The organism is Lentzea flaviverrucosa, assembly GCF_003350445.1.
GTDB classification, from domain to species: Bacteria; Actinomycetota; Actinomycetes; order Mycobacteriales; family Pseudonocardiaceae; genus Lentzea; species Lentzea californiensis.
Window position 1 is genome coordinate 173014 of record NZ_QQAU01000007.1, and the last position, 56218, is coordinate 229231.

Annotated in this window: 56 protein-coding genes and 1 pseudogene (2 of these 57 running past the window's edge); 19 read left to right on the forward strand and 38 right to left on the reverse strand. The window is 70.7% G+C overall.

From position 1 onward, the window contains the following. The 3 genes in view from DFR72_RS22945 to DFR72_RS22955 are tightly spaced (at most 20 nt apart) and all read right to left on the reverse strand, a layout consistent with a single transcriptional unit that may run on beyond the window. Positions 1-63, reverse strand: the 5' portion of a protein-coding gene (locus DFR72_RS22945; protein WP_090064795.1) for an acetate--CoA ligase family protein. Its footprint begins 2085 nt before the window's first position; the window shows 63 of its 2148 coding nt (coding positions 1-63); its start codon is at positions 61-63; the stop codon falls past the left edge of the window. A gap of 20 nt (positions 64-83) precedes the next feature. Continuing rightward, positions 84-1325 (reverse strand): formyl-CoA transferase, encoded by a 1242-nt coding sequence (frc, locus tag DFR72_RS22950; protein ID WP_090064796.1) that lies wholly within the window; start codon positions 1323-1325, stop codon positions 84-86. 14 nt (positions 1326-1339) lie between these two features. Beyond that, the gene (locus tag DFR72_RS22955) at positions 1340-3037 is read right to left on the reverse strand and encodes a thiamine pyrophosphate-binding protein (protein ID WP_090064797.1); all 1698 of its coding nucleotides are present in this window, start codon (positions 3035-3037) and stop codon (positions 1340-1342) included. Positions 3038-3163: 126 nt separating this feature from the next. Here DFR72_RS22955 and sucC point away from each other — a divergent pair, with 126 nt between their 5' ends. Then, complete coding sequence (sucC, locus tag DFR72_RS22960; protein WP_090064798.1) at positions 3164-4264, forward strand: ADP-forming succinate--CoA ligase subunit beta; 1101 nt, start codon at positions 3164-3166, stop codon at positions 4262-4264. Next, positions 4264-5142 carry a succinate--CoA ligase subunit alpha gene (gene sucD / locus DFR72_RS22965; protein ID WP_090064799.1) on the forward strand — a complete coding sequence of 293 codons (879 nt, stop codon included), beginning with the start codon at positions 4264-4266 and terminating at the stop codon, positions 5140-5142. The genes sucC and sucD overlap by 1 nt, the downstream gene beginning before the upstream one ends. Here the strand turns inward: sucD and DFR72_RS22970 are convergent. From DFR72_RS22970 to DFR72_RS23005, 8 genes are all read right to left on the reverse strand, one after another. Next, positions 5139-6200: a serine hydrolase domain-containing protein gene (locus tag DFR72_RS22970; RefSeq protein WP_245983375.1), complete on the reverse strand. Its 1062-nt coding sequence runs from the start codon at positions 6198-6200 to the stop codon at positions 5139-5141. The two genes, sucD and DFR72_RS22970, sit on opposite strands and share 4 nt — an antisense overlap. Continuing rightward, positions 6197-6994 carry a WXG100 family type VII secretion target gene (locus tag DFR72_RS22975; protein WP_245983377.1) on the reverse strand — a complete coding sequence of 266 codons (798 nt, stop codon included), beginning with the start codon at positions 6992-6994 and terminating at the stop codon, positions 6197-6199. Before DFR72_RS22975 ends, DFR72_RS22970 begins: the two co-directional genes overlap by 4 nt. Beyond that, positions 6991-7290 carry a type VII secretion target gene (locus tag DFR72_RS22980; protein WP_090064800.1) on the reverse strand — a complete coding sequence of 100 codons (300 nt, stop codon included), beginning with the start codon at positions 7288-7290 and terminating at the stop codon, positions 6991-6993. The genes DFR72_RS22975 and DFR72_RS22980 overlap by 4 nt, the downstream gene beginning before the upstream one ends. Then, positions 7287-7631, reverse strand: coding sequence for a YbaB/EbfC family nucleoid-associated protein (locus DFR72_RS22985; RefSeq protein WP_090064801.1), 345 nt, complete (start codon positions 7629-7631; stop codon positions 7287-7289). Before DFR72_RS22985 ends, DFR72_RS22980 begins: the two co-directional genes overlap by 4 nt. Positions 7632-7644: 13 nt before the next feature. After that, on the reverse strand, positions 7645-8262 hold the full coding sequence (locus tag DFR72_RS22990) for an ESX secretion-associated protein EspG (RefSeq protein WP_342768667.1): 618 nt from the start codon (positions 8260-8262) through the stop codon (positions 7645-7647). Then, entirely contained in the window at positions 8259-8561 is a 303-nt protein-coding gene (locus tag DFR72_RS22995; protein ID WP_090064802.1) for a hypothetical protein, read from the reverse strand. The genes DFR72_RS22990 and DFR72_RS22995 overlap by 4 nt, the downstream gene beginning before the upstream one ends. Further along, positions 8558-9607 carry a hypothetical protein gene (locus DFR72_RS23000; RefSeq protein ID WP_090064803.1) on the reverse strand — a complete coding sequence of 350 codons (1050 nt, stop codon included), beginning with the start codon at positions 9605-9607 and terminating at the stop codon, positions 8558-8560. Before DFR72_RS23000 ends, DFR72_RS22995 begins: the two co-directional genes overlap by 4 nt. 96 nt (positions 9608-9703) lie before the next feature. Continuing rightward, the gene (locus DFR72_RS23005; RefSeq protein WP_090064804.1) at positions 9704-11812 is read right to left on the reverse strand and encodes an XRE family transcriptional regulator; all 2109 of its coding nucleotides are present in this window, start codon (positions 11810-11812) and stop codon (positions 9704-9706) included. Between the two features lie 87 nt (positions 11813-11899). Here DFR72_RS23005 and DFR72_RS23010 point away from each other — a divergent pair, with 87 nt between their 5' ends. Continuing rightward, positions 11900-12499: a DedA family protein gene (locus tag DFR72_RS23010; protein ID WP_245983379.1), complete on the forward strand. Its 600-nt coding sequence runs from the start codon at positions 11900-11902 to the stop codon at positions 12497-12499. Here DFR72_RS23010 and DFR72_RS23015 read toward each other — a convergent pair. Beyond that, positions 12462-13181 (reverse strand): SDR family NAD(P)-dependent oxidoreductase, encoded by a 720-nt coding sequence (locus DFR72_RS23015; RefSeq protein WP_090064806.1) that lies wholly within the window; start codon positions 13179-13181, stop codon positions 12462-12464. The genes DFR72_RS23010 and DFR72_RS23015 overlap by 38 nt on opposite strands. 108 nt (positions 13182-13289) lie before the next feature. Between DFR72_RS23015 and DFR72_RS23020 the strand changes: the two genes are divergently transcribed. Then, complete coding sequence (locus tag DFR72_RS23020) at positions 13290-14132, forward strand: alpha/beta fold hydrolase (RefSeq protein ID WP_090064807.1); 843 nt, start codon at positions 13290-13292, stop codon at positions 14130-14132. On the opposite strand, the gene DFR72_RS23025 is transcribed toward DFR72_RS23020, so the two are convergent. Genes DFR72_RS23025 through DFR72_RS23040 form a run of 4 tightly spaced genes read right to left on the reverse strand, consistent with a single transcriptional unit; the run spans position 14107 to position 18096 of the window. Next, positions 14107-15210: a macrolide family glycosyltransferase gene (locus DFR72_RS23025; RefSeq protein ID WP_090064808.1), complete on the reverse strand. Its 1104-nt coding sequence runs from the start codon at positions 15208-15210 to the stop codon at positions 14107-14109. The genes DFR72_RS23020 and DFR72_RS23025 overlap by 26 nt on opposite strands. A gap of 31 nt (positions 15211-15241) precedes the next feature. Beyond that, positions 15242-16153, reverse strand: a complete 912-nt coding sequence (locus DFR72_RS23030; protein ID WP_090064809.1) for a Gfo/Idh/MocA family protein — start codon at positions 16151-16153, stop codon at positions 15242-15244. Positions 16154-16157: 4 nt separating this feature from the next. After that, positions 16158-17225 (reverse strand): ABC transporter permease, encoded by a 1068-nt coding sequence (locus tag DFR72_RS23035; RefSeq protein ID WP_090064810.1) that lies wholly within the window; start codon positions 17223-17225, stop codon positions 16158-16160. A gap of 1 nt (position 17226) precedes the next feature. Then, positions 17227-18096: an ABC transporter ATP-binding protein gene (locus tag DFR72_RS23040; RefSeq protein ID WP_090064811.1), complete on the reverse strand. Its 870-nt coding sequence runs from the start codon at positions 18094-18096 to the stop codon at positions 17227-17229. A gap of 89 nt (positions 18097-18185) precedes the next feature. Here DFR72_RS23040 and DFR72_RS23045 point away from each other — a divergent pair, with 89 nt between their 5' ends. Next, positions 18186-18641 (forward strand): NUDIX hydrolase, encoded by a 456-nt coding sequence (locus tag DFR72_RS23045; protein WP_090064812.1) that lies wholly within the window; start codon positions 18186-18188, stop codon positions 18639-18641. A 159-nt stretch (positions 18642-18800) separates the two neighbouring features. Here DFR72_RS23045 and fdhD read toward each other — a convergent pair whose 3' ends face one another. Together fdhD and DFR72_RS23055 are read right to left on the reverse strand one after the other, a co-directional pair. Then, the gene (gene fdhD / locus DFR72_RS23050; protein WP_090064813.1) at positions 18801-19640 is read right to left on the reverse strand and encodes a formate dehydrogenase accessory sulfurtransferase FdhD; all 840 of its coding nucleotides are present in this window, start codon (positions 19638-19640) and stop codon (positions 18801-18803) included. Positions 19641-20030: 390 nt separating this feature from the next. Further along, positions 20031-21272 (reverse strand): MFS transporter, encoded by a 1242-nt coding sequence (locus tag DFR72_RS23055; protein ID WP_090065227.1) that lies wholly within the window; start codon positions 21270-21272, stop codon positions 20031-20033. A gap of 62 nt (positions 21273-21334) precedes the next feature. Here DFR72_RS23055 and DFR72_RS23060 point away from each other — a divergent pair, with 62 nt between their 5' ends. After that, positions 21335-22465, forward strand: coding sequence for a molybdopterin molybdotransferase MoeA (locus DFR72_RS23060; RefSeq protein ID WP_090064814.1), 1131 nt, complete (start codon positions 21335-21337; stop codon positions 22463-22465). A gap of 1 nt (position 22466) precedes the next feature. Here the strand turns inward: DFR72_RS23060 and DFR72_RS23065 are convergent, their stop codons facing one another. From DFR72_RS23065 to pcaH, 8 genes are all read right to left on the reverse strand, one after another. After that, the gene (locus tag DFR72_RS23065) at positions 22467-23654 is read right to left on the reverse strand and encodes a hypothetical protein (protein WP_090064815.1); all 1188 of its coding nucleotides are present in this window, start codon (positions 23652-23654) and stop codon (positions 22467-22469) included. A gap of 45 nt (positions 23655-23699) precedes the next feature. Continuing rightward, complete coding sequence (locus DFR72_RS23070) at positions 23700-24788, reverse strand: winged helix DNA-binding domain-containing protein (protein ID WP_090064816.1); 1089 nt, start codon at positions 24786-24788, stop codon at positions 23700-23702. 34 nt (positions 24789-24822) lie between these two features. Next, on the reverse strand, positions 24823-25992 hold the full coding sequence (locus DFR72_RS23075; RefSeq protein ID WP_090064817.1) for a 4-hydroxybenzoate 3-monooxygenase: 1170 nt from the start codon (positions 25990-25992) through the stop codon (positions 24823-24825). Positions 25993-26053: 61 nt separating this feature from the next. Beyond that, positions 26054-26395: a carboxymuconolactone decarboxylase family protein gene (locus DFR72_RS23080; protein ID WP_245983429.1), complete on the reverse strand. Its 342-nt coding sequence runs from the start codon at positions 26393-26395 to the stop codon at positions 26054-26056. After that, on the reverse strand, positions 26392-27147 hold the full coding sequence (locus DFR72_RS23085; protein ID WP_090064819.1) for an alpha/beta fold hydrolase: 756 nt from the start codon (positions 27145-27147) through the stop codon (positions 26392-26394). The genes DFR72_RS23080 and DFR72_RS23085 overlap by 4 nt, the downstream gene beginning before the upstream one ends. Continuing rightward, the gene (locus tag DFR72_RS23090; protein ID WP_245983382.1) at positions 27144-28322 is read right to left on the reverse strand and encodes a lyase family protein; all 1179 of its coding nucleotides are present in this window, start codon (positions 28320-28322) and stop codon (positions 27144-27146) included. Before DFR72_RS23090 ends, DFR72_RS23085 begins: the two co-directional genes overlap by 4 nt. After that, positions 28319-28813 carry a dioxygenase family protein gene (locus tag DFR72_RS23095; protein ID WP_090064820.1) on the reverse strand — a complete coding sequence of 165 codons (495 nt, stop codon included), beginning with the start codon at positions 28811-28813 and terminating at the stop codon, positions 28319-28321. The genes DFR72_RS23090 and DFR72_RS23095 overlap by 4 nt, the downstream gene beginning before the upstream one ends. Next, a complete protein-coding gene (gene pcaH, locus DFR72_RS23100; RefSeq protein WP_090064821.1) occupies positions 28806-29543 on the reverse strand; it encodes a protocatechuate 3,4-dioxygenase subunit beta in 738 nt (245 codons plus the stop codon). Before pcaH ends, DFR72_RS23095 begins: the two co-directional genes overlap by 8 nt. Before the next feature lie 109 nt (positions 29544-29652). Here pcaH and DFR72_RS23105 point away from each other — a divergent pair, with 109 nt between their 5' ends. Then, positions 29653-30225 carry a TetR/AcrR family transcriptional regulator gene (locus DFR72_RS23105; protein WP_090064822.1) on the forward strand — a complete coding sequence of 191 codons (573 nt, stop codon included), beginning with the start codon at positions 29653-29655 and terminating at the stop codon, positions 30223-30225. A 69-nt stretch (positions 30226-30294) separates the two neighbouring features. Beyond that, positions 30295-31107: an alpha/beta fold hydrolase gene (locus DFR72_RS23110; protein ID WP_090064823.1), complete on the forward strand. Its 813-nt coding sequence runs from the start codon at positions 30295-30297 to the stop codon at positions 31105-31107. Here the strand turns inward: DFR72_RS23110 and DFR72_RS23115 are convergent. Further along, the gene (locus DFR72_RS23115) at positions 31104-31781 is read right to left on the reverse strand and encodes a cellulose binding domain-containing protein (RefSeq protein ID WP_170176359.1); all 678 of its coding nucleotides are present in this window, start codon (positions 31779-31781) and stop codon (positions 31104-31106) included. The two genes, DFR72_RS23110 and DFR72_RS23115, sit on opposite strands and share 4 nt — an antisense overlap. A gap of 453 nt (positions 31782-32234) precedes the next feature. Here DFR72_RS23115 and DFR72_RS47060 point away from each other — a divergent pair. Further along, positions 32235-32546: pseudogene (locus DFR72_RS47060) on the forward strand (ribonuclease domain-containing protein); the annotation flags it as partial. A 23-nt stretch (positions 32547-32569) separates the two neighbouring features. Here DFR72_RS47060 and DFR72_RS23125 read toward each other — a convergent pair. Next, a complete protein-coding gene (locus DFR72_RS23125) occupies positions 32570-33700 on the reverse strand; it encodes a PucR family transcriptional regulator (protein ID WP_090064825.1) in 1131 nt (376 codons plus the stop codon). Between the two features lie 162 nt (positions 33701-33862). Between DFR72_RS23125 and DFR72_RS23130 the strand changes: the two genes are divergently transcribed. Then, positions 33863-35644, forward strand: a complete 1782-nt coding sequence (locus tag DFR72_RS23130) for an FAD-binding dehydrogenase (RefSeq protein ID WP_090064826.1) — start codon at positions 33863-33865, stop codon at positions 35642-35644. Here DFR72_RS23130 and DFR72_RS23135 read toward each other — a convergent pair. Then, complete coding sequence (locus DFR72_RS23135) at positions 35641-36243, reverse strand: P-loop nucleotide/nucleoside kinase family protein (protein WP_090064827.1); 603 nt, start codon at positions 36241-36243, stop codon at positions 35641-35643. The two genes, DFR72_RS23130 and DFR72_RS23135, sit on opposite strands and share 4 nt — an antisense overlap. Before the next feature lie 534 nt (positions 36244-36777). On the opposite strand from DFR72_RS23135, the gene DFR72_RS23140 reads away from it, so the two are divergent. The 5 genes from DFR72_RS23140 (at position 36778) to DFR72_RS23160 (ending at position 42166) form a co-directional block, all read left to right on the forward strand. After that, the gene (locus DFR72_RS23140) at positions 36778-37059 is read left to right on the forward strand and encodes a metal-sensitive transcriptional regulator (protein ID WP_090064828.1); all 282 of its coding nucleotides are present in this window, start codon (positions 36778-36780) and stop codon (positions 37057-37059) included. A 76-nt stretch (positions 37060-37135) separates the two neighbouring features. After that, a complete protein-coding gene (locus DFR72_RS23145; protein ID WP_090064829.1) occupies positions 37136-37990 on the forward strand; it encodes a COG1361 family protein in 855 nt (284 codons plus the stop codon). Next, positions 37980-40181 (forward strand): heavy metal translocating P-type ATPase, encoded by a 2202-nt coding sequence (locus DFR72_RS23150; RefSeq protein ID WP_090064830.1) that lies wholly within the window; start codon positions 37980-37982, stop codon positions 40179-40181. The genes DFR72_RS23145 and DFR72_RS23150 overlap by 11 nt, the downstream gene beginning before the upstream one ends. Positions 40182-40263: 82 nt before the next feature. Then, the gene (locus tag DFR72_RS23155; protein ID WP_170176361.1) at positions 40264-41085 is read left to right on the forward strand and encodes an SGNH/GDSL hydrolase family protein; all 822 of its coding nucleotides are present in this window, start codon (positions 40264-40266) and stop codon (positions 41083-41085) included. Between the two features lie 127 nt (positions 41086-41212). Further along, the gene (locus tag DFR72_RS23160; protein ID WP_090064832.1) at positions 41213-42166 is read left to right on the forward strand and encodes a class I SAM-dependent methyltransferase; all 954 of its coding nucleotides are present in this window, start codon (positions 41213-41215) and stop codon (positions 42164-42166) included. A 19-nt stretch (positions 42167-42185) separates the two neighbouring features. On the opposite strand, the gene DFR72_RS23165 is transcribed toward DFR72_RS23160, so the two are convergent. Then, the gene (locus DFR72_RS23165) at positions 42186-42797 is read right to left on the reverse strand and encodes a TetR/AcrR family transcriptional regulator (protein ID WP_090064833.1); all 612 of its coding nucleotides are present in this window, start codon (positions 42795-42797) and stop codon (positions 42186-42188) included. A gap of 71 nt (positions 42798-42868) precedes the next feature. Between DFR72_RS23165 and DFR72_RS23170 the strand changes: the two genes are divergently transcribed. Genes DFR72_RS23170 through DFR72_RS23180 form a run of 3 tightly spaced genes read left to right on the forward strand, consistent with a single transcriptional unit; the run spans position 42869 to position 46238 of the window. Beyond that, positions 42869-43726, forward strand: a complete 858-nt coding sequence (locus DFR72_RS23170; protein WP_090064834.1) for a metal-dependent hydrolase — start codon at positions 42869-42871, stop codon at positions 43724-43726. Further along, complete coding sequence (locus DFR72_RS23175; RefSeq protein ID WP_090064835.1) at positions 43726-44622, forward strand: PDR/VanB family oxidoreductase; 897 nt, start codon at positions 43726-43728, stop codon at positions 44620-44622. Before DFR72_RS23170 ends, DFR72_RS23175 begins: the two co-directional genes overlap by 1 nt. Positions 44623-44624: 2 nt before the next feature. Further along, on the forward strand, positions 44625-46238 hold the full coding sequence (locus tag DFR72_RS23180; RefSeq protein ID WP_211335495.1) for an SDR family oxidoreductase: 1614 nt from the start codon (positions 44625-44627) through the stop codon (positions 46236-46238). An 88-nt stretch (positions 46239-46326) separates the two neighbouring features. On the opposite strand, the gene DFR72_RS23185 is transcribed toward DFR72_RS23180, so the two are convergent. The 6 genes from DFR72_RS23185 to DFR72_RS23210 all read right to left on the reverse strand — a co-directional run bounded on the left by DFR72_RS23185 (position 46327) and on the right by DFR72_RS23210 (position 51814). Next, entirely contained in the window at positions 46327-46767 is a 441-nt protein-coding gene (locus tag DFR72_RS23185; protein ID WP_245983384.1) for a tetratricopeptide repeat protein, read from the reverse strand. Next, the gene (locus DFR72_RS23190) at positions 46764-48236 is read right to left on the reverse strand and encodes a carboxylesterase/lipase family protein (protein ID WP_090064837.1); all 1473 of its coding nucleotides are present in this window, start codon (positions 48234-48236) and stop codon (positions 46764-46766) included. Before DFR72_RS23190 ends, DFR72_RS23185 begins: the two co-directional genes overlap by 4 nt. A gap of 68 nt (positions 48237-48304) precedes the next feature. Beyond that, on the reverse strand, positions 48305-49273 hold the full coding sequence (locus DFR72_RS23195) for an NAD(P)-dependent alcohol dehydrogenase (RefSeq protein WP_090064838.1): 969 nt from the start codon (positions 49271-49273) through the stop codon (positions 48305-48307). Between the two features lie 158 nt (positions 49274-49431). Continuing rightward, a complete protein-coding gene (locus DFR72_RS23200) occupies positions 49432-50028 on the reverse strand; it encodes a VOC family protein (RefSeq protein ID WP_245983385.1) in 597 nt (198 codons plus the stop codon). Then, positions 50025-51368, reverse strand: coding sequence for a dihydrolipoyl dehydrogenase family protein (locus DFR72_RS23205; protein WP_090064839.1), 1344 nt, complete (start codon positions 51366-51368; stop codon positions 50025-50027). The genes DFR72_RS23200 and DFR72_RS23205 overlap by 4 nt, the downstream gene beginning before the upstream one ends. Beyond that, complete coding sequence (locus DFR72_RS23210) at positions 51368-51814, reverse strand: VOC family protein (RefSeq protein WP_090064840.1); 447 nt, start codon at positions 51812-51814, stop codon at positions 51368-51370. The genes DFR72_RS23205 and DFR72_RS23210 overlap by 1 nt, the downstream gene beginning before the upstream one ends. A gap of 108 nt (positions 51815-51922) precedes the next feature. Here DFR72_RS23210 and DFR72_RS23215 point away from each other — a divergent pair, with 108 nt between their 5' ends. Further along, the gene (locus tag DFR72_RS23215; protein WP_090064841.1) at positions 51923-54577 is read left to right on the forward strand and encodes a helix-turn-helix transcriptional regulator; all 2655 of its coding nucleotides are present in this window, start codon (positions 51923-51925) and stop codon (positions 54575-54577) included. Positions 54578-54620: 43 nt separating this feature from the next. Here DFR72_RS23215 and DFR72_RS23220 read toward each other — a convergent pair whose 3' ends face one another. Further along, complete coding sequence (locus DFR72_RS23220) at positions 54621-55367, reverse strand: SDR family oxidoreductase (RefSeq protein WP_090064842.1); 747 nt, start codon at positions 55365-55367, stop codon at positions 54621-54623. Positions 55368-55443: 76 nt separating this feature from the next. Beyond that, positions 55444-56218: the 3' portion of an RNA polymerase sigma-70 factor gene (locus tag DFR72_RS23225; protein ID WP_090064843.1), read on the reverse strand. It continues 92 nt past the right edge of the window; the window shows 775 of its 867 coding nt (coding positions 93-867); its start codon lies beyond the right edge, outside the window; it ends in the stop codon at positions 55444-55446.

The window sequence follows — 56218 nt, forward strand, 5'->3', positions numbered from 1 at the left end:
CTCCGCCCGCACCTTCGCGAGCACGTTCTCGACCGCGGCGCGGTCGTAGCCGTTGTCCGGCATGAGACTCCGTCCCCTCGAGGTTAGATGACGCCGGCGGCACGCAGTCCGGCCAGCCGGTCCGCGCTGTAGCCCAGTGCTCCGAGGACCTCGTCGTTGTGCTCACCGAGCAGCGGCGGGCGCTGGATCTCGACGACCGAGTCGGAGAGCTTGAGCGGGTTGCCGACCGTCTTGAACGAGCCGCGCTCGGGGTGCTCGACCTCGACCACGGTGCCCAGCTCGGCCAGCGTCTCGTCCTCGATGATCTCCTTGGTGGACAGGATGGGTCCGCACGGGATGTTGTGGGCGTTGAGCTTGTCCATCACCTCCCACTTGGTGTGCTTCTCCGTCCACTCCTCGATCAGCGCGAACGCCTTGTCCAGCTTGGAGAGCCTGACCTCGGGCGTGGACCACGCCGGGTCCTCGGCGAGTTCGGGCCTGCCGATCAGCTCGGTCAGCGGTGCCCAGCCGACGGGCTGGATGATCACGTAGATGTAGTCGTTGGGGCCGCCGGGGGCACAGCGCACCGCCCAGCCGGGCTGGCCACCACCGGATGCGTTGCCGGAGCGGGGCACCTCGTCCCCGAACTGCTCGTTCGGGTACTCCCCCAGCGGTCCGTGGGTGAGCCGCTGCTGGTCGCGCAGCTTCACCCGGCACAGGTTGAGCACGGCGTCCTGCATCGCGACCTGGACGCGCTGGCCGCGTCCGGTGTTGGTGCGCTGGTACAGCGCGGCCAGGATCGCGGCCACCAGGTGGATGCCGGTGCCCGAGTCGCCGATCTGCGCGCCGGTGGCGAGAGGCGGTCCCTCCTCGAACCCCGTGGTGCTCATAGAGCCGCCCATCGCCTGCGCGATCACCTCGTACGCCTTGAAGTCGGCGTAACGGCCGGGCCCGAAGCCCTTGATCGACGCGTAGACGAGCCTCTCGTTGAGAGCGCGCAGCTTCTCCCACGGGTAGCCGAACCGCTCGACCACGCCGGGCCCGAAGTTCTCGACGAGGACGTCGACGTCGCCGACGAGCTTCTCGAAGACCTCCTTGCCCTCGGCGGACTTCATGTTGAGGGTGATGCTCCGCTTGTTGCAGTTGAGCATCGTGAAGTAGAGACTGTCCACTTCGGGCAGATCGCGCAGCTGGCCGCGGGTGATGTCGCCCCGTCCCGGCGTCTCCAGCTTGATGACGTCGGCGCCCAGCCAGGCGAGCAGCTGGGTCGACGAGGGTCCGGACTGCACGTGCGTCATGTCGAGGACTTTGACGCCCTCCAAGGCCTTGGCCTGAGTTTTACCCATTTTGGTCAGCTCACCTACTTGTACATCGTCTGGTTCATGGTTCCGGGCGCGTACACGTCGGGGTCGATCCACACGTTGATCAGCGAGGGCTTTCCGGACTCGCGGGCACGACGCAACGCCGGCGCGATGTCCTTGGGGTCGCGCACTTCCTCGCCGTAACCGCCGAGCATCTTGGCGAACTGGTCGTACTTCACGTCGCCGAGCGTGTTGCCGACGCGTTCGCGCTCCAGCCCGTACTTGGCCGCCTGGCCGTAGCGGATCTGGTTCATCGACGAGTTGTTGCCGACGATGCCGACGAATGGCAGGTCGTAGCGGACCAGCGTCTCGAAGTCCCAGCCGGTGAGGCTGAACGCGCCGTCGCCGAAGAGCGCCACGACCTCCTTGTCCGGCCTGGCCAGTTTCGCGGCGAGCACGAACGGGATGCCGACGCCGAGCGTCCCGAGTGGACCGGGGTCCATCCAGTGGCCGGGCGAGCGGGGCTGCACGACCTGACCGGAGAACGTGACGACGTCGCCGCCGTCGCCGATGTAGATGGAGTCCTCGGTGAGGAAGTCGTTGATCTCGCTCACCAGGCGGTACGGGTGGATCGGCACGTCCTCGGAGAGCAGGTGCTCGGCCCGCTTCATCCGGGCCTTCTCCTCGACCGCCTGCAGTTCCTCCAGCCACACCTTGCGGCCCATCGCGCCGTTGTCCTCGCGCCCCGACGCGGCCTGCGCGACGCTCGACAGGACCAGGTCGGCGTCACCGACGATGCCGAGGTCGACATCGCGGTTCTTGCCGACGGTGCGGTAGTCGAGGTCGATCTGGACGACCGTCGCTTTCGCGGAAAGCCTTCGGCCGTAGCCCATCCGGAAGTCGAACGGGGTTCCGACGATCACGATGACGTCGGCGTTGTCGAAGGCGTAGCGGCGCGACAGCTGGAAGTGGTGCGGGTCGCCGGGCGGCAGGGTGCCGCGGCCAGCGCCGTTCATGTAGGCGGGGATGTTGAGGGTGCGGACGAGGTCGATCGCGGAGTCCGTGGCGCGCGTCGTCCACACTTGGCTGCCCAGCAGGATCGCGGGCTTCTTGGCGTGCACCAGCAGGTCCGCGAGCTTCTCGATGTCCGCCGGGTCACCGACGCTGCGCGTGGACGCGCGGTAGTGGCCCGCTTCGGGTACTCGGGCGGTGCTCACCGGCACCTTGGCGTCCAGGACGTCGCGCGGGATCTCCAGGAACGACGGGCCCGGCGCTCCGGCGTTGGCCTCGCGGAACGCCATCGACACCATGTCCGCGATGCGGGCGGTGTGCGGGACGTTCGCCGCGAACTTCGTGATCGGCGTCATCATGTCGACGTGCGGGAGGTCCTGCAGCGAGCCCATCTTGTGCTGGCTCAACGCACCCTGGCCGCCGATCAGCAGCATCGGGCTCTCCGCGCGGAACGCGTTCGCGACGCCCGTGACGGCGTCGGTGGTGCCCGGCCCCGCGGTCACGACGGCGCACCCGGGTTTGCCGGTGATCCGCGCGTACCCGTCGGCCGCGTGCGCCGCGACCTGTTCGTGCCGGACGTCGATGACGGCGATGCCCTCGTCCACGCAGCCGTCGTAGATGTCGATGATGTGCCCGCCGCACAGCGTGAAGATGGTGTCGACGCCCTCGGCTTTGAGGGCCTTCGCCACCAGGTGGCCACCAGAGATGGACTCAGGAATCGACTCCGGCTCCGCGGAACTCGTCATCGGCGATCAGCTCCCCTTGGCGCTTCGACTGTAGATTGCATACCGTATGAGGTAGGCATATCGTTACTCCGCTACCAACCGGATGTCCATAGATGGCCGCAAGTTTTCGGCGAGAGGACGTAGACGGTGGATCTTTTCGAACACGAGGCGCGGGACCTCTTCGAGCGGTACGGGGTGCCCGTTCCGCGTGGTTTCGTGGCGGACACTCCTGAATCCGCGCGCGAGGCGGCCGCGGAACTCGGCGGCACTGTCGTCGTGAAGGCTCAGGTGAAGACGGGCGGACGCGGCAAGGCCGGCGGCATCACACTCGCTTCGTCACCCGACGAAGCTTTCGTTGCGGCAGCGGCCATCCTGGGGATGGACATCAAGGGCCACACCGTGCGCGAGGTCCTGATCACCGAGGCGAGCGAGATCGCCGAGGAGTACTACCTGTCGTTCCTGCTCGACCGTGCCAACAGGACGTTCATCGGCATGGCGTCGGCCAGCGGCGGCATGGAGATCGAGGAGATGGCCGACTCCATCACCCGGATGCCAGCTTCGGCCTTCGACGCATCGGCGGTGTTCCCAAAGGAGATCGCCGCGGAGGTGAACGCGGTCGCTGCCGCTCTGTGGAAGGTATTCGTCTCCGAGGACGCCACCCTGGTCGAGGTGAACCCGTTGGCGCGCACCAAGGACGGCCGGATCATCGCGCTGGACGGCAAAGTGACGCTGGACGACAACGCGTCGTTCCGGCACTCTCGACCTTCGGCCGATGCCTCCGGTGACCCGCTGGAGGTGCGGGCCGCCGAGAAGAGCCTGAACTACGTCAAGCTCGACGGCACCGTCGGTGTCATCGGCAACGGCGCGGGACTCGTCATGTCCACATTGGACGTCGTGGCGCTGGCCGGCGCCGCACCGGCGAACTTCCTCGACATCGGCGGCGGCGCCTCGGCCCAGGTGATGGCCGACGGCCTCGACGTCATCCTCTCGGACCCGTCGGTCCGCAGCGTGCTCGTGAACGTGTTCGGCGGCATCACCGCGTGCGACGCCGTTGCCGGCGGAATCGTGCAGGCCCTCGGCATGCTCGGCGACCGCGCCGACAAACCCCTGGTAGTCCGCCTCGACGGCAACAACGCCGAAGCGGGCCACCGCATCCTCGACGAGGCCCGGCATCCGCTGATCACCGTGGCGCACACGATGGACGACGCGGCGGGCCGTGCCGCCGCCCTCGCCGGCAAGGAGTCCTGATGGCGATCTTCCTCGACGAGAACAGCCGCGTGGTCGTGCAGGGCATGACGGGCTCGGAGGGTGCCAAGCACACCCGCCGCATGCTCGCGGCCGGCACGAAGGTCGTCGGCGGCGTCAACGCCCGCAAGGCCGGCACGTCCGTGGACTTCGACGACGTGACGCTGCCGGTGTACGGCACGGTCGCCCAGGCGATGGCGGAGACCGGCGCGACCGTGTCGGTGCTCTTCGTCCCACCCGCCAACACCTGCGACGCGGTGATCGAGGCGATCGACGCCGGGATCGGCCTCGCCGTCGTGATCACCGAGGGCGTCCCGGTCCACGACACGGCACGGTTCTGGGCGCACGCGCAGGGCCGTTCGACGCGGATCATCGGCCCCAACTGCCCCGGCATCATCAGTCCCGGCAAGTCCAACGCGGGCATCATCCCCGCGGACATCACCAAACCGGGGTCGATCGGCCTGGTGTCGAAGTCGGGAACGCTGACGTACCAGCTGATGCACGAGCTGAAGGACTTCGGCTTCACGACGTGCGTCGGCATCGGCGGCGACCCGATCGTCGGCACCACGCACATCGACGCGATCGAGGCGTTCGAGGCGGATCCGGAGACCGAGCTGATCGTGATGATCGGCGAGATCGGCGGTGACGCGGAGGAACGGGCGGCGGAGTTCGTGCGGGACAACGTGTCCAAGCCCGTAGTCGGCTACGTCGCGGGCTTCACCGCGCCCGAGGGCAGGACGATGGGCCACGCGGGCGCCATCGTCTCGGGTTCCTCGGGCACGGCGGAGGCCAAGAAGCTGGCCATGGAGGCGGTCGGGATCAGGGTCGGCAGGACGCCGTCGGAGACCGCGGCCCTGGCCAGGGCGATCCTCACCGGCTAACCGGTGCAGATGGCCCTGTCCGCCACGTCGACGGCCGAGGGCTTGCCGGAGCCCTGCCAGTTCGTGTTGGTCACGACCGACGCGAACCGGCCGTCGTCGGTGGTCAGGGTGAACGAGTAGTGCCCGGTGGTCAGGGCACCGTTGTGACCCCATGCGACCACGCCGCACGACAGCGGCACCTTCACCAGGGCCAGGCCGTAGAGGTCGGCCTGACCGAACGTGCGCTTCATCTCGGCCAGCGCCGCGGGTGAGACGAGCCTGCCGCCGACCACCGCGCGGTAGAACCGCCGGAGGTCGTCCAAAGTGGACTCCATGGCACCGGCGGTGCTCCAGAACGACAGTTCGACGGCGGTGGTCGCCTCGGTCCAGAAGAAGAGCTGGCCGAGGCGGCCGCCCAGGTAGCCGTTCAGGAACGGTGTCTTCAGCGCACGGTCACCGGGTGCCGGGAAGCGCGTCTCGGTCAGGCCGAGGGGGTGGATGATCCGCTCGGTGATCGCGTCGCCGGCCTGCCTGCCGGTGAGGCGTTCGATCAGCAGGCCCAGCACCAGGAAACCGACGTTCGAGTAGTTCTGGGCGGCACCGGGGGCGTTCTGCGCGGGCTCGTCCATCGCCGAGCGGACCAGCTCGGCCAGCGTGTACGCACCGCCCGGGCTCGCCTTCGCGTCGCGGACGTCGCGGACGAGACCACTGGTGTGCTGCAGCAACTGGCGCACGGTGATCACATCACCGTTGTAGTTGCCGGTGAGCACGCCGGGCAGGTACCGCGAGATCGGGGCGTCCAGTTCGGCGCGGCCCTCGTCGACGAGCTGCAGCACCACGACGGCGGTGAACGTCTTGGTCTGACTGCCGATCCGGAAGTGGTCGGCCGCGGTGATCGGACGCTGCTCGTGGAGCTTCCCGGTGCCGGTCGACCGCGTACCGGACCCGGTGTGCACGGCGGCACCCGGTCCCGCCTGCATCAGGTACCGGTCGAGCATCGTCTGCACGGCGTCGTCGGCCTTCGCCGGTGTGACGCCGAGGAGCAGGAGCGCGCAGACGAGCACGGCGAGGCGCTTCACGCGGTCACCTCCTTGGCGGTCGGCAGCTCGGCCGAGCCGGAGGCCTTGTCGCCGATCACGGACATCGCCTGCTTCACGATCTTCAGCACCGCCTGCGCGCCCTCGACCAGCTTGATCAGGTTCTCCCCGCTGGTCAGCAGTTCCCCGAGCTTGGCCGCGATCCGCCCACCGCACTCGACCGCGATCTGCACGCACTGCGGGATCGCCACGGCGATGCTCTGCCCGAACGTGACGGCCGCCGAGGCGATCGCCTGGGTCATGATCGGCACGATCTTGCCGACCGCCTCGGTGATCAGCCTCGTCACCTCGACGACCACCTGCGCGACCACCTCACCCGCCTTGATCAGCGCGGTCGCGTTGGTCAGTGCCGTCTCGGCCACGGACAGCACGCCGTCGACGAGTTCCTTGCCCGTCCTGGCGTACTCGGCCGCGCTGTCGCCGGTCCAGCCGTCGGTCTCACTGCTCGCCTTGGCGCCGTACTCGCCGGCGAGGCTGGTCGCGGTCTTGCTCGCGTTCTGGAACTCGCCCGCGCCCTGCCGCACGCCGTCCGGGTCGCCGCGCAGCTCGTTCAGCGGCTCCTCCAGGAACGAGATCATCGGCGTGAGGAAGCCGGCGCCCGCGCTGTCCAAGGCCTGCAACGGTTTCCCGTTCGAGCCCAGTTCGCTCATCGGGGCCCTGGGGGTCTGAGCCAGATCGGACGACAGCCACTCGTCGCCCGCGATGGCGTTCGTGGTGGTGCGGAGCTCGTTCAGCAGCGCGGCGATCGTGCCCGCGTCCGTCGCGGTGGCGGTCATCGGCCCGCTCCCGTGATGTCCGCGGCGTTGCGCTCGTCGGTGCGCTGGTAGTTCTCGGCGGTCCGCCGCATTCCCTCGCCCACCTTGTCCATCGTGGACGCGAGGTGCGCGAACGCACCCGTCGTCTCCCCCATCGGCCCGCTCAGGCCGGTGCTGAGGAACTGGGCGAACGAGCCGAGCGAGGACTGACCGACCTGGCCGGGCAACCGGGTGCCGGTGCCGGACAGCTGGTCGGCGTACCCGGTCAGGGTCCTGGCGTGGCGGCGCAACTGCTCGTGGTCGGCGGTGAAGCTCATCGCACGGCCTCCGGCAGGTGCCTGGTGATCTGGTGCAGCGCGTCGCTTTCGCCGAGGTAGTCCGCCATGACCTCGGTCATGCGCGTGCTCGCCAGCCGTTGTGCCTCCCGTGCGGTGCTGACGATCAGCATCGCGAGCGTGTCGACGTCGAGCTTGCGCGCCGCCGGCGTCAGCGCGACGTCGCCGAGCACCCCGCCCGCGTTCACCGTCACGGTGACCTCGCCGCGTGGCGAGGTCGCCTTCGCCCCCACCTCGGCCAGGCTCGCGCTCGCCGACCGTGCGCTGTACGCGACTCGTTCCAGGCGTTCCTGGTAGTCCGCCAGCCACTGCGCTGGATCCACTTCTCCCCCTCCGTCAGGCTCGCGCGATCGCGGCGAGCTCACCGATCAGGCGAACCAGGTCGTGGTGCCGCACCGGGTTGACGCTCACCCAGCCGTCGTCACCGGCGTCGACCCTGACCCGTCCGCTCGCACTGTCCAACCAGGACACCTCTTGCCGCTGCCCGCCCCTGACCACGCCCGCCTGGCCCTGCCCGGTGACCTCGAGGTCGAGCCCGGCACCGGGCGGCAGGGTGATCGGCATGAGCTGCGCGGGCCGGGCGTGCGGAACCAGCGCCACGAGCTCGTCGCCGAGCGTCTCCGCCTCGACGTGCACCACTCGGACCGTGCTCTCGGACTGCGTGCACACCACTGCTTCGTCCCCGTGGACCATCGCCACCGCACCCGTGCCGGGCACGACGAGATCCACCACGGCGGTGTGCTCGTGCAGCGCGGTGACCAGAGACGCGGCCATGCCGACAGGTCCGTGCGCTGCAGCGAGTCCGCGCGCCTGCAACCCGTGGCCCGCCTCGGCGAGGAGCCGCGCGCGTTCGTCCGCGAGCCTGCCGAACGACGGCACCCGCAGCGGGAACGGCCAGCGCACCCCGGCGTGCGTGGCGAGCAGGTCCATCTCCACCAGGTCGAAGGCGATCACCGGGACGCCTTCCGCGCCTGGTCGGCGTCGGTCTCGGTGTAGGTGGACCTGATGTCGGCGAGCATCTGCCGGAACTCGCGCACCTCGCGTTCGGCGGCACCCACCTCGCCCGCGAGTCCCGACCCTGCGTCCTTGAGCCGGCGCGACAGGTCCTGGGCGGGCGGCGCGGTGCCGAGCAACGGCTGCCGCTCGGCCAGCCTGCTCGACGTCGCCACGAGGTCGGCGGTCAGCTCGGCCAGCCTGCCCAGGGTCCTCACCCGGTCCTGCAACTGGTCGGGCGCGACTTCGAAGCCGGTCACTGTTCTTCCCCGATCACGGCCGGAGACACCCGTTCGGTCACCGCGAACAGGTCGTGGTCGAGTGTCGGCATCTGGTTCTCGTGCTCCTGGTCCTCGTCCTTGCGCGCCGCTCCCGCCGGAGGTGCGCCCATCGCGTTGTTCTGACTGGCTGTGCGCGCGTCGGCGGTGAGGGTGCCGGTCGCGGCGATTCCGCCGTGCTGGCCGAACACCACGCCGGCCCGCATGCCCGGTGTGAGCTGCTGGCTGACCGGCGCGGTGCCACCGATCACCGGGCCCCGCGTGGCCGTCGCCGCCGAACCGCCCACCAGCCGCTGCCACGGCACGCCACCTGAACTGGGCGTCTTCACCTGGGCCACGGCCGCGGCACGAGGTGTGGCGGCGGCCTGCGGGACGTTGCTCCTGGCGTCCTCGATCAGCCGGCCGCTGCCGTTGAGGCTGGACTCGTAGGTCTGCATCGCCCGAACCGCCTGGGCCTTCTGCTGGTCGGCGGAGGCGGCACCGAAGTAGAAGTAGAAGCCCGAGGTCCCCGCCGGCATCGTGGGAGCGCTCGGCAACGCGAACGGTGCGGGAGCGCTCGGCAACGCGAACGGCGCGGGCGCGGTGGGCAGCCCGAACGGCGCACCGGGCAACGCCAACGGCGCCGGGGCGCCGGGCAACGCGAAAGGCGCACTGGGCAGACCGGCGAACGCGGGCATCGTCGTCCCCGGCCCCGGTGGCGGCGGCATCGCGGCCCGAGCCGCGGCCAGCGCGTCGGCCGAGTCCTGCGCGGCCTTCTGCCCCGCCGCGGCCAGTTCGCTGATCTTCCCGATCCGCTCGGCCAGCGCACCGAGCCGCGTGGCGGCCTCCTCCGCCGCGGCCCCGGTCCACCCGTCGAGCAACGCCGTCCGCTGCTCCCGGAGCACCTCGGCGTGAGCGTCCAGCGCGGCACGATGACGCGTCCACTCGTCGGCGACCGTGCTCACGTCCGCGACGTCGGCGTCCTGCCACAGCATCCGGTGCAACTCTTCGTGGCTGTACGCCTCCCAGTTGATCTCACCAGGCGACACCCCTCGACCCCCTTCGTCCGTCCCGGCAGAACGATCACAGCGGGGCCGGACGAAGGACAGGCCAGACGACCGGCCACTCGTGGCCGGTCTGCCTGATCAGCGCAAACGCGCGAAATGATCCTGCAGGCGCGCGTGCCGGAACTGGTAGACCGCACCCGCCCGGCGCAGCACGCCACGTCGGTAGGCGTCGTCGAGGAACGCCGGCAAACCCCACGGCAGCTTGCCGGTCAGCGGCAGCCAGACGCGCGCGAACACCACCCACTGCCCCCACGCGGTCAGGCTCAGCACGTACGCCAGCCCGCCGCCGATCCCGCCGACGAGCCCGAGCGACAGGGCCGTCACCGGGCTCCACACCACCTCGAACCGCAACGCCGTCAGCCCGCTCGCGACGGCCCCGGTGGCCCCCGCGACGAACACCGCGAACACCGGCACCATCATCGCGACGAGCCCGAGCACCGCACGCCGGTTCGCCGCCAGCAAGCCGTCCGGACTGCCCGCCGACCGCACGTCGAGCGGCGCCTCCGTCGCGGCGACCACGGCGAACACCATCCCGGCGCCGAACCCGAACACCAGGCCGAACACGCCGACGTCGACGAGCACCCCGGTCGTCATCTCGAAACCAGGTGTGACCAGCCAGTACGCCATCGCGCGCACCAGCCCGTAGGCGGCACCGACCGCGCCGCCGAACGCCAGCCCGAGCAGTCCGCGCGACCACACCCGCCTGCCGGCACGGCCACGCCACCGCAGCCGGGTCCGCACGGGTTCGATCGGCGTCCTGCTCACCACGAACCGGTGCGCCACCCCGAACAGCACGCCGGTGACCAGCCCGATCATCACCGCGAACGCCACGCCCCTGGCGGCCAGCCCGCCGAGCAGCGCGGCCTCCAGCGCCAAGTCCGCGATCCCGACCGCCACGCCGACGGTCATGCCGGTCACCACCGACGACGTGCCGAACCGCCACCAGGCCACGTCGTGCGTGCCGAGCCTGGTCAGGTGGTCGGCGAGGTATCCGAGCCAAGGCTGCACACGTTCGGCGTGCACGCCGTACACAGCCGGTATGAAGCTGCTGAGCAGGTGGCGTTCGACCTGGTCCGGCTCGTGGAAGTCCAGCAGCGCGATCGGGTCGTGGTCCGGGGTGTCGCTGTAGATCCGGCGGGCCAGCGCCACCATCAACGGCGTCGTCAGCACCTCCGCCAGGGGACCGCCGTTGCGCACCTCGTCCAGCACGGGCTTCCAGGCGTTGCCGCCCGGCCCGGTCTTGCGGGTGGTGCGCGGCAGGTAGTCCGCGAGGTCGTCGCACGTCAGGTCCGCCAGCACGACCGTGGCGGCCGACGTCAGCACGTCCGTGCCCTCCACGGCGTCGCGGTACTCGTCCACCCGGCTGGTCAGCAGCAACGGCAGAGTGGTGGTGTTCAACGCGTTGAGCGCCTGCCGGTGCAGTCCGGTCGCGATCTCGTCGAAGCCGTCCAGCACGGGCAGCACCCGTTGCGCGTCGACCAGCGCCGCCGCCAGCGTGCCTCCGCCGGGTCCCGGCGCCGCGAGGAACGGGTGGTCGCGCGTCAGCTGGCCGGCGAGCCAGTCGCGCAGTCCCAGACGTCCGGGGTGCCACGCCCCGAGGTGGAAGATCACCGGCACCGGGTCGGCCGGGTTGCGCGCGCCGAGCAGGTCCAGCACGAACCGCGTGGTCAGCACCGTCTTGCCGGCCCCGGCCCGTCCCAGCACGACCAGCCGCCGCGACCCCACCCGGCGGTAGACCTCGACGACCTGGTCGAGCCGTCCGCCGAGCGCGCCCTCGGCGCCGATGTTGAGCCGGCTGTCCATCCACGTCGCGGGCGCCTCGTCCCACCGCACCGGCAACGGCACCGGGTCGTGGACCTGCCGCTGCTCCTCCTCGCGCCGCCACCGGGCCTCGATCGCGACCTTCAACGTCTCGGCGGCCTCGTGCAGCGGGTCGAACCGGACCGGCTCCACGACCAGCGGCTCGTCCCGCCCGGCAGCGGAGAACAGCTCGACCCGTTCGGCGCCGGTGAGCTCCAGAGCGTCCGCCAACGCGCGCACGGTGCCCATGCGGGGATCGGTCCGTTCACCGGTCTCCAGCCCACGCACCGTGCGGATGCCCACGGCAGCGCGACCGGCGAGCGCTTCCTGGCTCAATCCCGCCCGCTGCCGCCATTGACGCAGCAGTAAGCCGAACTGGCTCGCCACAACCGCCCCCTCGTCCAGATGATCAGCAGACTACCGAGACGGCCGCGTCTCGTGGCCGATCCCATCCGGTTGGAGGAAGATCGCGATGTGCTGACCGAGTGGCTCCACGCCGTTCCACCGTTGCTGGTCTACGTCGTCGTGGGCCTGGTCGTCGGGGTCGAGAGCATGGGGATCCCGCTGCCGGGCGAGGTCGTGCTCGTCGCGGCGGCGCTCATGGCCTCGCACCACGACGGCGTCTCGCCGCTGTGGGTCGGCGTCGCCGCGTCGGCCGGCGCCATCATCGGCGACAGCATCGGGTACGCGCTGGGCAAGCGGTTCGGTCCGCGGATCTTCGGCTGGGCGGGTGAGAAGTTCCCCGGCCACTTCAGTCCCGAGAAGGTCGGACGCGCCCAGGCGCTGTTCGAACGGTTCGGCGCCTGGGCGGTCTTCTTCGGCCGGTTCGTGGCGTTGCTGCGGATCCTGTCCGGGCCGCTCGCCGCCACGATGGGCATGCACTACGGGAAGTTCCTGCTGGCCAACGCGGCTGGCGGCATCGCGTGGGCCGGCGGCACGACAGCGGCCGTCTACCTCGTGGGAGAGGCCGCCGAGCACTACCTCGCCGAGTTCTCGTGGATCGCGCTCGTCGTCGTGCTGCTCGCGGTCATCGGGTTCAGCGTCCGAGCCCGGCTCCGCCGTTCACCCCGATGACCTGGGCGGTGATGTGCCCGGCCTCCGGCGAGGTCAGGAACGTGATCGCCGCGGCGACGTCGGCCGGGGTGCCCGCGCGGCCGTTCGCCGGGGTGCCGACGAGCTTCTTGCGCCGCTCCTCGCTCAACGTGCCACCGAAGAACTCGGTGTCCTCGACGACACCCGGCGACACGACGTTGACCGTGATCCCCCTCGCCCCCAGGGCGAACGCGAGGTCCGCCGTCCACGCCTCGACCGCGGACTTGGCCGCGCCGTAGGCACCCGAACCACGCCGGCCCGCGATCGAGCCGAGCGTCACCACCCGTGCGTTGGCGGCCAGGCGCGGTTCCAGGGCCGTCGTCACCAGGACGGCGCTGATCACGTTGGACTCGTAGTTGGCGAGCCACAGGTTCCGCACGTCGGTCAGGTTCTCCGGCGCGGGCAGGCGGCGCGTCATGTTGCCGCCCGCGTTGTTGACGAGAACGTCCACAGAGGACGGCAGGTCGCTCAGCGCCGCCTCCACCGACTCCGGGTCGGCCGCGTCGAACACCACGGGCCGTGCGCCGATCTCCTCGGCCGCCGCCTTGAGCACGTCCTCCCGGCGTCCCGTGATCACCACGTCCAGGCCCTGCTCGGCGAGCCGGGCCGCCACCGCCTTGCCGATGCCGGTACCGCCGCCGGTCACCACTGCTGTGCGTGTCATGCGGACCTTGATAACAGTCGAATACATGCAGGTCGATCGGCCTGTTAGCCCATCGGGGTTCACGTGTGTGACTACGCTGTTCAGACCCGACTCCACTGGGGAGACAGCATGGAAACTCACGTTCTGGAAACCGATGGCGCCGCCATCACCTACGACGTCAGCGGCTCCGGTGGCCGTCCGCTGATGATGATCGGCCAGCCGATGGACGCCAGCGGCTTCGTCGCGTTGCGCGCGCAGTTCCCCGACCGCACGGTGATCACCTACGACCCGCGCGGGCTCGGCCGCAGCACCCGTTCGGACGGTCGCACCGACAACACCCCCGAGATCCAGGCGGCGGACGTGCACGCGGTGATCGAGGCCGTCGGCGGTCCGGTCGACCTGTTCGCGTCGAGCGGTGGCGCGGTCACGGCTCTCGAACTCGTCGCCGCGTACCCGGACGACGTCGTCACGCTCGTCGCGCACGAGCCGCCGATCATCGGCGTGCTGCCCGACGCGGACGCCGCCCGCCGGGCGCGGGACGCGTTCATGGACGCCTACCAGGCCAAGGGCGGCGGCGCTGGCATGGCCGCGTTCATCCAGATGAGCTCGTGGCAGGGCGAGTACACCGACGAGTACTTCGCGTTGCCCCTGCCGGATCCCGCGCAGTTCGGGATGCCGGCCGAGGACGACGGCAAGCGCGACGACCCGTTGCTCGGGACCTCCTCGCTCGCCATCACCGACTACGCCCCGCGGGTGCAGGCGCTGGCCGCCGCGCCCACGCGAGTCGTGATCGCCGTGGGCGAGGAGACCGGTGACGCGTTCACCGGGCGCACGGCCGTCCACACGGCACGCCTGCTCGGTCAGGAGCCTGTGGTGTTCCCCAGCCACCACGGTGGCTTCATCGGCGGCGAGTTCGGTTACGCGGGCAAGCCCGAGGAGTTCGGCGTCAAGCTCCGCGAAGTCCTCGGCTGAGGATGACCTCGGCCGCGCGGTGAGCTCCGCCCGCACCGGCGATGGCGGCACGCATCCGGTCGAGGTTCCGCCGGATCGTGCCGTCGGCGGCCACCCGTTCGACGGCCGCCCTGAGGTCCGCGTGGTCGCCGACCCGTTCGCCGAGGCCCAGTTCGGCGACGCGGTCGGCGTTCGCGGCCTGTTCCGGCGTCTGCGGGACGACGACCAGCGGCACGCCCTGGTGCAGCGCCTCCATCGTGGAGTTCATCCCGCCGTGGCTGATGAACACCTCGGCGTGCTTGAGGACCGCGGGCTGCGGGAACCACGGCCGGACGTCGACGAGGTCCGTGCCCTCCACGCCTTCCGCGGTCATCGCGACCTGCCAGGCGCCGTCGCCGAACTGGTCCACGCACGCCCGGTAGAACGCCGCGTCGCTCAGGACAGAGCCGAGCGAGACGAACAGCAGCGGCAGGTCGTCGCGCCGCGGTGACCACTCCTCGTCGAGGCGGCTGCCCAGCACCGGGCCGACGAAGTGGAACGTCTCGTCGAAGGTCTCCGCACGAGGCTGGAACTCGCGCGGCACGAACACGATGCTGCATGCCTCCGGCGCCTCGATCGTGGCCGGGATGTCGAGTTCCACCCCGTGGCGGGCGGTGAACTCCGCCAGGTCGCCTGCGATGTGGCGCGCCAGGCTCGCGTCCATGAGGTTGTGATGCGTATTGGACGCGGTGTGCGGCACGGTGCGCACGGCCGGTGCACCGAGTGCGTGCGCGACGAGCCTGGCGGGCCAGTTCGTCGAGTCGTAGCAGATCAGGTCGGGTTCGGTGGCCCGGCAGTGGTCGAGCAGGACCGGGTAGGTCGCGGCCATCGCCCTGAAGTAGTGCGGAAACCACTCGTCGATCGGGTTGGCGGTGACGGGCCGGAAGGCGGGCAGCGCGGGGAGTTCCACCCATCGCGCGCCCGCTCCGGTCACCGCCTCGGCGTGCTCGGCGCCGGTCGCGTACTCGACCTCGGCACCGCGTCCGGTCAGTTCCTCGACGACCGCGAGGGTCGGCGTGACGTGGCCCTGTCCTGCGAGCGTGACGAACAAGATCCCCATTGCTCCGATCCTGCCGAACGCGCGCAAACGATTAACGCAGGAAGGCCTCGACCACCTCGGCCACCCGCTGCCCGCTGGCGAAGTCCGCCAGGTCACGCGGGTGCTCGCCCCGCACGGCCTGGGCGAACAGCGTGAGCCGCGAGTAGTCGGAGCCGGTCTGCTCCAGCGCCACCGGTTCCCACGCACCTCCGTCCGAAGTGGACAGCAGGGCCCACTGGTCCAGGCGCAGCGATCGTTCGGTGCCCCAGGCGGTCCACTCGTAGACCTCGGGCCCGGCGAGGCCGGAGAACGCGGACACGTGCACCGGCACGCCGCTGCCCCGCAGCACACCACGGGCCGCGACCTCGGCCGCGCCGGGCTCCGGGAAGTCCGACGACACGGACTCGACCGTGAGCGGCCCGAGCACCCGGTCGGTCAGGTAGACGAAGTGCGACAGCACCTCGCGGACGAACCCGCCCTGCTCGGAGCGCGACAGCCAGGCCGCCTCCGCCTGGAACGCCCTGGGCCAGCGCGGGAACTGCAGCCGGATCTCGACGCCCCGCAGCGTGCCGAGTTCGGGCAGCCGCCGTTCGATCTCGATCGTCGCGACCATGTCCGACAGCGCGAAGTTGACGGCGTTCGGCCGTCCGGCCGCGGCTTCGGCCATCGCGCGGGCCTCGGCGAGGTCGACGGCCAGCGGCTTCTCGCAGAACACCGCCTTGCCCGCCTCGAAGGCCTTCAGCACGAGCTCGGCGTGCGAGGCGGGCGGCGTCGAGATGTACACGGCGTCCACATCGGACAACACGGCGTCCAGCGTCGTGACGACCGGGACGTCGAGCGTGCGGGGTACGACGTCGACGCCGGCGACCACGGTGAAGCCGGGATGCTGCCGCGCCGCCGTCAGCATCCGGGTGCCCATGGCTCCCAGGCCGACGACGGCGAGGCGAATCGGATCAGCGATCATGGCCCTATTCTGCAGGTGCCCAGGCCTTGGACAGCTTCACCCGTGCGCCGGTCTGCAACAACGAGTTGGTGTAGAGCCTGGACGCGACGAGCAGGATCGTCACCACGGTCACCGCGAGGATGCCGAGGGACAGGAGCGCCTCCCACGGCTTCGCCTGTTCGGCGAACAACCGCACCGGCATCGCGACGCCGGCCGTGAAGGGCACGAACGACATCCACTTCAGCGCCACGGGGTTCTCGAAGAAGAACTGCACGCCGAAGTACGGTCCCATCACCGCGATCATGACCAGGCCCATGGTCGAGCCGAGGTCCTCCTGGCGGCTGACCAGCGCGCCGGCGACCGCCCACATGGACGAGATCAGCACGAACCCGAGCATCAGGAACGGGATGAACCAGCCCAGCGCGGGCGCCACCACCCCCAGCAGCTCACCGAGTCCCGCGACCCGCAGCGCTATCGGTGCCGCGAGCGCCAGCACCACGACCTGTCCCAGTGTGAGGATCGTGTGCCCGAGGATCTTGCCGGCGAGCAGGGCCCGCACCGGCACCGTCGACACCAGGATCTCGACGATCCGGGTCTGCTTCTCGGTCACGGTGCTCTGCGCGATGGCCGCGCCGCCCATGCCGAACATCAGGAACACCAGCCCGAACACGATGACCGTGACCGCACGCTGACCGGAGGTCACCGCCGAGGCGTCCAGCAGCTCCACCGGGGGTGCCTGGACGAGCTGGGCGACCACGTCGTCCGGCGCGTCGTTGAGCGCGAGGACCTTGATGCCGGCGCCGTCCGGCACGATCGCGGCCTCGACGTCGTCGGCCCTGACCAGGTCGGCGGCCTCCTGGACGCTGCCGACCTCCCGCACGTCGAGTTGCTTGCCCTGCACCACCTGCACTGCCGAGCCGACCGCGGCGACCTTGGGGTCGTCGCCGCCGAACACCGTCGGCAGCACGGTGAGCGCGAACAACCCGACGATCGTGAAGGCGAAACCGATCCAGAAGCCCTTGGTGGTGACCAAGGTCTTCATCTCACGTTCGGCGACGAGCCACGTCGCCTGGCTGAACGAGGCGCGAGCCATGTCAGATCACTTCCCTGAAGATCTCGTCCAGCGTGGGCACGACGGGCGTGAACGAACGGACCTCGCCGCGTTCGAGTGCTGCCCTGAGCACCTGCTGGGGTTCCGCCTCGAACACCGCGCGCGGCCCGTCGAGCTCGAGGATCCTGGCGCCGGGCACGTCGCGGACCCAGCCCGCGTCCTGCGAGACGACGATCTCGTAGCGGCTGCCCGCGTGCCTGGCACGCAGTTCCTCGCGTGACCCGTTGGCCACGACCCGGCCCTTGGAGATGATCACGACGTCGTCGCAGAGCCGTTCCACGATCGCCAGCTGGTGGCTCGAGAACAACACCGGCACGCCACTGGCGGCCCGCTTGCGCAGCACGTCCAGCACGGTCTCGACGGCGATCGGGTCGAGGCCGGAGAACGGCTCGTCCAGGATCAGCACGGCCGGTTCGTGCACCAGCGCGGCGGCGATCTGCACGCGCTGCTGGTTGCCGAGCGACAGCTCCTCCAACCGGTCCCCCGCCCGGCCGGTGAGCTCCAGCTCCTCCAGCAGCTGGTCGGTGTTGCGCTGCGCGGTCTCGCGGTCGACGCCGTGCAGCCGCGCCAGCCACGTGATCTGGTCGCGCACCTTCATCTTGGGGTAGAGCCCGCGTTCCTCCGGCATGTACCCGAAGTCCGGCCGCGTCTGCGGCGTGACCTCCTGCCCCTGCCAGCTCACCGTTCCCGCGTGGGCGGCGAGCACCCCCAGCACGATGCGCATCGTGGTCGTCTTGCCCGACCCGTTGGCGCCCAGGAAGCCCGTCATCCGGCCGGGCCGGACGTCGAAGCTCACCTCGTCGAGCACCTTGTGATCGCCGAAGCTCCGGCTGATCCCCCTGACAGTCAACATGGGGAGAACGGTAGGTCGTGGCGTTCAAGATCGCGTCCGCCGCGCGGCATCATCCTCGCGGAGGACCCCTTACGGGCTAACGTGCCTGCATGACCTTCCGTTTGGCCGCGTACGCCGTCAGCATCGAGAACGACCACGTGCTGCTGGTGCGGGACGATGACCACTGGTCGTTGCCGGGTGGCGGGGTCGAGCCCCTGGAGGATCCGTTCGACGCGGTGGTCCGCGAGGTCGCCGAGGAGACCGGCTGCGAGGCTGTGGTCGAACGCCTGCTGGGCGTGGACTCCCGGGTCATCTCGCCGGCCGACCGCTACGACCCGAGCAGGGGCTCGCACCAGAACGTCGGCGTCTTCTACCTGGTCAGGATCACCGGCGAACCGCGGCCGGAGCCGAACGGGGCGACCGCGGATCCTCAGTGGACACCGATCTCCGCCGTCGCCGGCCTGCGCCGTTCGTCGTTGCTCGACGTCGGTCTGGCTCTCGCGCTGACGCGGCCGCCGACCGGGCACGTCGGTCCCGTCGAGGTCGGCGGACTGGTGCAGCACTAGGGCGTGTCCCGTAAGTCCGTTCGATGAGAGTCACGGTCGAGAGACCCGGAGGCGGTGCCGCCGCAATGCCCTCATACCGGGCGTATTCGGGTGTTGCGGCGGTGCCGCCTCCGGGGCCCTCGACCGCGACCATCGCGGACGAGACTTACGGGACACGCCCTAGCGAGCGGCGGCCGTGACTCCCAGCCGGTGTCCGCCCGTGTAGACGTTCATGGACGTCCCGCGCAGGAACCCGACCAGCGTCACACCCATCTCCTCCGCCAGGTCGGCGGCGAGCGACGACGGCGCGGACACGGCGGTGAGCACAGGGATCCCTGCCATGACCGCCTTCTGCACCAGTTCGAACGACGCCCGCCCGCTCACCATCAGCACGGTGCTCGTCAGCGGCAGCCGTCCGGCGCGCGTCGCCCAGCCGACGACCTTGTCGACCGCGTTGTGCCGGCCGACGTCCTCGCGCAGGCACAGCAGGTTGCCCCCGGCGTCGAACAGCCCGGCCGCGTGCAGGCCGCCGGTGCGGTCGAAGACCCGTTGCGCGGCACGGAGTTTCGTCGGGAACTCCGTGATCGTCTTCGGGTCGAGGCGGATCGGGTCGGCCGCCACCTGCCAGGTCGCCACGGTGCGCACGGCGTCCAGGCTCGCCTTGCCACACAGGCCGCAGGACGAGGTGGTGTAGAAGTTGCGCTCGATCGACGGGTCAGGTGACGCGACGCCTTCTCCCAGGCCCACGTCGAGCACGTTGTAGGTGTTGCCGCCGTCGGCCGTGGCGCCCGCGCAGTAGCGGATCGACACGATGTCGGACGGCGCGCGCACCACGCCCTCGCTGACCAGGAAGCCCGCGGCCAGGTCGAAGTCGTCACCCGGCGTGCGCATGGTCACGGCGAGGGACTTGCCCCGCACCCGGATCTCCAGCGGTTCCTCGACCGCCAGCGTGTCCGGTCGCACGGTGACCGCGTCGTCCACCAGCCGCACCACGCGCCGCCTGCTCGTCACTCGTCCCATGCCTTACCTCCCAGCAGATCGCGACGCACTCGTCGAGCAGCCGCCGCAGCACCTCGTCCCCGGACATCGCCCTGACGGCCCTGGCCACGACCCAGTCGCGCGGCCACCACTTCGGCGCGACGATCCCGGCTCTCCTCGCGCAGTGCGCGAGGAGCCGTTCGGCGGGCGCCTGCTCCGTGCCGATCACCCTGGTGGCGAACGGCAGCAGCCTCCTCCGTCCATCCTCTGTGGACTGATCGTTGACGCACCGCGCCACGCACGCGAGCACCGGGTGCACGCAGGTAGGCCGGTCCGACCACACCTCGCCCGCGAGCACGGACGTCAGTTCCATCAGGCAACAGCCGTCCGCGGGCGTCCGGTGCCAGCCCTTCGAGAGCCGCGGCACGCGGCTCACAGGCGCGGCCTTCCCGGTTGCGACAGGTGTGCGGTGAGCACCGCGCCCGCCAGCCCGAGCACGCCCGCCGCGATGAACGCGAACGCGGGCCCTTGCGAGGCAAGGACAACGGCGGCCAGCAACGCGCCCGCGGCCTTGGCGGTGTAGAGGACGCCGAAGTTCTGCGCGCCGTTCGTCTCGCCGAAGTACTCCCTCGTCACGCCGACCAGCAGCGAGTAGCAGCAGCCGGTGCCGAGGCCCGCGAGCGTGGCGCCGATGAGCAGCCCCGCGACGTTCTGGGAGTACAGCAGCACGAACTGCGCCAGCCCGCCGGTCGCGAGCGTCCAGACCAGCGCCTTCCTGCGTCCGGCCCGGTCCGAGATCCACCCGACCAGCACGCGCCCGGTGCCCGTCGCCGCCGCCAGCGTGGCCAGCGCGACACCACCGAGCACCTCGTCGCCGACGAACAACGGCAGGTACACCAGGTCGTAGAGCGACACCGCCGCCGCGAACGCGACACCGCCGTACAGCCACCAGAACGTGGCGCACCGCATGGCCTCGTGCGTCCGGAACTCCTTGAGCGCGGACCGGTTCGGCACGCGCGCACGGTCGAGCGCCCACTCGCGCGGCGGGATGTGCGGCGGCCACCAGTGCTCGGGCGGTTCCTTCATCATCGCGCCCGCCACCGCCACGACGACGGCGATCGCGATCCCGGCCTGCAGGAGGAAACCGCCTCCGAAGAACAGCCCGGCGGCCAGCACGAACGGCACCGACCCGTACGCGAACGCCCCGCTGACGAACGCGACCTTCCGCGTGACGCGTTCCGGGTACCACCGCACGACGACGCCGAGACAAGTCGCGTAGACCAGCCCCGCGCCGACGCCGCCGAGGATCGCGTAGCCGACCAGCCGGCCCTGCCCCAGCGTCAGCAGCCCGGCGCCGCACAGGACCGCCCCGATCCACATCGCACCCGTGGACGTGAGCCTCTTCCGCTCTCTCAACCACGCCGCCGGGAACGCCGTGCCCGCCTGGCACACGGTCCACAGCGCCAGTGCCCAGAACAACTCCGGCACACTCCACCGGTCCTGCAACTGAGGGATCAGCGCCCCGAACCCGTACTGCCCGATGCCGGCCGCGAGCATCGCCGCCCAAGCGGCCCACAGCACCGTGCGACGCGAACGCCCCGACGCCTCGACGTCGGTCTCCCCCACCCGGTAGAGCCTGCCGGCGTGGTCACGGACGTAAGTCGCGACTGGCATGCCCTTCACCCCGTCCCGAGGATTGCATACAGTATCCGGTAGGCTATACCACGGGAGCAACGATGACCATGCCCTGGACTCTCGCCCGCCAGACGGCCCGCGACGCCGCGAAGCCGTTGGACGCGACCGAACTCGCCCTTCCCGACACCCTCGGCCTAGCGCTCGCGTCAGGCGTGCGGGCCCTCACCGACCAACCGACCTGCGCCACCTCGGCCATGGACGGCTACGCGGTGACGGGCCCCGGCCCGTGGCGCGTCGTCGGCCGGGTGGCGGCCGGAGACCCGGTGCCCGGGATGTTCCTGCGGTCAGGCGAGGCGTTCGGGGTGGCCACGGGAGCGCCGGTACCGGACGGCTCGGACGCGGTCGTGCCGGTCGAACTCTGTTCGGCCGACGGCGCCCTCCTTGTCGCCGACGCCTTGCCCGGCAAGCACATCCGCCGCCGGGCCGAGGACTGGTCGGCAGGCGACGAACTGGTCCCGGCCGGCTCCCCCGTCACCCCGGCCGTGCTCGGTCTAGCCGCCGGAGCGGGCCACGACACCCTCCTGGTCCACCGCCGCCCGAGGGTCGCCGTGATCGTCACCGGCGACGAGCTCCTCCACGCGGGTCTCCCCCGCCCTGGCCGGGTCCGCGACGCCATCGGCCCGATGCTCCCCGGCCTGCTCACCAGGGCCTGCCTCGTCGGCACCACCCACCTGCGCGACGACCCCTCCGCGCTGACCGACGCCCTCGCGTCCGGCCAGGCCGACGTCCTCGTCACGTGCGGCGCCACCTCGGCCGGCCCGGCCGACCACCTGCGCCGGGTGCTCGCCGGCCTGGGCGCCGAGGTCCTGGTCAGCGGCGTCGCCTGCCGCCCCGGCCACCCGATGCTGCTCGCCGTCCTCCCCGACGGCCGCTGCGTCGCAGGCCTGCCCGGCAACCCGTTCGCCGCCCTGGCCGCCGTGCTGACCCTGCTGCACCCGCTGCTCGACGCCCTGGGCGGCCACGCCGTCCGCCCACCGGTCACGGCCTGGCTTCCCGATGGCGGCGCCCACCGCATCGACACCCGTCTGGTCCCGGTCATCCGGTCCGGCGGGCTGGTCGTCCCCGTCGGCCACGACCGGCCCGGTTCACTGCGGGGCGCGGCGCTCGCCGACGCGTTCGCGGTCGTTCCGCCCGGTCACCGGGGCGGCGAGGTGGAGGTGCTCGCGCTCTGACTCAGCCGAGTCCGAGTGCGGCTCGGTGCTGCCAGGCGAGGCGGAGACACGCTTCCGTGTTCGGAGAAACGTTGTGCGCGCGGCAGTAGCGTTCGACGGTGGCCTCGTCGAACGGAAGGCCGGTCCTGCGATCACCGGCGATGATGACGCCTTCGTCGTTGCGCGCCGGAACGGGTGCGAACACCTCGTCGAACACCTCCGCGTCGATCACGCAGACGGTGAGGAGCTCGGTTTTCCACGGGAGTGGGTCAACTCCCAGACCCAGAATCTTGACCTGCAACTTTCCCGTCGCGCGCGCCATCTCCAGTTCCCGGTACGGCGACTCCGAGGCGTAGTCGATCCACCGGCCGCCCTGTCCCTGCGCGTCCGACACGCCGAGCATCTCCTCGGCGTACTCGCGCATGATGTTCCGCCACAGGTTCAGGTCGCGGGACACCGCTTCGCTCGACACGTCGGACGGCGTGAACTCACCCGCCGGTATCAACCCGATCATGGAGGCGTTGTTCACGACGTTCTTCGGATCCCGTTGATGCAGGAAGAATCCCGCCTGATCACCGTCGCGCCGAATGGTCAGCGTGTCGATTCCGAGGCCCGCCACCCGCTTGCGGAAGTCGAACGGGTCGCGCAGCTGGCGCCGATACGGCCGCCGGCGAGATGTCTGAGCTTCGAAAGCGAGCACCTCGCTCGTGTCGAGATCGGCGAAGTAGCTCGCCTTGGCGAAGACCATCCGTTTCGTGTCCTCGGTGAGCTCCACCTCGACGAGCCGGTAGATCACGCCGTCGAAAAGCCTGTTCAGCCCCATGATCTCGATCAGCGCGGCGCTGTAGCGGGTGATGGGTGCGATGTGCACCTTCGCCAGCACCTTGGACGACCGGCGCCGGAACTTCGCGATGTCGTCGAGTTGCTCGTCCGACCATTCGATCTTCACATCGGCCAGGTCGAACGGGATGAGCCGTGCCCATTCCGGTTTGGTCAGCACAGGCAGGCCCGGCTGCTTCAGGTGTTCGGGACTCTCAGCCAGCATCCGACGGGTCAGGGATCGCTGGTTGTCGCGCAACGACTGCAGCTGATCGCGAAACCGGTCCTTACCGCCGGACCGCTTCGACGTGCGCCACATGGACCAACCGGCCCACGTCGCCGGTACGGCCACGAGGATCGCGCCGATCGCCAGGTAGTCCGTCAGAGTCATGTCGCCTCCCGCTCGACACGTTGTCGTCGCGGGTGGCCGGTCCTGTTACTTGCGGGAGCGCCAGCTGACCTTCGACGAACCGGCCTCGGGCGCGTCCTTCACGACGGTCCGCACCGGCAGACCGAGGAAGTCGCCGAACCGCGCGGTGTGCTCGGCGAGCCGGTCGACGTCAAAACCCGGCAGCGGCCGCAGTTCCACGTCCACCGAGGTCTTCTTCATGACCCGCCGCCACAGTCCCGCGATCTGGCCGTCCTCGATGATCGTCGCGTAGAACATGCCGTTGTAGGTGGAGATCGGGATCTCGTCGTACCGGGTGAAGAACGCTCCGCGGTCCTTGTAGCCGATCAGCAGCTCGTCGTAGGCGGGCAGCACGAACGCGCCCGAGCCCGGTGTGAGGTCCGGCGGCAGCCAGTACTCCTTGCCGTCGAACTCCTCGCGCACCAGCGAGTGCTTGACCGCCTCCAGCCCGCGGGAGGCCTCGCGCACGCCGATGCCGCACCAGTTCGCGAAGTCCGCCAGGGTCGCCGGGCCGTGGCTGCCGAAGAACCGCGAGGCGAGCACGGCCATCGCCTCGTCGCCCTCCAGCGAACGCTGCTTCGGCGCCCATTCGTCGAGCAGCACGAACGTCTGCTCCTTGCCGCGCGGCGGTCCCGGCACCACCAGGCCCTCCTGGGCGAGGTGGATGAACGTGAAGTAGCTCTGCTGCCGGTCGTCCGGGATGCCGACGCCCGCCATCAGGTCGATCATCTCGCGCCGGGTGAGGCAGCCGCCGCCGGTGAGCGCCTCGACAAAAGTCTTGCGCGCCAGCGACATCAGCTCGGGCGTCATGTGGTGGTACTGCCACGCCTTGGGCGTGAGCCGGGCGAGGTCGCGGGCGCCGAACAGGCCGAGCATCCACCGGACGTCCTCGGCCAGGACGTAGTGGATCGTGCCGCGCATCAGCCACGTGCGGACGACGCGTCCGGTCTGCAGCGCCTCCTCGACGTCGGCGATGCGGGCCGCGGCGGTGCGCAGCCCGATCGCCCACAGCGACTGGCCGTAGTCCTGGCCCTGCACGGCTCCCAGCGAGCGGACGACGTCCTCCGCCGACCGGAGCCGCCCGATGTTGCCGAGGCGCAGTGCCGCGATGTCCATCAGGACAGTCTCGGCGACGGCGCTCCAGCCTCGCTCAAGCGGGCCAGCAGCCGGTGTACCCCTCGGCCAGGTACCTCGAGCCGGCCTCCGACCCGACGACCGAGGCCAGCTCGCCGAGCTGCCTGCGCACGTCGAAGTCCGTCGCGGCGGGCAGGGCGTGCAGCATCGTGGTCATCCAGTAGGAGAAGTGCTGCGCCTTCCACACCCGCTCCAGCGCGCGCGGTCCGTACTCGTCCAGCGCGTCCGGGTCGTTCTTGAGCAGCGCGCGCTCGATGACCTCGCTGAGCACGCTCACATCGGCCAGAGCCAGGTTCAGGCCCTTGGCGCCGGTCGGCGGCACGGTGTGGGCGGCGTCGCCGGCGAGCAGCAGGTTGCCGTGGCGCATGGGTTCCGCGACGAACGACCGGAAGCGCAGCACCGTCTTCTCGGTGATCGGGCCTTCGTTGAGCGTGAACCCGTCCGGGCCGGCGACCCGTTCCTGCAGCTCCTCCCAGATCCGGTCGTCGGACCACGTCCCGGCCTTGGTCTCCGGGGCGCACTGGAAGTACATGCGCTGGTGGGTCTCGGTGCGCTGGCTGATCAACGCGAACCCGCGCGGCGAGTGCGCGTAGACGAGCTCGGGGGCGCTGCGCGGCGCCTCGGTGATGATGCCGAACCAGGCGAACGGGTATTCGCGGGAACTGTGCCTGCGCAACGCTTCCGGCACCTCGGCGCGGCAGATCGAGCGGGAGCCGTCCGCGCCGACGAGCAGGTCGCAGCGCACCTCCTGCGCCACGCCGTCGCTGTCGGTGAACCGGATCGCGGGCCGGCTGATGTCGACCGACGTGTCGCTGACGCCGAACCGCACGTCGCCGCCGTCGCGTTCACGCGCGTTCGCGAGGTCCACGAACACGTCGGTCTGCGGGTAGAGCCAGACCGACTCGCCCACCAGGGCGCGGAAGTCGACGCGGTGGCTCTCGCCGCCGAACCGCAGGTCGATGCCCTCGTGCGGATGCCCTTCGCGCAGCACGCGGTCCGACACCCCGGTGCCGGCCAGCAGTCGCGCGCTGTCGGCTTCGAGGATGCCCGCGCGGACCGTGTTCTCGATCTCGGCTCGTGTTCTGTTGTCGATCACAACGCTGTCGATCCCGTTGAGGGACAACAGGTGCGAGAGCATCAGCCCCGCCGGTCCCGCACCGACGATGCCGACCTGGGTGCGCGTCATCGAAACTCCTCCGTGAGCGGGACTGGAGGTGGCGAGGTCCACGGCGCCACCGGATGAACGTTCACACGCCCTCTTTCAGGACCTGACGTGCCACCGAGAACGCGTGGTTCGCCGCGGGCACCCCGCAGTAGATCGCGCTCTGCAGGATCACCTCGCCGATCTCCGCCTCGCTCAGCCCGTTCCGCACCGCCGCGGCGACGTGCAGCTTCAGCTCGTCCCAGTGCCCGTGCGCGATCAACGCCGTGAGCGTGATCGCGCTGCGCATCCGCCGGTCGAGACCGGGTCGCGTCCAAATCTCACCCCAGGCGTACTTGGTGATGAACTCCTGGAAGTCGCGAGTGAACTCGTCCGGCGCCGCCCTGTCCACATGCGCGTCCCCGAGCACCTCACGCCGAACCTTCATGCCGTCGTCGTAGGACACCGCATCTCCCTGAGCAGCTCGACCAACGTCCGCGCCACCGCCACCGGGTCCTCCGCGGGCGGCAGGTGCCCACATCCCGCGAGCACCACGTCCGCCCCGTCCGGCGACACCACGACGTCGTGTTCCCCGACCAGCACCCGCAGGGGCCTGACCGCCTCACCGGCCTCGAACACCGCGAGCGCCTCACACGCCAGCGCATACGACTCCTTGTCGGTCTCCGCCAGCGCCGTGAGCAATCCCCCGGCTACCCGCGGCGCCCGCTCGACGAACCCCGGCGCGAACCAGCGCCGCGCGGACCCGTCCACCATCACCGGTGTCCCGGCCCGCCGCACGAGCGCGGCCCGCTCACGCCACATCTCCGGTTCACCGATCCGCGGCGCCGCCCCGATGCTCACGACGGCCTCGAACGGCCCTTCGCCTCGCGTCGCCAGCTCGAACCCGACGGCCCCGCCGAACGACACCCCGGCATACGCGCACGGCCGCCCGCCGGCCAAGGCCTCGGCGCGTTCCGCCAGCTCGTCCGCGATGCCCGGCACGGTGAAGGCTTCCTCAGCCGGCGCACCGTTGCCGTGCCCGGGCAGGTCCCACCCGATCACCTCGAAGCCGTCACCGAGGGCCTTCGCGCAGTCCCGCCACAGCAGGCTCACCGACGTGCCCAGCGAGGGCCCGGCCACCAGCACCTGCCCGGCACCCTCGACCCCCGCCAGCCGCGTCAGGCTCAGCTCGGTCGTCATTTTCTGTCGGACCTCTCTGAGACGATGGGAGTGGGGGCCTCCGCGTCCCCCCGGAGGGGGTCCAGTCGGGATCGATTCCGACTCAGCGCCTCGTCCACGAACGCCTCGGCCGCCCCGAGGTAGGAGGCCGGATCGGTGCCGCCGCCCCGCTCCGCCAGCAGTTCCGGGGCAGCCTCGGCGGCCCGGCGCGCCATCACGTCCGCGTGCACCTCAAGGCCCTCGGCCAGTTCCGCGGCCTGCGACGCCGCCACCACCGCCAGCTCCAGCAACGCCCGCAACGCCGGCCACTCCGCGTGCCAGGCCCCGTCCGGCCGCTCGTCCACCGCCCGCGCCGCGCACAGGTGCAGTTGCGCACCGAGTCCGGGTGCCCGCAGGGCCGCGCTGTTCACGAGCACCGACAGCACCGGGTTCCGCTTGTGCGGCATGGTCGACGACCCGCCCCGCCCGGCCACCGCACCCTCGCGGACCTCGCCGATCTCCGGCCGTCCCAGCGTCAGCAGGTCTGCCGCCATCACGCCGAGCGCGTCACAACAACGCACCACCGCGTCGCCCAGCCGCGTGACCGGCGCGCGGTAGGTGTGCCAGGGCATCCCCGGCCACACCAGCCCCAGGTGGCCGGCGAACGCCGATGCCGCCGCGACCGGGTCCGGCACCCGCGACAACGTCCCCGCCGCACCCCCGCACTGCACGGGCAGGGTGCGCGCCACGGCCTCCAGTTCGTCCACGGCGTCGAGCACGCCCACCAGCCACCGCGCGGCCTTGAGCCCGAACGTGATCGGCACGGCGTGCTGCGTCAACGTCCGGCCCGCCATCACGCTGGACCGGTGCTCGTCCGCCAGCCCGGCCAGCGCACCGGCGACCCGGCCCAGGTCCGCCGACATCCGCTCCAGAGCCCCGCGCGCCAGCAGCATCAACGCGGAGTCAAGCACGTCCTGACTGGTGAGTCCGGTGTGGACGGTGCAGGAGACGTGCGCCCGCAGGGCGTTGACCAGTGGCAGCACCGGGTTGCCGGCGGCCTCCACCTCGACCGGGTCCAGCGACGGGACCCAGTCGCCGAGCGAGAGCGACGTCCCGAGCACGCGTGCCCAGGCGACCTCCACCTCCAGCATCGCCCGCACGAGCGCGGTGTCGTCGACGAGGCCGGCGGCACGATGGGAACCAGGCAGCACGATCACGTCCGCGGGAACTTGAAGAACACCGTCTCGGACGGCCCCTGCAGGTGGATGTCGAACCGGAGGCGCCCGTCGGCCTCCCGCGACGCGACCAGCCCGTCGACCGCGTCCTCGGCACCGGGCAGGTAGATGCGGGTGAACAGCCGGTCGAGCAGCCCGCGGGCGAACACCGTCACCGCGAAGAACGGCAGCCCCGGCTCGACGGTGCTGAACCAGTAGTGCCCGGCGCCGTCGGTGCAGGACCTGCCCCAGCCCGTGAAGCCGGCACCGCGCCGCCGCAGCGACCCGCCGACCCGCGGCACGGCACCGGAGGCGTCGGCCTGGCGGATCTCGATCATCGCGTCCGGCACGGGATCACCCGCGCCGTCGTGGACGTAGCCGTGCAGCACAACGGATCCGGCCGAGCCGAAGGGCACCAGTTCGGAGTCGCCGGGGAACGCGAGCGCGTGGTGGAAGAACGGGCCGACGGTCTGGCCGGGAGTCGCTTCAGTCATCGGACGGCTCCAGGTAGGTCGCGTGGCTGCCGGTCAGCACTATGTCCCAGCGGTAGCCGAGCAGCCACTCGTGCTCGGACCGCGAGTGGTCGTACGACGCGATCAGCCGCGCCAGGGCGGCGGGGTCGGTGATCGACTGCGCGATCGGGTCCAGCGCCAGCAGCTGGTCGCCGGGGAAGTACATCTGCGTGATCAGCCGCTGCGTGAAGTCGGTGCCGAACAACGAGAAGTGGATGTGCGCGGGCCGCCAGGCGTTGTGGTGGTTGCGCCACGGGTAGGGGCCCGGCTTGATCGAGGTGAACGAGTACCAGCCGTCGTCGTCGGTGAGGCAGCGGCCGACGCCGGTGAAGTTCGGGTCCAGCGGCGCCGGGTGCTGGTCACCCTGGTGCGAGTAGCGGCCGGCGGCGTTGGCCTGCCAGACCTCGACGAGCTGGCGGCGCACCGGACGGCCGTCACCGTCGAGCACGCGGCCCTGCACGCGGATGCGTTCGCCGATCGGCTCGCCGCCGCCCTGCACGGTCAGGTCGGCCTCGATCGCGGCGACGTCGGAGTGACCGAAGACGGGCGCGAGCAGCTCGGCGCCCTCGGGGTCGACGGGCCGCGGGTCCTTGGTCGGGTGGCGCAACGTCGTGCTGCGGTACGGCGCGAAGTCCAGCAGCGGCGCACCTCCCGGTGAGTCGGCCTGGATCTTCGCGATCTCGTCGCTGATCGTCTGCTGGCTGGTCGTCACGCGAACGAACGCTAGGCAACCGCCGCATCGGAGTCGACCGAACCTTTCCGCTGAACGGAAACGTTCGCGTTAACTTGACGCCTGCGAGACGACCGCTCATATTGGTGGTGTGCCCAGGGCAAGTGTGCGAGAGCAGATCGTCGACGCCGCGTTCGAGCAGTTCCACAAGCACGGCTACAACGCCTGCGGCGTCAAGCTGATCACGGACAGCGCCAAGGTGCCCAAGGGGTCGTTCTACAACCATTTCGAGAGCAAGGAAGCACTCGCTCTCGTCGTGATGGACCGCTACGGCCAGACGCGGCACCTCGACGAGCTCCAGACCCCGAAGACCGCGCCGCTGGCCCGGCTGCGTCACCACTTCGAGGCCCTCGCGCAGGACATCGTGGACCTCGGCTACGAACGCGGCTGCGTCTACGGCAACTTCAGCACCGAGGCCGCCGACCACATCCCCGCGATCCGCGCCGGCGTCGAAGCCGCCTTCGGCCACTGGGCGAACGCGATCGCCGCCACGATCCGCGAGGCCCAGGACGACAGGTCCGTGACGACCACCCAGAGCCCCGAGACCCTGGCCAGGTTCCTGCTCAACTCCTGGGAGGGCGCCATCGTCGGCGAACGCGCCGCCAAGGACGGGACGTCGTTCGCCGCCTTCTTCACGGTCGTCTTCGAGGTCGTCCTGCGCTGAGACCGGTCAGACAAAACCCGTCCGCCGATCCCCTTGACGGATTCTAAGACGACCGGTCATATTGGATTCATGAGCGACATCCAACCCCGGTTCCGCACCATCGACGGTCTGTCGATCCGTTACGCCGTGAGCGCCGGCAGCAAGCCGTCGGCTCTGCTGCTCAGCCCGTGGCCCGAGAGCATCTACGCCTTCGACCAGACCTGGGCGAAGCTCGCGGAGCACGCGAACCTGATCGCGGTCGACCTGCCCGGCTTCGGACACTCCGAGCTGCGCGAAGACCTGTTGTCCCCCAGCCGGATGGGCGAGTTCGTCGTGCGCGTCGCCGACGCGTTCGAACTCGACCGGCCCCACGTCGTCGGCCCCGACATCGGCACCAGCGCGGCCCTGTTCGCCGCCGCCCAGGCGCCGGACCGGTTCCGCAGCATCGTGATCGGCAGCGGCGGCTCGATCTCGCCGACCGACCTGGGCTCGCCACTGCACGAGTGGGTCCACGACGAGAACCTCGCGCCGTACCGGGCGATGGGCCCCAAGGACGTGGTGAACGTCGCCATGGACTTCATCGAGGGCTACGAGCTGCCCGACGTGGTGCGGCAGGACTACCTCGCCGCCTACCAGGGCCAGCGGTTCGCCGAGCAGATGGCGTACGTGCGCGCCTACCCGGCAGAGCTGCTCACGCTGAGCGAACTGCTGCCGGGCATCACCACACCCGTCCAGTTGATCAACGGCAAGCGTGACACGGTCGTGCCGGTCTCCAACATGGAGTACCTGCTCGAGCGGCTGCCGAACAGCAGGCTGGACGTCGTGGACGCCGCGCACTTCGTGTGGGAGGAGAACGCGGACGAGTACGCCCGCATCGTGACCGAGTGGTGGCAGCAGCACTAACCGGTCGTGCAAGCCGTCCCGTTGACGCTGAACGAGCTCGGCGCCGAGATCGGCCCGGTGGCGGCACCGTTGAAGCCGAACGTCACCGAGCCGTCCCGGACGATCAGCGCGTTGTAGCCGGCGTTGGTCACGCTCACATCGGCGCCGGACTGGGACACCGTGCCGTTCCACAGCTGCGTCACGGTCTCTCCGTCGGCGAACCGCCAGCGGACCGTCCAGGCCTCCACCAGCGCGCCGCTGACGTTGCGGATGGTCACGTCGGCCTGGAAAGCACCGGGCCACTGGTTGTTGATCCGGTAGACCACGATGCACGGCGCCGCGGGCGGCGGAGCCGGGGCGCTGGTCGACGAGGGCGGCGGCGCGGGACATCCGCCCTGGGCCCACAGGCCGAGTTTCGCCTTCTCCGCCTTGCTTTCCGCCTCGACCAGCGGGCCACCGTCCACGCCGGAGGTGCGCAGGAAGCCGTATTGGACGGCCAGCAACGCGTAGTCGGTGCCGTCCGGCAGCGCCAGCGAGATCTCGCCCGGGGTGATGCTGCTCACCCGGACTTCTTTGTCCAGCAACGCCTTCGTGGCGAAGTCGAGAGCAGCGGGGGCGGCGCACGGCGCCGGTTCGGCCAGCAGAGAGATGCGGGCGCGGGTGCCGTCGGCCAGTTCGACGGTACGGCCGTCCACAACGGTGCGCACCTTTGTGGACGGCTCTTTCGCTGCTGTGTCAGGGGAAGAGGCTCGGGGTGCGGGGAAGGGCCTGCCGTCCTGCGGGGCCGTGCACCCGGCCACGAGCAAGGTCAACAGCACCAACAAGTGCTTTCGTGCTGCCATTGGACAAATCTATCGCCGGAGGCCGCGTCCGCAATCGGCTGTTCGGAGTTGATCAACTCGGGCGTTCAGAGTCGTGAACGGTTCGAGCCGTGCGCGGGGTCGCGGGATGTGCGAGCTTGGGGTGGCCACAGTTGCGCGGATGGTTCCCTGCCGTTCATCAGCTCGTGGTGATCAACAGCAAGGATCACGACGTACCTCGTTCCCTGCCGATGGAGGTCTGAAGTGCACACCCTGCAACCGCACCGGACACGTCGCCTGTTCGCCGCCCTCGCCGTCGTCGCGTCCGTCCTCGGCGTGACCACGGCCGTGGCACCCGCGGCCGATGCCGCCGTCTACAACTCCTGCACGCAGTCGCGCTGTTCCGCGGCCCGCACCGCCAACTCGACCTGGTCGAGCAAGGGCTACCCCAGCACGCGTGGCTGGGTCAGCAACTGGTCGGGCAGCCAGTGCAACTACGCCGGTGGCGTTCACCAGAACCGCGAGGGCCAGCTGCCCGCGGGCCACAGCTACCTGGAGTTCGACGTCTACCCGCGTGCGTGCGGCGCGTCCCGGGACGCGTACCGGATCATCGTCGACCGCACCGCCGGCACCGTCTACTTCTCCCCCGACCACTACGCCAACTTCTACCGCCTCCGAGGGCTTCACCCGGCGCTGCGGTCGATCCACGACCGCAGCGCCCACCAGGTGTGCAGCGTGGTCAGCACGTGTGAACGTCCCGCATCCGGGTTCTCACCGAGGTCGGCGCCGGTCAGCTCCACCAGCCGGTCCAACCGGTACCGCACGGTGTTCGCGTGGATGTGCAGCGCGGTGGCCGTCGCGCTGAGCCGGCCGCCGTTGTCCAGGTAGCACAAGGCCGTCACCACCATCTCGTGGTGGAACGTGCTCTTCGGGTCCAGCTGGCCGAGCAACGCGTCGGCGAGCGTGTCCGCCAGCCCGGGGAACGCCGCGAGAGCGGTCTCACCAGCGAGATCGGTCAGCAGCCGCACGCCCAGCGAGGCGCCTGCGGCCGCCAACGCCCGCGTGCACATCGAGTAGGTGCCCCGCAACGACTTCAGCGCCGTCGCGGGCGACACCACCAGAAGATCGTCCGACCACGACGGCGCCACGTGCGTGAGCCCCGCCAGCCGCCCCTCGACCAGCCCGTACACGCCGCCGAACGCGTGCAGCCGCTGTTCCAGCGTCCGGGCGTGGCTCGGGTCGGTCACCCCGGAGACCACGCAGTGGTAACGCCCGTCGGGACGCAGGCCGGCGCGGGCGAGTTCGGAGACGTCCGGGAACTCACCGGACACCAGCAACCGCCGCAGCACCTGGGCGTTCAGGTCGCGGGCCGTGCGCGACAGCTGCAGCTCGGCGGTGTGGTAGCCGCTGATGATGTGCCGCTCGACCGCGCCGACGTAGTGGTCCAGGTCGATCATGAAGTCGAGGATCGTGCCGTCGTCGACCCCCAGCGACCGCGCGAGCTCGACGCTCGCCCTGATCAACTCGGTGCGCCCGGCGTGCACCCCGCGCAGCAGTCCCGCCATCGACACGCCCTGGGCAGCGCGGTCCGACCCCAGCGACAACGCGGCGGAGAAGTCGCCGTCGTCGGGCGAGCCGCCACGTTCGAGGTGCGCGATCCCCTCGGACAGCAGGAACGCGATGTGCCGGCGGTTCTCCTCCGCGGGCAGCCGGGCGACCTCCGGGGAGTGGCCGCGGGCCGCGTCGACGACCCGTTCGACGACCTTGTCGTCGGCGGCGACCGCGTCGAGCACCCGCCGGACCATCGCGGACATACCCGGCACGTCGTCTCCCAAACACCACGTTGTGTGACGGCCACAACACAGCCGTCGCCGTTTGGCGGCGGGACCCTATCCCCCGCTCTCCGGTTACTGGTTAGTTGCTTTACGCGAGAGTAATTCGCGTTGGCACCACCCTTCAACGAGGAAGGCCCTGGGATGTCAGACCGGAACATCAGCCGCCGCAACCTGCTGGCCGCGAGCGGCGCGATAGGCGCGATCGCCGCGAGCGGGACCCTGGGGCAGGCAGTCGCCGGAGCGGCGCCGCGAGTCGACGCGGACGTCATCGTCATCGGACACGGCCTGGCGGGCCTCGTGGCGACCTCGGAACTGGCCGCGGCGGGCCGCAAGGTGCTGCTGCTGGACCAGGAACCCGAGGCCAGCCTGGGCGGACAGGCCTTCTGGTCACTGGGCGGCCTCTTCTTCGTGAACTCGCAGGAACAGCGGACCGCGGGCATCAAGGACTCCCTGGAACTGGCCCGCGCCGACTGGTTCAACACCGCCGGGTTCGACCGCGGCGTGAACGACCCCCTGGGCGAGGACTACTGGGCCGCGAAGTGGGCCGAGGCGTACCTGAACTTCGCCGCCGGCGAGAAGCGCGACTGGCTCTACGGCCTCGGCGTGCGCTGGGTGCCGATCGTCGGCTGGGCGGAACGCGGCGGACAGCTCGCGGACGGCCCGGGCAACTCGGTGCCGCGCTTCCACATGACGCTGGGCACCGGCCCGGGCGTGATGGAACCGTTCGAGAAGAAGACGCGCGAAGCGGTCCGCGACGGCAAGGTCACCTTCAAGTTCCGCCACCAGGTAGACGGCCTGATCACGAGCAACGGCGCCGTCACCGGCGTGCGCGGCAGCGTCCTGGAGGCCAGCAGCGCCGCGCGCGGCACCCCCAGCTCCCGCAAGAAGATCGGCGACTTCGAGCTGTACGCACCGATGGTCGTGGTCACCTCCGGCGGCATCGGCGCCAACAAGGACCTGGTGCGCCGCAACTGGCCCGCCCGCCTGGGCCCGGCACCACAGCGCCTGGTCACCGGCGTCCCGGCACACGTGGACGGCCGAATGCTGGCGATCACCGAACTGGCGGGCGGCCGCCTGGTCAACCGCGACCGCATGTGGCACTACACCGAAGGCATGATCAACCACACGCCGATCTGGCCGGACCACGGCATCCGCGTGCTGGCGGCACCGTCGTCCCTGTGGCTGGACGCCCGAGGCAAGCGCTTCCCCAACCCGGGCATCCCGTCACTGGACACGCTCGGCACCCTGGAACTGATCGGCAAGTCCGGCTACGACTACTCGTGGTTCGTCCTGAACAAGAAGATCATCGACAAGGAGTTCGTGCTCTCCGGCTCAGAGCAGAACCCGGAGATCACCGCCAAGAACCTGATCGCCTACCTGGCAATGCGCCTGCTGAACAGCACGCCACCGCCGGTGAAGGCGTTCATGGACAAGGGCGTGGACTTCGTGATCAAGAACAACCTGCCGGACCTGGTGGCGGGCATGAACGCCCTGACCGGCCAGAACCTGATCGACCTGGACGACCTGCGCCGCCAGATCACCATCCGGGACCAGCAAACGGACAACCCGTTCTCCAAGGACGTCCAGGTGATGGGCATCCGCAACTCCCTGGCCTACAGCGGCGACAGCCTCGCCCGCACGGCGGGCTTGCACAAACTCCTGGACGCAGGCTCCGGCCCACTGATCGCGATCAGGATGAACATCCTGACCCGCAAAACCCTGGGCGGTCTGCAAACCGACCTGCAGGGCCGCGTACTGGGCGCGAACGCCCAGCCAATCCGCGGCCTCTACGCAGCAGGCGAGGTAGCAGGCTTCGGCGGCGGAGGCGTACACGGCTACCGAGCCCTGGAAGGCACGTTCCTGGGCGGCTGCCTGTTCTCCGGCCGAGCAGCGGGCCGGGCAGCCGCAGCAGAAAGCGCCTAACGCCCCACGATCCCGGGGTCTGCGGTCTCCCCTGTTGACCGCAGACCCCGCACCAACTCCACCACGAGCGACACCGACAGCTCCGAGCTCCCCACAGCCGAGTCGACCACCAGGTGGTCCTCCTCCCACGGCTCCCAAAGCCCACGCATCCGCTCAACATGCGACCACGGAACCGTTGCGTGCCAACCAGGAATCCCCCGGTCACGCCCCTCGACCCGCTGCCGGTGCACCACAGCGTCAGAACAAACACACTCGACGCCAACGAACACCCCACCAAGCCGCTCGGCAAGCGCACGCCACCGCCCCCGCTCCTCACGAGTGTGCCCAGTGGCATCCACAACGACGTCGATCCCCAACGCGACATGCCGCGCAACCGCAGCAGTCATCTGGAGATCGACCACCTCAGCAGCGTTCTCGTCAGTGACCGCACGCGCGAGCACCAGCGACCCCAACATCCAGTCCATCGAGAAGATCGGCATGCGAAGCCGCCTGGCCACCCCCTCGGCCAGCGTGCTCTTACCTGCACCAGGAACACCAGCCACCAGCACAACCACCGGACGCTCGGCACCGGGCGCCAGCCCCAGGTAGAGATCAGTCATACCCCACCTAAACACCAACGCAGACACAGACGATCACTGTTCGCTACAAGGGCAACGCAAGCACACAGCCCACCCGCGATGCCGAAGGCGAGCCGTCCTTCCACACGGGCTGGGCGGTGGGTCCCATCACGAGTCGCGCCATAGCTCTCGCTGCATGCAGGTAGGGGTGTCAAGCGGACACGCTTTTCGTCCGCTTGACACCCCTACCTGCATGTGGCCCGCTCTTGGCTCGGCTCGTGATGGGACCCACCGCCAACGCACTCTCTAACCAACCGGCGGCCGCCCAACGCAACAGGCGTGCCATCAACCCGCCCGTGGCGTGGCCCCCTGATCAGATTGCCGGGGTCTGGGGCAGAGCCCCAGGGAAAGCACGCAACGCACCCAGGCCGCCCGCAAGGTGACCACCCACCCGGTCGCGACAGGCAAAGGCGACCTTTGACATACCCATACCCCCCTAGGGTATAAATGGCACCAAGCCCACCGCACCCCCGGGATGACCACCCGGCCGAGCGATGGCAGGAAACGGAGCGAGACATGCACGGCTACGCCAACACGAAAGACGCCCACCTGCGCCGCCTACGCAGAATCGAAGGCCAGGTCCGCGGCTTGCAGCGGATGATCGACCAGGACGAGTACTGCATAGACGTGCTCACCCAGATCTCCGCGGCCACCAGGGCGTTGCAGGCGGTCTCACTGGGGTTGCTCGACGAGCACCTCAAGCACTGCGTGAGCCAGGCCATGACCGAGGGCGGCACAGAAGCCGACGCGAAAATCGCGGAGGCAAGCGACGCCATCGCCCGCCTGGTCCGCTCCTGACCCGCGACCTGCGAGGAGTACGACCATGACCGACTCGGCCCACACCGCCACCGGCTGCGAACTGGCGGGCTGACCAGTGAAGACCGGATACAAGGTCGCGCTCTACACCGCGACGCTGGCAGTGGTGTTCGGCGCGACCTGGGCGGCAGGAGCCGCAGCAGGACCACCGGAACCACCCGCGGCCCACAGCGAAAAAACCACGCACGCAGAGGAACCCACACACGGCGGCCACGAGACAACCCAGGCCGAAATCCCACCAGGACTGTCCGTTTCGGACAACGGCTACACCCTGCGCCTGACCGAGAACAAGTCGCTGGCCTTCCACGTCGAAGGCCCGGACGGCCAGCCGGTGACGAAGTTCGAGGTGGAACACGAGAAGCGCCTGCACCTGGTCGTAGTCCGCCGCGACGGCTCGAACTTCCAGCACGTCCACCCAGAAATGGCATCGGACGGCACGTGGTCGATCCCGTTGAGCCTCCCCGAGGCAGGCAGCTACCGGGTGTTCGCCGACTTCACACCGGAGGGCGGCCCTAAGACCACTCTCGGCGCAGACGTCCACACACCAGGCGACTACCGCCCGAAGACCTACGCCGACAGCCGCACGTTCACCGCAGATGGCTACGAGGTATCCCTCGCGGGTGAGCTCACCCCAGGCAAGGCGTCGACCGTCACCCTGGAGATCAGCAAGAACGGCGAGCCGGTGACGGATCTGCAGAACTACCTGGGCGCCAAGGGACACCTGGTCGCGCTGCGCGCGTCCGACCTGGCGTACCTGCACGTCCACCCGGAAGACAGCGACCAGGTGAAGTTCGCGGTCGAGGTCCCGACGGCCGGCAGGTACCGGCTGTTCCTGGACTTCCAGCACGAGGACCAGGTCCGCACCGCGGAGTTCACGCTCACGACGCACGAGGAGGGCGGTCATGGCCACTGACACCATCGAGATCTCGATCGGCGGCATGACCTGCGCTTCCTGCGCGGCCCGGATCGAGCGCAAGCTCAACAAGCTGGACGGCGTCGAGGCGTCGGTGAACTACGCGACCGAGAAGGCCCGGATCAGCTACGCGGGCGAACTCACGCCCGCCGACCTGGTGAAGGTGGTCGAGGACACCGGCTACACCGCCGAACTCCCCGCCACCCAGGCCGAGAACCCGGCCGCGGAACCGGCCGACCCGGTGAGGACGTTGCGCGAGCGGCTGATCACGTCGGCCGTGCTGTCGGTGCCGGTGATCGTGCTCGCCATGGTCCCGGCCCTGCAGTTCACGTACTGGCAGTGGCTGTCGCTGGCCCTCGCCGCGCCGGTCGTCACGTATGCCGCGTGGCCGTTCCACAAGGCGGCGTGGACGAACCTCAGGCACGGCGCCGCCACGATGGACACGCTGATCTCGATCGGCGTGGGGTCGGCGTTCCTGTGGTCGCTCTACGCGCTGTTCCTCGGCACGGCGGGCACGCCCGGCATGACGCACGGGTTCACGTTCACCATCGAGCGGATGGCCGGGACCGGCAACATCTACCTCGAGGTCGCGGCGGGCGTCACGACGTTCATCCTGGCCGGGCGCTACTTCGAGGCGCGGTCGAAGCGCCGGGCCGGGGCGGCGTTGCAGGCGCTGCTCGAACTCGGCGCCAAGGAGGTCGCGGTCCTGAAGGACGGCCGCGAGGTCCGCGTCCCGACGGACGAGCTCGAGGCCGGCCACCGGTTCGTCGTCCGGCCCGGCGAGAAGATCGCCACGGACGGCGTCGTCGAGGAAGGCACCTCGGCGGTCGACGCGAGCATGCTCACAGGTGAGTCGGTGCCGGTGGAGGTGCGGCCCGGCGACGCGGTGGCCGGCGCGACGGTCAACGCCGGCGGGCGGCTCGTCGTGCGCGCCACGCGGATCGGGTCGGACACGCAGCTCGCGCAGATGGCCCGGCTGGTCGAGGAGGCGCAGAACGGCAAGGCCGAGGTGCAGCGCCTCGCGGACCGGATCTCGGCCGTGTTCGTGCCGATCGTCATCGCACTCGCCGTGGGCACGCTCGGGTTCTGGCTCGGCACCGGCGGCGGCGTGGGAGCGGCGTTCACGGCCGCGGTCGCGGTGCTGATCATCGCCTGCCCGTGCGCGCTGGGCCTGGCGACGCCGACGGCACTGCTCGTCGGCACCGGCCGGGGTGCGCAGCTCGGCATCCTGATCAAGGGGCCGGAGGTGCTGGAGTCCACCCGCCGCGTCGACACCGTGGTGCTCGACAAGACCGGCACGGTGACGACGGGCCGGATGAGCCTGGTGAGCGTTCACACCGCCGAGGGTGAGGACGAGGCCGAGGTACTGAAACTCGCCGGGGCATTGGAGAACGGATCCGAGCACCCGATCGCCAGGGCGATCGTCCAAGCCGCGGGCGACGTGCCCGCCGTCGAGGACTTCCAGAACGTCGAGGGTCTCGGCGTTCAGGGCGTGGTGAACGCCCACGCGGTGCTCGTCGGCCGGGAACGCCTGCTCAGCGACTGGAGCGTCGAGCTCGACCCCCGTCTCACCGAGGCCCGGGAGGCGGCGGAACGGCAGGGGCGCACGGCGGTGCTGGTCGCGTGGGACGGCAAGGCCCGGGGCGTGCTGGTCGTCGCGGACACGGTGAAGCCCACGTCGAAGGAGGCCATCGCGGGCCTCCGGAAGCTCGGGCTGCGTCCGGTGCTGCTGACCGGCGACAACAGGGCCGCGGCGGAGGCGGTGGCGGCCGAGGTCGGCATCGACGAGGTCATCGCCGAGGTGCTGCCGGCCGACAAGGTCGACGTCGTGAAGCGCCTGCAGGACGAGGGACGCGTCGTGGCGATGGTCGGCGACGGCGTGAACGACGCCGCCGCGCTCGCCCAAGCCGATCTGGGTCTGGCCATGGGCACCGGTACGGACGTCGCGATCGAGGCCAGCGACCTCACGCTGGTGCGCGGTGACCTGCGGGCCGCCGTCGACGCGATCAGGCTGGCGCGGCGCACGCTCAGCACGATCAAGGGCAACCTGTTCTGGGCGTTCGCCTACAACGTCGCCGCACTGCCGCTGGCGGCGCTGGGCCTGCTCAACCCGATGATCGCGGGCGCGGCCATGGCGTTCTCGTCGGTGTTCGTGGTGAGCAACAGCCTGCGGTTGCGCGCCTTCCGCTGACAGGACCCTCACGGGCGGTTTCGTAGCCTCGGCACATCAGTTCCGGACAGGAGGAGCGGTTGTGCCGAGGTTTGCGCTGGTCTTGACGCTACTGGTGGCGTTGGGCGCGTGCTCCTCACCGCCACCCGCGCCCGTCCCGGCGCCCACGTCCGGCAGCGCGCAGCCGCCGGACGAGCAGCAGGTCCACGTGTCGATCGGCGACTCCTACGCGACGGGTTTCGGGCCGGGCGGTACCGGCGAGAGCTTCGCGCAGATCGTCTCCAGGCAGTCGGGCCTCGAGCTGATCAACCTGGCCTGCAACGGCGCCACGTCCGCCGACCTCGCATCCAAGCCGGCCTGCGGGCCCGACGCCGGCGGCAGGACCCAGCTCGACGCCGCGGTGGACGCGTTGCGCGGCCGCAAGACCGGCCTGGTCACGGTGGTGATCGGCGGCAACGACCTGGCACCGTGCGCGCTGTCGCAGGAACCGCTGGAGTGCGCGACCAGAACCGTCGCCGACATCCAGACCAACGTCGCCGGCACGCTCACCGAACTGAGGGAGGCCGCGCCGGACGTGAAGATCGTCGGGCTGACCTACCCGGACGTGTTCCTCGGCGCGTGGGTGAACCCGTCGTTTCCGAACGGCAAGAACCTCGCCCGGCAGTCGGTCACGATGTTCCAGGACTTCAACACGAAGATCGCGGCCCAGTACGGCAGGTTCGGCGCGAAGTTCGCCGACGTCACGAGCTCGACCGGCGGCTACGGCGCGCTGACCGAGCTGACCCAGGACCCGAAGTACGGCCAGATCCCGGCCTCGGTCGCCAAGGTGTGCGCGCTCACCTACTTCTGCGACCGCACCGACGTGCACCCGACGCCCGCCGGTCATCAGGCGATCGCGGAGGCCGTCACCGCGGCGAGTCGCTGACGTCACGCGACCGGGTGTTCTCCAGCGAACCGGGATGGGGTTTTCCCCGTATTACCCGAAAGACTCTGTTGATCAGCCGCTCGGCCTGACAGTCTCTGGAACCGTTGCCGCATCGAGGAAGTGGTTGATGACCGTGCTCCCGCACAGCACTGACGTCCTGCACCGGCTGAACGACGCCGTCGACGGCTTCCTGCGCAGTGAGAGGGAGTTCGACCTCGCGGACCCGTCGGCGCACATGCTGGTCGGTGGCCGTCTGCGCACGCTCAGCACGCAGATCGGCGCCGGCGTGCTCGCGGGCGTGCCGGACGAGGACATCGCCGCGATCGTCCAGCCCGCGCGCTCGAAGTGTTCACGCTCGCCCTTCACCCGTGACGAGAACGAGTGGGCGCGCGGCTATCCGAGTGACTTCCAGCTGGTCGAACACGTGATGGCGCAGGCGAACAACTCCCAGGCGGGCACGCTCGGCTGGCACGTCGAGGCGCACCTGCAGGGCTCCGCGATCACCCAGCAGCAGCGCAACCGGGTGATGCACCAGGCCCGGCTGATCAGCGACTGCCTGACGGCGCCCCGCAACGGCCCGCGTTCGGTGCTGCTGATCGCGTCCGGCGCTGCCCCCGACCTGCGGCTCGTCCCGCCGGGAATCCTGCGGCCCGGCGACCGGTTCGTGCTCACCGACGTCGACCCGGACGCGCTGGAACTGGCCCAGAAGCGGCTCGGGCCGCTGGGCGAGGTCACGACCGCGGTCCCCGGCAACGTGTTCCGCGCGCTCCCGAAGCTCGCCGAGCTGGGCCCGTTCGACCTGGTGCTGGTCAACGGCCTGTACGACTACCTCAACGACAAGGCGGCCGTGAGGCTGACCGAGGCCGTGCTGACCAGGCTCTGCCGGCCCGGCGGCACGTTCTACTTCTCCAGCAGCACGCCCGGCAACCCGTTCCGGTGGTCGCTCGAGTACCTGATGGACTGGTCGGTGGTCGAACGCGACGAGCGCGCCGTGCGCGCGTTGCTGCCGGGCTGCGACGTGTCGGCGGGTGTCGACCCGACCGGGCTGGCGCTGCTCACGCACGTCCGCACCAGGCGGTGACGACCGTCCCGGATCGCGCTCAGCGCAGGCCGTGCGCGATCCGGGTCACGAACGCCGCCAGCCGGTCCGGCGTGAACTTCTCCGGGTCGGTGAGCACGAGGCGGCCGGACATCTCGGCGAGGGCGAGCATCGCGTGGCCCAGCAGGGCCGAGTCGAGGTCGTCGAGGCGGCCGAGCTCCTTCAGGCCCAGTGCGGCGAGGTCCTCGATCTGGGCCAGCACGCCGGCGCGGACCAGCTCGACCTGGTCGCGGAACTCGTGCGGGGTGCCCTCCGGCGGGAGCAGCACGAGGCGCCAGCGGTCGGGGGCCTGCACCACGGCGTTCACGAAGACCCGGACGGCGTCGGCGAAGGCGTCGTCCGGGGAACGGGTGGCGAAGTCCGTGGGCAGAGCGGCCAGGACCTGTTCGGTGGCGCGGCCCGCCTCGCGTTCGAGCAGGGCGCTGATGAGCTCGCCCCGGTTGGCGAACAGGTCGTAGAGCACGGGCTTGGTGACTTCGGCGTGTTTCGCGACCGACTCCATCGTCACGGTGTCGAAGCCGGCCGGGATGAGGCTCAGCGCGGCGTCGAGCAGCTGCTCGCGGCGCTGCTCCGGTGGCAGGCGGCGGGCGTACTTGCGACGCGTTGTGTTCACCCCACCATATTGCTACGGTGGCGTAGCTTTCACAAAGCTACGCAGGCGTAGTAATTGGCGGAGGTACTGCGATGGAGCCGGACAACCTCGTTCTGCAGCCGCGTGACGTGCAGTTCGACTGGTCGACCCTGCCGATGCACTGGGTGCCGGACGAGCCGGTGACCACGCACGTCATGAACGTCCTGCACCTGCTGCTGCCCGAGGGCGAGCGGTGGTTCGTGCGGACGTTCCAGCAGGCGGTGCCGCTGATCTCCGACGACACGGTGCGCGAGGACGTGCTCGGGTTCATCGGGCAGGAGGCGATGCACGCCGAGGCGCACAGCGAGGTCCTGGACCATTTGCTCGCCAACGGGCTGGACCCGCGGCCGTTCACCCGGCAGATGGAGCACGTCTTCCAGCGGATCCTCGGCCCCAAGGCCGGGCTGACCGAGGAGCAGGCGCGCGAGCAGCTGATCGAACGGGTCGCGATCGTCGCCGCCGTCGAGCACTTCACGGCGTACCTGGGCGACTGGATGCTGAACGCCGGCGCGCTCGACCGGGCGGGCATCCACCCGGTGATGCTGGACCTGCTGCGCTGGCACGCCGCCGAGGAGGTCGAGCACCGCAGCGTCGCGTACGACCTGATGTGCCACCTCGACCGCCGGTACGTGCGGCGGGCGCGGGCGATGCTGCTGGTCGCGCCGGTGCTGTTCTGGCTGTGGGTGCGCGGAGCGCGGTTCATGGTGCGCGCGGACAGGACCACGAGGGTGCGGCTCACCTGGCGGGAGTTCATGCGAGCTTCCAGGCGCGGCTTGCTGCCGAAGCTGTCGGAGGTCTTCCGCGCGTTCCTGCGGTACTTCCACCCCGCCTACCACCCCAAGCAGGAGGGGTCGACGTCGCAGGCGATCGCGTACCTCGCCTCCTCCCCCGCCGCCCGCGAGGCGCACTGATGCTCAACGGCCTGACCCGGTTCGGGAACCTCTACGACGCCGCGGTCACCCGGTTCGGTGGCCGGGCGCGACCAGGTACCGCGCGCGGTGCGTTGTGGCTCGACGTCGTCGAACGCTCACAGGTCGCGGACGGCGTGGTGGCCCTCCGCTTCGGCGGACCGGCACTGCCCGCCTGGCAACCCGGCTGCCACCTCGACCTGCACCTGCCGTCCGGGTTGCGCCGCCAGTACTCGCTGTGCGGTGATCCCGGCGAGGACACCTACCGGATCGCGGTCCGCGAGGTCGGCGCCGGTTCGCGCGAGGTGCAGGCCCTGCGGGTCGGCGACCGCATCCAGGTGCGGGGACCGCGCAACGCCTTCCCGTTCGCCGGGATCGGGCCCGTCGTGTTCGTGGCGGGCGGCATCGGGATCACCGCGATCCTGCCGATGGTGCACGCGGCCGCGCGGGCGGGCCTCGACTGGCGGCTCGTGTACTGCGGGCGGTCGGCGGCGGCGATGCCGTTCCTGGACGAGCTCCCGGACGGCCGCGTCGACGTGCGGATCGGACGCGGCCCGGCACTGCTCGGGGACGCGACGCCGCGGGGCGCGGTGTACTGCTGCGGGCCGGCGTCGATGCTCGACCAGGTGCGGGCCGAGTTCTCGTCGCGCTGGCTGCACTTCGAACGCTTCAGCCCCCCGCCGATCGTCGGCGGGCAGCCGTTCGCGGTCGAACTGCGGCGCAGCGGGGTAACCCTCGACGTGCCGGGCGACCGGTCGGCGCTCGACGTGATCAGGGACTTCCGGCCGTCGGTCGCCTACTCCTGCCGGCAGGGGTTCTGCGGCACGTGCGATGTCGGCGGCGTGCGGATCTGCGTGGACCGGCCCACCGGTGACCGACTCGTCTTGGAGGACATGTGAAGGTGCGTTCCGGGGAAGTCGAACTCGCCGTGCAGGTGCGCGGCACGTCCGGCCCGACGGTGGTCCTGGTACACGGGTATCCGGACACGCACGAGGTCTGGGACCGCGTGGCCGCCCTGCTGGAGGAGGACTTCCGCGTCGTCACGTACGACGTGCGGGGTGCCGGCGAGTCGACTCCGCCGTCCTCTGAGGACGGTTACCGGCTCGAACGGCTGGCGGCGGACCTGTTCGCGGTGATCGACGCGGTCAGCCCGGACGAGCCGGTGCACCTGGTCGGACACGACTGGGGGTCGATCCAGTCCTGGGAGGCGGTGACCACGCCCGGCGCGCGGATCGCCACGTTCACCTCCCTCTCCGGACCGTGCCTCGACCACATGGGGCACTGGTCGCGCAAGGGGTTGTCGATCGCCCACCTCCGGCAGTTCCTGCGGTCCTGGTACATCGGCGCGTTCCACCTGCCGGTGCTCGCGCCCCTGTTCTGGCGGCTCTACCTCGGCCCGCGCTGGGGCGGCGTGCTGCGGCGGCTGGAGGGCGTGAAGGTCAAGCCCGCGCGCACGATCACCTCCGACGCGGTGCGCGGGATCTCGCTGTACCGGGCCAACATCCGGCAGGTCATGCGGTCACCGCGGCAGCGTTTCGCACCCATGCCGGTGCAGGTGGTCCAGCCGGTCCACGACCGCTACATCCGCACCGAACCGCTCGACCTCGAACGCTGGGTGCCGTCGCTGACGCGCAGGAAGATCGCGGCCGGGCACTGGGCGCCGCTGAGCCACCCGGAGCCGCTCGCCCGGATGATCAGCGAGTTCGTCTCGGACTCCGCGCCGAAGCGCGAGCTCGTCGTGATCACGGGTGGTGGCAGCGGCATCGGGCGGGCGACCGCGGTGGCGTTCGCCAAGGCGGGTGCCCGGGTCGTGGTGTCCGATGTGGACTTCGCCGCGGCCAAGGAGACCGCGGGCATGGTCGACGGCCACGCCTACGAGGTCGACGTGCGCTCCGAGGAGGCGGTACGGGCCTGGGCGCGGCAGGTCGCGGACGAGCACGGCGTGCCCGATGTGGTCGTGAACAACGCCGGCATCGGCCACTCCGGGTCGTTCCTGTCGACCTCGACCGAGCAGTGGCAACGGGTGCTGGACGTCAACCTGTGGGGTGTCGTGCACGGCTGCCGGGTGTTCGGCGAGCTGATGGTCGAACGCGGGGAGGGCGGCCACATCGTGAACCTGTCCTCGGCGGCGGCCTACCTGCCGTCGAAGATCCTCTCCGCGTACGCCACCAGCAAGGCGGCGGTGTTCATGCTGTCGGACTGCCTGCGGGCCGAGCTGGCGCCGCACGCCATCGGCGTCAGCGCCATCTGCCCGGGAGTGGTGAACACGAACATCACCGCGACCACGACGTTCTCCGGCGTCAGCTCCGAGGAGGAACGCCGCAAGCAGGACCGCGCGTCCCGGATCTACGCCCGGCGCGGCTTCGGTCCCGAAGGCGTGGCGCGCGAGATCGTGCGCGCGGTGCGCCGCAACAAGCCCGTGGTGCCGGTGACGGTGGAGGCCAGGGCGGCCCGGCTGACCAGCCGGGTCGCGCCGGGCCTCCTGCGCACGTTCGCCAAGCTCGACCTCGGCTAGTGGCGTGGCTCGGAAGGTCGGCTGGGTGATTCACGCTCAGCAGGGCGCCTCGCGGCACCCTTCCGAGCCACGCCGCTAGTTCGCCGAGCTAGACCTCGGCCAGTTCCCCACCGAACGCGGCGGCGAGGCGGAGCCAGGGCGCGGCCTCGTCCGGCCGGCCCTGCCGCTCCAGCGTGCGGCCGAGCAGCAGGTGGGCGTAGTGCTCGACGGGGGCGCGGTCCACGATCACGCGGAGCCGCGCCTCGGCCTTGCCCAGCTGCGCCGAGTGGTAGTAGGCGCGGGCCAGCAGCAGGTGGAGGTCCGTCTGGAACGGCACCTCGCCGGCGACGGCCGCCAGCAGTTCCGCGGCCTTGACGTAGTCGCGGGACTCGAACAGCAGCCGCGCGCGCTCCCACTTCTCGGCGGGCGTCTCGACGTGGCCGGCGTCGAACAGGCGCATCGCCGTCACCCAGCGATCCGCCGCCACCTCACCGTTCGGCTGGTAGGCGTTGAACATCGTGCTGTCGTGCACCGAGAGTTCGTTGTTCATCGAACCTCCCTTCCGGCGCGTACAACGCCTTGCAGTGGCAGGTATTCCCACGTGTGGTCCTGCCAGATCAGCCGCGACCGCTCCTCCGGGTACGCGGTGACCTCGTCCTGGACGTCGAAGACCCGCGTGGTGCGGCCGGCGGAGTAGGCGGGCCAGCCGGGATCACCGTTCACGGCGAACCCCGTCCACGCCGCCCGCATCCGGGCCGACACCGCCTGCACCTCCGGTGTGATCTCGCCGAGCACCGCGGCCGCCTGACCCCGGTCGAGGTTGCCGAACACCAGCGGCACGTCCACCCCGTGGCACGCGCGGAACACCTCGGTCGGCTCGAAGGCCACCACGTAGACGTGCGCCCGGCCGCCCGCCGCCACCTGCGCCTCCGCGAGGTGCAGCGACGGCATCCGGAACAGCCAGTCCGAGCAGACCACCTCGAACAGCTCCTCCGGCTCCATCTCCGGATACGCGAGACCGGGCGCGAACACCTCCAGCGCCTCCGACGCCTGCTCCGGCGTCACGCTGCCGACCAGACCCTCCAGCATCGACAGAAGCCGTTGCTCGTGACGCGTGTGCCCGGCGATCAGCTCGACATCGCGGCCGGAGCCCGACCTCAGCGCCTCCCACGGCGTCGTCGGCAGGACGTCGCCGTCGACCACGGGCGCGAACGGGATCATCTTGTGCGCGGCCTGGCCCCATCGCGTGAACTGCCGCATCTTGGCCATGACCTCGTCGCCCGCGGAGGGCAGCAGTTCCGGCTCCACTGTGGACAGATCCGCGACGGTCGGGCGCAACCCGAGTTCGGCGGCGCACGCGGCAGCGATGTCCGCGGCCAGTTCCGGTGAGAAGAACGTGCCCGGCACGCTGCTCGCGATCGCGCGGTGGAACAGCCCCGCAGCGCGTGGCATCGCCAGCAACGCCGCCACCGAACCACCGCCCGCCGACTGGCCGAAGACCGTCACGCGGGCCGGGTCACCGCCGAGCGCACGAATGTTGTCGCGCACCCACTCCAGCGCCGCGACCTGGTCCAGCAGGCCGCGGTTCGCGGGGGCGCCCTCGATCAGCGCGAACCCCTCGATGCCGACGCGGTGGTTGAACGTCACCACGACGACACCGCCGGACGCGAGCCGCGCGCCGTCGTACTCGGGCAGGCCGGACATGCCGACCGTGTAGGCGCCGCCCTGGATCCACACCATCACCGGCAGGTCGCCGGCGACGTCGGGCGACCAGACGTTCACCGTCAGCCACTCGTCACCGGCCGCGCCCACGCCGTCCATGCCGAACACCGCGGCCTGCGGTGGCGGCGGTCCGAACGCCAGCGCCTCCCGCACGCCGTCCCACGCCGCGACCGGCTGCGGTGCGGCGAAGCGGAACTCCCCGACCGGCGGCGCCGCGAACGGGATGCCGCGGAACACCGCCAACTCCTGCTCGGCGGTGCCGCGAACCGTGCCGCCGGTGACTCGAACCTCGACCATGGCCGAATGGTCGGCGCACGGCCCGCGAAAAAGCCAGGGATTTACCGTTGAGCGGTCCGGCCGGGCGCTCAGGCCGTGACGACGACCTTCGCTCGCGCGTGCTCCGACTCGACGTGCCGGATGGCGTCGGCCACGTCGGTCAGCGGGTAGGTCCGCTCGATCACCGGCACGAGCCGGCCCGACTGCGCGAGTTCCGCCAGCGCGGCCAGGTTCTCCTTGCTGGGCTTCGCCTCCAGCACCACGAGCCGCTGCCGCGAGAACGACGCGAGCAGCTTGCCCTGGATGATCAGCCGGTACGGCCCGAACAGCACTCCCCCGGTGAAGCTGCCGCCCCCGGACAGCACCAGGGTGCCGTCGTCGGCGAGCAGCGCCCGCAACTCGCCCATCGACCTGTTGCCCACCAGGTCGAAGACGAGGTCGTAGCGCTGCCCGGAGCGCGTGAAGTCCGTGGTCCTGTAGTCGACGACGTGGTCGGCGCCGACCGAACGGACCTGCTCGACGTTGCGCGTGCTGCACACCCCGGTCACGACCGCCTTGCGCGCCTTGGCGATCTGCACCGCCAGCAGCCCCACCCCGCCGGACGCGCCGTTGATCAGCACTTTCTGCCCGGCTCGCAGTTCCTCCAGGCCCATCCACGCCGTGTTGCCCGCCAAAGGCAGCGCCGCCGCCTGCTCGAACGTGAGGTTGGACGGCTTGTGCTGGACCAGGTTCGCGGGCACCCGGACGTACTCGGCGAAGGACCCCTCGACCTCGCCGAACACCTCGTCCCCGACCTGCACCATGCCGCCGACGCCAGGCCCGGTCTCCTCGACCACGCCCGCGAAGTCCATTCCGCGGATCCGCGTCTTCGGCCCCTTCAAGCCCAGGAACAGCCGCGCGAAGTACGGGTCACCGCGCATGATGTGCCAGTCGGCGGCGTTCACCGACGACGCCCGCACGCGCACCAGCACCTCGCCGGCGGCGGGCACGGGGCGTTCGACCTCCTGCAGTTCCAACACGTCCGCAGAGCCATATCTGTCCTGGACGATCGCCTTCATCGCGGCCTCCCTCGCTTGTGCAGGAAGGTAGGCGGCGGCGACACCCCGGCACATCAGGGACGCCCCCTAGGGTCCCGTCACTGCAGCACGAAGAGCGCGGAACGCCAAGGTGTCCGGCGTTCCGCGCAGCGCTCTTGCGACTTCCTCGTTCATCCGGCCTACAGCGGAAGCTGCTGGCCCGTCTGCTCCTTGACCATGTACTCGGCGTACCAGTCGGGCCAGTTCTCGTCGTACTCGCCGCCGTTGCGCTTCTCGTGCTCGCCGTGGGCCACCGCGGCCCTGCGCAACGCCGCGGCGAGGTCGGTGATCGAGCCGTAGGACGTGTCGTCGGCGTCGACGCGGCCGGGCAGGCGGGTCGTGACCTCCTGCAGGATCCACGTGTTGCCGTCCGGGTCGGCGAACTCGGCGCGGGTGAAGTAGCTGCGCCGCTCGGGGTCCGCGCCTTCGACGGGGCCGTCCGGGCCGCCGTGGAACAGCGGGCCGACCTCGATCCCCGCCGCCAGCAGGGCCTCGTGCGTCTCGACGATGTCGGCGACGATCAGGAAGTGCCTGCCGGAGCCGGGTTCCGCGGTGGTGACGCCCTCGCCGAAGTGGATGGACGCACTGGAACCGTAGGGGGTGAACTGCACGACCCGCGGAGGGGTGACGTCCTGGCGCCAGCCGAGGCCGCGGTAGAACTCCTTGGCGCGCTCCACGTCCGTGACGGGGATGACGGTGACTTCGAGCTTCATGTCGATCTCTTCGAGCTTCTTCACTTCGCTACTTCCTTCGCGAGGTCGCGGAGTGCGTTGAGGAACGCCTCCGAGAAGGTGGGGAACGGCTGGATGACGTCGAGCAGCACGGACAGCGGGACCTTCGCGCGGATCGCGACGGTGGCCTGCTGCAACCACTCGCCCGCCTCAGGGCCGACGGCGTAGGCGCCGGTGAGGACTTCGCCGTCGGACACGAGGGTCAGGAATCCGGGCTTCGTGGCGTACTCACGGGTGTAGGTCGCCGTGCGCGCCACACCGGACAGGTGGGCGGTCGCGGTGTACTTCCCTTCTGCCGCACCGACCGCGGCGACCTCCGGGGAGGTGAACACGACGCGGGGAACGGCGCTGTAGTCGACCTCGGCCGGCGTGCCGAGGATGTTCGCGGCGGCGACGCGGCCCTGGTACTTGCCGACGTGGGTCAGGTTCCACTGGCCCGTGACGTCGCCGACCGCCCAGATGCCGTCCGTCACGTTCATCCGCCCGTCGGTGGCGATGCCGTGCGGGTTCGGTTCGACACCAATGGTTTCGAGTCCGATGCCGTCGACCCGCGGGCGGCGGCCGGTGGCGACGAGGATCTTGTCGCCGCGCAGCCGGGTGCCGTCCGGGAGGTCGAGCACGTACTCGTCGTCCTCGAACCGGGCCGCGGTGGCGCGCACGCCGAGGTGCAGTTCGACGCCGTCCGCGGCCAACGCCTCGGTGAGCGCCCGGCCGGCGGCCTCCGGTTCGCGGGGCAGCAGCCGGTCGGCGCCCTCGACCAGGGCGACCTCGGAGCCGAGGCTCAGGAACGCCTGTGCCATCTCGACTCCCACGGGTCCGCCGCCCAGGACCAGCAGCCGGCGCGGGATCTCGCGAACGCCGGTGGCCTCGCGGTTCGTCCACACGTCCAGGTCGCTCAGGCCCGGGATCGGCGGGAGGAAGGCCGACGAGCCGGTGGCGATCACGATGTGGTCGGCGGTGTAGGTCTGGTCGCCGACCGCGACGGTCCGAGGCCCGGCAATCTCGCCGTGGCCGCGCAGCACGTCGATTCCGGCGCTCTCGGCCCACTTCTCGCCGCCCGTGTCGTCGTAGGACGACACCATGAAGTCGCGCCAGTCGAGCACGGCCTTCACGTCGATCTCGCCGGTGACCGCCTCACGGGCGCCGGGCACCTGCTTCGCGGCCGCCACGGCCTCACCGGCACGCAGCAGGGTCTTGGACGGGATGCACGCCCAGAAGGAGCACTCGCCGCCGAGCAACTCGCGTTCGACCAGCGCCACCCACAGCCCGCCCTCGGCGACGGCGGCGGCGAAGTGCTCGCCGGGAGATCCGCCGCCGATGACGATCACGTCGTAGTGCGAGGTCATCACACACGTCCCGGAAGGCGCGTCGTGACCTCCTGGAGCACCCAGCCGTTGCCGTCCGGGTCGCTGAACGAGGCGAACGAGCCGTAGCTGGTGCGGGCGGGGTCCGGACCGGCGACCCGGCCGGTGGTGCCGGCGTGGTGGAAGACGCCGGTCTTGTCGTGGAACACCTCGCTGACCTGCACTCCGCGGCCGATCAGGTCCTCGCGGGCCGCCTCGACGTCCTCGACGATCAGGTGCAGGCCCTCGACGCTGCCGGGAACGGCGTGGGAGACGCCGGTGCCGAAGATGATCGACGCGGGTGAGCCGGTCGGCGTGAACTGGACCAGGCGGTAGCCCTCGTCGTCGGCGAACTCGGCGTCGAAGCGCCAGCCCAGCGCCTTGTAGAAGTGGACGGCCCGGTCGATGTCGCTGACCGGGATGACGGTCACCTCGAGCTTGTAGTCCATCGGGGTTCATCTCCTTCGTTTCGTCGATGACATGAGCCTGCTCCCGCAAGGGGGTCGCTCGAACCCGTGGAACACCCTGGTCACCCCCTGGCCCGTAGGCTCGGACCCGTGTCGGACGAAGGTCTGCTCGGCAGACGCGCTGAGGGCGAAACGCTGGACCGGCTGCTCACGCGGGCGCGGTCCGGTGCCGGTCAGGTGCTGGTCCTGCGGGGTGAGGCCGGGATCGGCAAGACCGCGCTGCTCGACCGGGTGTCGGCGCGGGCCTCGGGTTTCCGCGTGACGCGGGCCGCCGGGGTCGAGTCCGAGAGCGCGTTCCCGTACGCGGGGCTGCACCAGCTGTGCGTGCCGTTCCTCGACCGGCTGGACCGGCTGCCGGCACCCCAGCGCGAGGCGCTCGGCACGGCGTTCGGGATGGCCGCCGGGCCGCGGCCGACGCGGTTCATGGTGGGGCTGGCGGTGCTGACGCTGCTCGCCGAGGTCGCCGACGAGCAGCCGCTGGTGTGCCTGGTGGACGACGCGCAGTGGCTCGACTCGATGTCGTCGGCGGTGCTCGGGTTCGTCGCGCGCAGGCTGCTCGCCGAACGGATCGCGCTGGTCTTCGTGCTGCGCGAGGGCAACGACTACCTCGACGGGCTGCCCGAGCTGTTCGTGCGCGGCCTGGACGACGCCGACGCCCGCGCTTTGCTGGAGTCGGTGATCAAGGGACCGGTGGACGGCCGGGTGCGCGACCGGATCGTCGCCGAGGCCCGCGGCAACCCGCTGGCGTTGCTCGAACTGCCGCGCGAGGCGGCGGACGGGCTGGACCCGGGGCCGCTGACCAGCCGCATCGAGCAGAGCTTCGTCCGCCAGATCGCGCCGCTGCCCGCCGACACCCGGCTGCTGATGCTGACCGCCGCGGCCGAGCCGCTCGGGGACGCGACTCTCCTGTGGCAGGCGGCGGGCCTGCTCGGCCTGGGCGCCGACCCCGCGGCCGCCGCACTGGGCACCGGGCTGATCGAGTTCGGCGCCCGCGTCCAGTTCCGGCACCCGCTGGTGCGCTCCGCCGTCTACCGCTCGGCGTCCGCCGTGGACCGGCTCCGCGTGCACCGGGCGCTCGCCGACGTGACGGATCCGGCCATCGACCCGGACCGGCGCGCGTGGCACCGGGCGCAGGGCACTGCCGCACCGGACGAAGAAGTCGCCGCCGACCTGGAGAACTCGGCGGGCCGGGCCCAGGCCCGTGGCGGGCTGCTGGCCGCCGCCGCGTTCCTCGAACAGGCCGCCGTGCTGACGCCGGAACCCGGCCGCCGGGCTTCCCGCGAGCTCGCCGCCGCGCGGGCCAAGCGTGACGCGGGCGCGCTGGACGCCTCGTTGCGACTGCTGTCCGCCGTCGACGCGGGACCGCCGGACGAGCACCGCAGCGCCCAGGTCGAGCACCTGCGCGGGCACATCGCGTTCGACCAGCGCCGGGTCGCCGACGCCGCGCCGCTGCTGTTCAGCGCGGCCAGCAGACTCGCGCCGTTCGACGCCGACCTGGCCCGCGAGACGCACCTGGAGGCCCTCTCGGCCGCGATCTGGGCAGGCGCGCCACTGGCCGACGCCGCCCGCACCGCTCCCCCGGCCCGCACCCCGCCCTGCGCCATGGACCTGGTGCTCGACGCGCTGACGACCCGCATCACCTCCGGCTACGCGGCGGCCGTCGCGCCCATGACCCGTGCGCTGGACGACCTGCGCGCGTTGAAGGTCGGCGCCGACGACATCAGCCGCGTGCCGTGGTTGTTCGGCAACCGCGCGGGCGGGATCGTCGCGACCGAGCTGTGGGACTTCGACACGCGCCGGGCGTTCGCCCAGCAGCAGGTCCGGCTGTCCCGCGACGCCGGCGCGCTCGTGCAGCTGCAGTTCGCGCTGAACTTCCTGGCGGACAACGAACTCCTCGCCGGCGAACCCGCGGCAGCGCAGGCGTTGATCGAGGAGGACCAGCGCATCTCGGAGGTCACCGGCACCCCTCCGGTCGGTTACGCGGTGCTGCTGCAGGCCGCCTACCGCGGTGAGGACATGGCTTCCGCCCGAGCGGAAGCATCGGCGGCGGGCCAGGGACGGCTCGCCGTGGTCGCCGACTGGACCGCCGCGATCCTCCACAACGGACTGGGCCGTCACGACCTCGCCCGTGCCGCCGCGCTGCGGGTGTGGACGACTGACACCCTGGTCTACAGCTGTCTGGTCGCATCCGAACTGGCCGAGGCCGCCTCCCGCACCGGCGACACGGCCCTGGTCGCCGAGGCTCTGGAGCGTTCGGCGCCGTGGGTCGACACGCAGTGGTCGTTGGGCGTCAAGGCTCGCCTGCGGGCGCTGAACGGGGATTCGTCGGCGTTCGCCGAGTCGATCGCCTGCTTCGAGCGGACGGCCCTGCGCGGCGAACTGGGCCGCGCGCACCTGCTGTACGGCGAGTGGTTGCGGCGTGAGGGGCAACGGGTCGAGGCCCGCGAACACCTCCGCACCGCGCACGAAACGCTGACGGCGTGCGGGATGCCGATGTTCGCCGACCGCGCGATGCGGGAGCTGCAGGCGACCGGCGAGACGGCGCGCAAGCGGACCGCCGACCCCACCGACGAGCTGACCGCGCAGGAGTACCAGATCGCGCGGCTGGCGCGGGAGGGCTACTCGAACCCGGAGATCGGCACGCGGTTGTTCATCAGCCCGCGCACCGTGGAATGGCACCTGCGCAAGGTGTTCGGCAAGGTCGGGGTGACTTCGCGCCGCCAGTTGCGCGACGCGAAGTTCTGAGACGCACGGGGCGGGTGGGCCCGTTCCCCACCCGCCGCGAACGTCAGTTCCCCGCGGCGAGCCAGTCCTGCAGGCTGGTCGGCTGCAGCTGCGCGCCCGCGTTCGGCACGAGCTGCTTGCCGGTCAGCAACGTGCCGAAGTACTGGGCCTGCGGGTCGCCGATGACCTCTCGGGGGTCCTTGCGCTGCGTCAGCACCGTGCGGACCCAACCGTCCATAGTGAACTCTTCCGGGCCGCCGATCTCCAGCACACCGTTGACCGGCTCGGTCGCGGCGGTCCGCGCGACCACCGCGGCGACGTCGGACGCGGCGATCGGCTGGACGCCACCGTGCGGGAGGTGCACGGCGCCGTCCCGCTCGGCGGAGTTCGCGATGGCACCCGCGAACTCGAAGAACTGGGTGGCGCGGATGATCGAGTACGTCAGGCCCGACTCCTCGATGAGCTTCTCCTGCGCCACCTTCGCCCGCAGGTAGCCGGACTCGGGCAGCTCGTCCGTGCCGACGATCGACAGCGCGACGTAGTGGCCGACGCCCGCCTCGGCTGCCGCCTTGGTCAGGTTCGTCGTGGCGGTGGTGAAGAAGTTCATGACGTCGTCGTCGGCGAACGACGGCGAGTTCGACACGTCGACCAGCACGTCGGCGCCCTTCAGCACCTCCTCTACGCCCTCTCCGGTCAGCGTGTTCACGCCGCTGTTCGGGGACGCGGGCACGGCGTCGTGGCCGTGCTCACCGAGCCGCTTCACGACCTGGCTGCCGATCAAACCGGTGCCGCCGATGACAACGATCCTCATGGGTTCCATCCCTCTCGTGTTCCCTGTGCGGGTGTTCACGAGCTAAGACAGGACAGGCCCCGAAGTTGTGACAGGCCTACTGGAACGCCGCCAGCTTCTCGGGGTTGACCAGCCACAACACCTGGTCGATGCCTTCCGCTGACGCCGTCACGGTGATCACCGCGTACGTGCCGTCGTCCTTGCGCAGCCGCACGGCGGTGAGCCCGTTCGCCTCGACGAACGACGCTTCCGCGCCGGCCCAGAACGACGGCGCCCAACCTGAGATGATCTTCGCCAGGGAGGCCGCCCCGAACAGCGGGCGACCGGCCGCCCGGATCGCGCCGTTGCTGTCGGAGTAGCTCACGACGTCCTGCGCGAACAGCTCCTCGAGCGCCGCCAGGTCACCGGCCTGCGCCGCCGCCACGAACGCCTCCAGCAGCTTGCGCTGGTCCGCGCGCTCGACGGGCACCCGGCGTTCGTCCGCGAGGTGCTTGCGCGCCCTGCTGACCAGCTGCCGCGTCGCGACCTCGCTGGTCTGCACGATCTCGGCGATCTCCCGGTACGGGTAGTCGAACGCCTCGCGCAGCACGTACGCGGCACGTTCGGTCGGGGTCAGCTTCTCCAGCAGCATCAGCACCGCGAGTTCGAGCACCGCGCCCCGCTCCGCCCCGACCTGCGGGTCCGCGGAGGTGTCGACGGGTTCGGGCAGCCACGGCCCGACGTAGGTCTCGCGGCGGGCCCGTGCGGTCCGCGACTCGTTGATCGCGAGCCGGGTGACCGCGGTGGCCAGGTACGCCTCGGGGTTGAGCACGGCGGCGCGGTCCGCGAGCTGCCAGCGCACCCACACCTCCTGCACCAGGTCCTCGGCGTCG

Excerpts from the sequence above, each read along its gene's own strand:
- frc (WP_090064796.1), bottom strand. The coding sequence starts at position 1,325 with ATGGGTAAAACTCAGGCCAAGGCCTTGGAGGGCGTCAAAGTCCTCGAC.
- DFR72_RS22955 (WP_090064797.1), bottom strand. The coding sequence starts at position 3,037 with ATGACGAGTTCCGCGGAGCCGGAGTCGATTCCTGAGTCCATCTCTGGT.
- sucD (WP_090064799.1), top strand. The coding sequence starts at position 4,264 with ATGGCGATCTTCCTCGACGAGAACAGCCGCGTGGTCGTGCAGGGCATG.
- DFR72_RS22975 (WP_245983377.1), bottom strand. The coding sequence starts at position 6,994 with ATGACCGCCACCGCGACGGACGCGGGCACGATCGCCGCGCTGCTGAAC.
- DFR72_RS22980 (WP_090064800.1), bottom strand. The coding sequence starts at position 7,290 with ATGAGCTTCACCGCCGACCACGAGCAGTTGCGCCGCCACGCCAGGACC.
- DFR72_RS23015 (WP_090064806.1), bottom strand. The coding sequence starts at position 13,181 with ATGACACGCACAGCAGTGGTGACCGGCGGCGGTACCGGCATCGGCAAG.
- DFR72_RS23020 (WP_090064807.1), top strand. The coding sequence starts at position 13,290 with ATGGAAACTCACGTTCTGGAAACCGATGGCGCCGCCATCACCTACGAC.
- DFR72_RS23025 (WP_090064808.1), bottom strand. The coding sequence starts at position 15,210 with ATGGGGATCTTGTTCGTCACGCTCGCAGGACAGGGCCACGTCACGCCG.
- DFR72_RS23030 (WP_090064809.1), bottom strand. The coding sequence starts at position 16,153 with ATGATCGCTGATCCGATTCGCCTCGCCGTCGTCGGCCTGGGAGCCATG.
- DFR72_RS23035 (WP_090064810.1), bottom strand. The coding sequence starts at position 17,225 with ATGGCTCGCGCCTCGTTCAGCCAGGCGACGTGGCTCGTCGCCGAACGT.
- DFR72_RS23040 (WP_090064811.1), bottom strand. The coding sequence starts at position 18,096 with ATGTTGACTGTCAGGGGGATCAGCCGGAGCTTCGGCGATCACAAGGTG.
- DFR72_RS23045 (WP_090064812.1), top strand. The coding sequence starts at position 18,186 with ATGACCTTCCGTTTGGCCGCGTACGCCGTCAGCATCGAGAACGACCAC.
- fdhD (WP_090064813.1), bottom strand. The coding sequence starts at position 19,640 with ATGGGACGAGTGACGAGCAGGCGGCGCGTGGTGCGGCTGGTGGACGAC.
- DFR72_RS23055 (WP_090065227.1), bottom strand. The coding sequence starts at position 21,272 with ATGCCAGTCGCGACTTACGTCCGTGACCACGCCGGCAGGCTCTACCGG.
- DFR72_RS23060 (WP_090064814.1), top strand. The coding sequence starts at position 21,335 with ATGACCATGCCCTGGACTCTCGCCCGCCAGACGGCCCGCGACGCCGCG.
- DFR72_RS23065 (WP_090064815.1), bottom strand. The coding sequence starts at position 23,654 with ATGACTCTGACGGACTACCTGGCGATCGGCGCGATCCTCGTGGCCGTA.
- DFR72_RS23070 (WP_090064816.1), bottom strand. The coding sequence starts at position 24,788 with ATGGACATCGCGGCACTGCGCCTCGGCAACATCGGGCGGCTCCGGTCG.
- DFR72_RS23075 (WP_090064817.1), bottom strand. The coding sequence starts at position 25,992 with ATGACGCGCACCCAGGTCGGCATCGTCGGTGCGGGACCGGCGGGGCTG.
- DFR72_RS23080 (WP_245983429.1), bottom strand. The coding sequence starts at position 26,395 with ATGAAGGTTCGGCGTGAGGTGCTCGGGGACGCGCATGTGGACAGGGCG.
- DFR72_RS23085 (WP_090064819.1), bottom strand. The coding sequence starts at position 27,147 with ATGACGACCGAGCTGAGCCTGACGCGGCTGGCGGGGGTCGAGGGTGCC.
- DFR72_RS23095 (WP_090064820.1), bottom strand. The coding sequence starts at position 28,813 with ATGACTGAAGCGACTCCCGGCCAGACCGTCGGCCCGTTCTTCCACCAC.
- DFR72_RS23110 (WP_090064823.1), top strand. The coding sequence starts at position 30,295 with ATGAGCGACATCCAACCCCGGTTCCGCACCATCGACGGTCTGTCGATC.
- DFR72_RS23125 (WP_090064825.1), bottom strand. The coding sequence starts at position 33,700 with ATGTCCGCGATGGTCCGGCGGGTGCTCGACGCGGTCGCCGCCGACGAC.
- DFR72_RS23130 (WP_090064826.1), top strand. The coding sequence starts at position 33,863 with ATGTCAGACCGGAACATCAGCCGCCGCAACCTGCTGGCCGCGAGCGGC.
- DFR72_RS23135 (WP_090064827.1), bottom strand. The coding sequence starts at position 36,243 with ATGACTGATCTCTACCTGGGGCTGGCGCCCGGTGCCGAGCGTCCGGTG.
- DFR72_RS23140 (WP_090064828.1), top strand. The coding sequence starts at position 36,778 with ATGCACGGCTACGCCAACACGAAAGACGCCCACCTGCGCCGCCTACGC.
- DFR72_RS23150 (WP_090064830.1), top strand. The coding sequence starts at position 37,980 with ATGGCCACTGACACCATCGAGATCTCGATCGGCGGCATGACCTGCGCT.
- DFR72_RS23160 (WP_090064832.1), top strand. The coding sequence starts at position 41,213 with ATGACCGTGCTCCCGCACAGCACTGACGTCCTGCACCGGCTGAACGAC.
- DFR72_RS23170 (WP_090064834.1), top strand. The coding sequence starts at position 42,869 with ATGGAGCCGGACAACCTCGTTCTGCAGCCGCGTGACGTGCAGTTCGAC.
- DFR72_RS23175 (WP_090064835.1), top strand. The coding sequence starts at position 43,726 with ATGCTCAACGGCCTGACCCGGTTCGGGAACCTCTACGACGCCGCGGTC.
- DFR72_RS23185 (WP_245983384.1), bottom strand. The coding sequence starts at position 46,767 with ATGAACAACGAACTCTCGGTGCACGACAGCACGATGTTCAACGCCTAC.
- DFR72_RS23190 (WP_090064837.1), bottom strand. The coding sequence starts at position 48,236 with ATGGTCGAGGTTCGAGTCACCGGCGGCACGGTTCGCGGCACCGCCGAG.
- DFR72_RS23195 (WP_090064838.1), bottom strand. The coding sequence starts at position 49,273 with ATGAAGGCGATCGTCCAGGACAGATATGGCTCTGCGGACGTGTTGGAA.
- DFR72_RS23205 (WP_090064839.1), bottom strand. The coding sequence starts at position 51,368 with ATGACCTCGCACTACGACGTGATCGTCATCGGCGGCGGATCTCCCGGC.
- DFR72_RS23210 (WP_090064840.1), bottom strand. The coding sequence starts at position 51,814 with ATGGACTACAAGCTCGAGGTGACCGTCATCCCGGTCAGCGACATCGAC.
- DFR72_RS23220 (WP_090064842.1), bottom strand. The coding sequence starts at position 55,367 with ATGAGGATCGTTGTCATCGGCGGCACCGGTTTGATCGGCAGCCAGGTC.